Origin of the sequence: Streptomyces kanasensis (assembly GCF_043077165.1) — a bacterium.
GTDB lineage: Bacteria > Actinomycetota > Actinomycetes > Streptomycetales > Streptomycetaceae > Streptomyces > Streptomyces changanensis.
In genome coordinates this window covers 275641-322543 of record NZ_JBIBSF010000001.1, presented here as the reverse complement: position 1 = coordinate 322543, position 46903 = coordinate 275641, and the positions used below count along the sequence as shown (strand labels likewise).

The following is a 46903-nucleotide window of genomic DNA, read 5'->3' as shown; positions in this document are numbered from 1 at the left end:
GGGCCTGGACTTGATAATACATGTTAAGGGGGCTGCGGGGGGAGTGTCGCGGTGGCCCCGCGGGCCCCCCCCCCCCCCCCGGGGGGGCGGGGGGGCGGGGGGGGGGCCGCCCGGCCCGCCCCCGCCCCCCCGACCGAGGCGTGGCACGCCTCCCGGTCAGCGCCTCCACCAGGCGTCGGCGGTGCTGCGCAGCGTGTTGGTGCCGCAGTGCACCTCGCCCATGCCGAGGTGGTAGGTGTACCAGTCGTCGATGTACGACACCCGCATCCCCGCCGTCGTGTAGGCGGCGGTCACCGCGTCGGTGAAGACGTCCTTGCCGCCGATGACCGGGCCCCACTGGCGCGGTGCCAGGTAGCGGTCCCGGGCGAGCAGGATGCCGTTGACGGCGCCGGGCACGTACGCGCTGGTCATGACGGTCTCCGCGGTACCGGCGCGGTCCGTGCGGCGCGTCAGCTCCCGCTGCTGCCCGTACTCGCTGACCGCCTCGGGCACCTGGCCGGCTCCCAGCCGCGTCAGCCGCGGGACCCGGTCCCCGCGCTCGGCCTCCTCGGTGCCGCGCGTGTACAGGGCCGGCACGCGGACGACCTCGGCGTCCGTCACGCCCGTCTCGCGCTGCAGGACGGCGAGGTTGGCCCTGATCCGCTGGGCGGCCATGGTGTTGTCCGCGACGAGCCACCGGGAGGCAAGGGCCTGGTCGATGGTCTCCTTGGGCGCGGGCGTGTCCTTCGTCCCCGGCACCGAGAACATCCGCACCTTGCCGTGCCCGGCCTTCTGCGCGTCACGCAGCAGCTTCAGCCCCGCCTCGGGGTCGGCGATGCCGATCTTCCACCCGCGCGGGGTGTCGGCGGGCAGGAACTGCACGAACTCGTCGACGTGGCCGACGTGCAGCCACGACGTGTCCAGCAGCAGCGGGTCCTGCATGCCCTGGGAGGCCAGCAGCGTCCGCATGGCCTGTGCGGGCTTGGAGCCGTAGTCCTTGCGCTCACCCATGATGATGCGCCCGGCGGGGAAGGAACGGCCGCCGTGGGTGTACGGCGGGACGGTCTCGAGGTTCCCCATGGAGTTGAGGGTCCACTCCTCGGACTCGCGGACCCCGGACACCTGCACCACGCCGACGCCGCGGCCGCGCAGCTTCTCGAACAGCTCGCGGCCCGACTCCCGGTCCGGCTGCGCCGAGCGCAGCATGACGCGGATGACCTGCCGCCGGCCGTCGACGGCGGGCATGCTCACGTACCCGGGCTCGACGAAGTCCTGTGCCCACACGTCCTGGTACTTGTCGAACGTGAGGAGCGGCGGGGTGATCCCGGCGGACTTCACCTCCTGGGCCAGCCCGGCGACGAACGCCTGCTGGCGGCGCGCGTAGTCGTCCTTGCCGGGCACCTTCGTCACCATCAGCTGCTGGGCGGCCTGGAGGTGGTGGTGGGTCAGCAGCGGCGCGACGCGCAGGGTGACGTCGTCGGTCGTGGTCCGCCCGCCGGGCACCGTCACCGTCAGGCGCAGCACGGCGCGCCCGCCCCACGCCTTCGCGTCGCGGACGACGTCGGTGGCCTCCGCGCCGAACTCCACCCCGGCGCGCAGCTCGGCGGCGGTCAGCCGGGTCTTGCCGGTGACGAGGGCCCACCCGGAGGTCCGCTTGACGAAGACCCGGGTGTTCTTGGCGCCGGCCCGGAGGGTCAGGGTGCCGGTCGCGGTCGCGGGGAGGTTCGCCATGGGGACGGAGCGGACCCGTGCCAGGTCGGAGGCGTCGGCACCGCCGTTGACGACCGCGTCGGCCGCGTCGTTGCAGGCGGCGAGCGCGGCGTCGGACAGGGGCCGGCCACCGGGGCCCGCGGCGGGGCAGCGCTTGGTGTCGTCGTCGATGTTGGGGAGGAACACGGCGCCGCGGTCGGCGGTCCACCCGTCCTCGCCGGCCGTGTCGGTCGTCCCGGTGACGTCGACGCGGCCGTCCCGGTCCACGTCCGCCCGCAGGTCCACCGGGGGCGGAACCGGTGCGGCGAAAGCCGGTGTCGTGGGCGCCAGTACGGCACCTATTGCGGTCAGGGCGAGGGTCACTCGTCTCGCGTTGCTCGTAACCACCGTGCGTCCCATCGTGAAAGTGGCGGTCTGACGACCAGCAAGAGTCGATGGGGACGCGTCGCGTTGCCTGTGCCGCGGTTTTCGCCGACCGTTGGCCGGTTGGCGAGGGGTGGTGCTGCGGGTGCGCCGGGCCGTCCGGGCCGTCCCGGGCCGTTCGAGCGGTCCGGGCACTCGGTCGGTGCGGCGCGGTCGGTGCGGCGCGCGGGACGGCACCGGCGCGGTGCGTGCCCCCGACGCCCGTGGCCGGGGGCACGCCCGGGTCAGGCGACCCGGAGCTCACACTTGCGGTAGACGCGGATGCGGCCGTGCACGGTCACCGGCGGCAGGTCCGCGAACGTCAGGCACCGGGCCCGCTGGCCCAGGCTCACCGCTCGTATGTCGATGACGGGCCGCCCCACGTGGTCGGAGAAGGGGACGACGTCCCCCAGGCGCAGTTCCCACGGGTGCACGTCCACCGCCACCGTGTTCACGGGCGGGCGCGGCAGCCCCGCGCTGAGGGCGGGGGCCTCCCAGAAGGGCGATTCGTTTCTGCTTTGAACGATCCATGAGGGTCTCACCCCGCAGGACTACCCACCGCGCCACGCGAAGGCGCCCCGGGGAACGTGACGGGAGGTGTGCGCCCCGGGCGCGCGGGCATCCACCACGCGCCCCGCCCCCCACACCGTATCGGTCACAAGACCTTCACAGACTTGCGGCCATGGCCGCGGGGACCCCGGCAACCCGGACTACACCACCCATTTCCTTCCGGGAGACGCCGTGTTCCTCTTTGGCATCCTGCTGCCGCCCTTCCTCCTCCTCGCCGTCGTGCTGCTCGGTCGGTACGAGGACCGCATACTCGCCCCGCCGGCCCCGTCGGCGCGGCCGGCACCGCCCGCCCAGCCGCGGCACGCCCGCCGTGGTCACCTGCGCCTCGTCCACTCGCGGGAGCCGGGCGCGGCGCGTTCCCGCGGTCACGGCCGTCACGCCGCCTGACCCGGGCGGGCGTTTGTCACGGGTTCCCCGCGGACGACCGTCCACCGGCCGCCGCCGCACCCCGAGTGCCCCCTCCGCACGACCGCGAGCAGTGCCCCTTCTCGCGGTCGTGCGGAGGGGGCACCGCTGCGTCACCCCCCCCCGCTGCCCGCTGCCCTGCTGCCCCCGGTGCGGGAGCGCCGTGGGCCGATGGACGCCCTCGGACCGGTGCGATCCGCCTTCCTTCCCGCGACGCTCCGGCCGGCCGGAGCGGGCCGCCGTCGGAACCCTCCGCCCGGCTCCGGTGTCCGGTGGCCGAGGGGGCACATCGGCCACCGGGCTCCCGGCGGGGGGCCGGGCGTGGAGATCGCCGGACTCCGGTTGGGGAAAGCGTCGTTCCCCGCAAGCGTCGTCCCCGGCACCCGGCGGACGCGTCACCGTACGGCCCGACCCGCTCGCCCCCGAGCGGTGCCGGCACGTGCGGCCCGGCCGGGTCGACACGCTGCACGCCGGCCGGTCGCCGGCCGGGACGGCGGTCATCCCGGAAGTGCGTCCCCCAGCACGGCTGATCCACCACTCCGACCCCATCCGCCGCACACGGACCAGGGATCCGCGGTCGGTCTCCCGCGGTGGTGGAGGCGGGGGAACGGCCACCGTCCGAAGCGCCGCGAGGGGTCCGCACCGGACCGGCGGGAGGCATTGTCCCATGTCCGGACGGTCGTGTAAGCGAGGGTTCAACAACCTGTGAGCGGCGTCCTATGCTCGGAGGAACGGGGTCACGAACCCCGGGCGACCGCGCCCGGAGTCGTGTACGCGCCGGCAGGCCGCACGGTGCTCCACTGCGTACGGAAGGGGGCGGCCCTGAAGTCGGCGAAGGAACTCGACGTCGCGTTGGACCGCGACGTGTTCATGCGTGGCCTCATCCGGGAACTGGCGAGTTCCCTGGAGTCCGTCGTCGGGCTCGAGGAGGCGTCGGGCTACATCAGCCTGGTCGGCCAGTCGGTCGGCTCGCACATCAACGAGGCGTACACCACGGCCCTCGAGGTGCCGCGACTCACCCGTGAGCAGGTCGCCGACGTGCTGGTCGACCTCAAACTCCGCATCAAGGGCGACTTCTTCGTCATCTCCCAGGACGACGAGAAGATCGTCCTCGGCAGCCGTAGCTGCCCCTTCGCGGAGAAGGTGCTCGGCCGCGAGTCCATGTGCATGATGACGTCCAACATCTTCGGCACCATCGCCGCGCAGAACCTCGGTTACGCGCGGGTCGACCTGGAGGAGACCATCGCCCGCGGCAGCTCCGGCTGCCGCGTGGTCGTGCACCTGCGGCCCGACCTCGACGTGCTGGACGAACCCGGCCGTGAGTACTTCGGCGACGCGCGGACGCCCACGGCGGACGGCGACGCGGGGGTGGCCGGGGTGGCCGGGACGTCCGTAACCACCGGGACGACCGGCACGGCCGGTGAGCCCGGGGCCCCCAGTGCGGCGGCGCCCGCCACCGGTGAACCGGGTGCGAGCGGTGAGCCCGGTGCACCGGGAAGGACCTGCACCGGCCGAGCGGCCCCCACGACGACGGGCGGATGAGATGGACCTGTCCGTCTTCCACGCCGTCGCCCGGCCCCTGCCCCACGCCGTCATGGTGTGCACCGCCTCGGGACGGATCCTCGCCGCCAACGCCGCGACCCACCGCACGGTCGGCGGCATGCGCCCCGGAGCACAGCTGCTGGAGCTGGTGACCGACGCCGACGAGGTGGCCGGGCGGCTGCGGCAGTGGCTGCGCAGCGGATCCCCGCTGCCCGGTGTCATGACGGTGCGCGACGGCAAGGGGCCGCCCGTGCGCCTGCGGTGCCACGGCGCCCGCGCCGCCTGGTGGCGCGGCGAGGAACCAGCGGTCCAGATCCACCTGGCGCGCCTCGACGTCAGCGACCGGTTCGTGGCCCTCAGCCAACGGGTCCACCTCATGGACCGGCAACTGGCCTACCGGCACGCGATCGCCGAGGAGCGGGACCGGCTGCTGCGCGCCGAGACCGCGGCCCGCGCCCGCATGCAGCGCCTGTACCGGCTCACCGCCGCACTCGCGGCCAGCGGGAACCTCACCGACGTCTGCGACGCGGTCCACCGCTGCGCACCGGCCGCGCTCGACGCGGTGGAGGTGACCCTGGAGCTCCACGTGCGGCGCGTCGTGCCGTCCCTGGGCCCCACCGACACCCTCCCGAACCCGGCGACCCCCTGGATCGACCTCGACGAGCGGTCCGGCGCCCCGCCGCGCGCACCGTTGCCCGCGACGGGACGGCGCGTCCCCCTGGAGACGGAGGGCATCCACCTGGGGAGCCTCGCGGTCCACCACGCGCCCGACGCCGAACCCGACGTCGAGCACAGCGTCGCGATCGCCCAGCAGATCGCCCAAGCCGTCCGCCGCGCGGGCCTCTTCGAGCACGAGCACCGCCTCGCCGAGAGGCTCCAGCGCAGCCTGCTGCCCCGCCTGCCGCACGTCCCCGACCTCGACATCGCCAGCGGCTACGCCCCCGGCACGCACATGGTCGACGTCGGCGGGGACTGGTACGACGTCCACCTCCTCGACGACGACACCGTCGGCTTCACCATCGGCGACGTCGCCGGCCACGGCATCGCCGAAGCCACCGCGATGGCGCAGATCAACACCGTGCTGCGCAGCATCGCCCGCCGCCACGGCGAACACCCGCCGACGATCATGGCGGAGCTCAACGACTTCCTCGGCACCTACCACGAGGGCCGCATGGCGACCGCCTGCTACGCCGCCTACCACCGTCCCACCCGTACGCTGCGCTACACCAAGGCGGGCCATCCGCCGCCCCTGCTGATCGGCGCGGACGGCACCACCCAGTACTTGGAGGGGGCGTTGGCCCCGCCGCTCGGCCCCGTGCCGTACACGGAGTACCCGCAGGCCGAGATCGCCATCCCGGCCGACGCCACGCTGCTCTTCTACACCGACGGCCTCATCGAACGGCGCGGCGAGAGCCTCGACGTGGGGCTCGAACGCCTCGCCCGGACCGCCCGCACGACCGCCGGTCTCGACGCCCGGGGCACCTGCGACCTCCTCCTCCACCAGCAGCCCGACTCGGACATGCCCGACGACCGGGCGCTGCTGACCGTCCGCTTCCCGCCCGGCCCGGACGGTCCGCCCGGGTCCCCCGGCCCGGACGGTCCGGCGTGAGTCGGGGGCCGGGACGGCCGCAGCGGGGCCGCGCGGACGCGGCCCCCACCGCACGCTCAGGAGGTGAGCAGGGGTGGCGCACACGCCGGGTCGAGGCGAAGGCGCGCGAGCTGGCGGTCGACGAGCGTCCAGGCGTGCCAGCCGGCCGGTTCGAAGGCGAGCTGCGGGTCGGTGTGCCACTCGTCGCCGAGCCCCGTCGCGAGCTTCCGGGGCGCCGCCAGGCCGGGGCCCAGCAGGAAGACGTTCCCGCCGTCGAAGTACGTCGAGGTGACCACCTGGCCCTGGTGGACCTCGATCTCGCCGTAGCCGGACAGGGCGCCGTGGCGCAGGACCTGACGGGTTTTCAGGTCCATGACGAACCAGCCGGCGTTGCGCTTGAGGACCCCGTACAGCAGGCCGTCGTGGACCTTGACGTCCTGCAGCGTCCGGTTGTCCGGCAGCGGCTCGGTCTCCCAGAGCACCTTCTCGGTGGCCAGGTCGAAGGCGGCGACGGCGGCCGTGCTCCGGGTGGCGACGGCCGTACCGCCGCCGAGGACGTCACCGCCGACGTACACGACGCCGTTCGGGCCCGCGCTCAGCGTGGTCAGCCCCTGGTCGCGGATGACGTCGACGAACACCTTCATCGTGCGCGCCACGGGGTCGATGACGGTCAGCGCGCCCTTCAGGTTAGGGCCGGGCGGCACGGACGCGACCAGCAGCTTGCCGGTGGCGGGGTCGTACTCCATGTCCCAGGGGCGCTGCTGCCCGTGTCCCAGCGCGCCGAGGGACCGCACCCGGTCGTCGTCGCGCGGGTCGATCTCCAGGATCTCGCCGCTGGGGTACAGGGCCGCGTAGATCCGGTCGCCGACGCGGGCCATGGCCTTCGGCTCGCCCGGCACCCAGATGCGGCGGGACGTGCGGGTGGCCGGGTCGTGGACGGTGATCCCGAAGTGGCCGCCCACCCAGACGGTGCCGTCGGTGTGGAGCAGGACGGAGTGGGGGCGCTCGGCGCCCACGGTGAGGCCGGCCGCGACCAGGTCGGTGTGCGCCGACCTGCCGGTCGTCAGGTCCATCGTCCACACCCCGCCGCTGCCGGCGAAGCCGGTGAGGGTGGTGCCGTCGACGGCGAGGTGCCGGGTCTCGTCCTGCGGCTTGCCGGTGCCCACGAGCGTCGGCGCCGCGTCACCGGTGCGGTAGGAGAAGACGTGACCGGCGGGACGGGTGGAGACGTACGCGGTGTAGTCCGGCGCCACCCCGATCGAGTCCGCCGAGTTGCGGCCGAGCGACACCTTGCGCACGTCGCTGCCGTCGGTCTTCATGTCGTACAGGGTGGAGCCGCTGCCGGCGCGCAGCCGGGTGCGACCGACGGAGACGGTGGAGAACCCGGTGTCGCCCTGTGCCAGCAGGCGCACCGCGCCGGTGGACCGGTTGACGGCGAGCAGCTGCTTCGTGTCGAGGAGCCCGGCGTAGACGTGGGTCGCGTCGGCGGCCACCGCGCGCACGTGGTGCTCGCCGGTCGCGAGGGACCAGCTCTTGGCGGCCCCGTCGGCGGGGTCGTACTCCCACACCCGCCCGTCGGGGTTGGTGCCGGCGTAGATCTTCCCGTCCGGCGCCGCGGCGAGGCTCCAGATGGTGCCCCTCGCCCCGCCGAGCGTCTTCAGGTACTGCGCCTTGCCCGTCGCCGGGTCGAAGCGGTAGAGGAGCGGTGCCGGGTAGGTGCCGACGTAGATCTTGCCGCCGGAGACGACGGTGGCCCACGCGCCCTCGGGGGCGACGGTGCCCGGCCAGTCGGTGAGGGGCACCTGGCGCACGATCTTCTTCGTCGCGAGGTCGTACTCGGCGAGGATCGGCGGGGTCTGACCGCGGGTCACCACGTAGCCGCGTCCCTCGTGCACGACGGCGCCGACTATCGCCCCGGAGACCGAGGCCGCGCCGAAGCGTTCCACCCCCGTTCCGGCGCAGTCGGCGGCGGCTGCCGCGTGCGCGGGCGCCATCGGCGAGACGACCGCGAGCAGTGCCGCGAGGAACGGCACGAGCCAGCGGAGTTTCCGAGGTTTCACAGGTCCTCCAGGAGAAGTCGTCAGGGAGGGGCGTCGGCGCCGGGGGCGGATGTGCGGCCGCGGACCCGGGCCGGTGGCGCTGCCGCGCCGTCACCCCCGCCCCCATTGTGGCGATCATGCCGGGGGCCACCCCCCGTCGCCCCCGCCGCCCCGTCCGCCGGCGCGGGGAACGGACGGGCTCCGACGGGCCGTTCGGGGTCTCGGACGCGGCGGTGCGGGGCGGCTATAGAGTCGACCCATGGCCTTAGACAACCCGTCGGTGACCGCGCCGGGAACTTCCGTCACGTTCATCAACGTCTTCGAGATAACAGCCGAGCACCTGGACGCCTTCGTCGCCCGCTGGGAGGAACGGGCGGCGCTCATGAGTGCCAAGCCGGGGTTCCTCGACTCCCGCCTGCACCGGGCACGTTCGTCGGAGAACCGCTTCCAACTGGTCAACGTGGCGCATTGGGAGAGCCAGGAGGCGTGGGAGGCGGCCACCGCCGACACGCTCTTCAGGGAGCGCACCGAAGCCGCGCGTGACGACGCGACGACCCCCATCACGTCGAGCGCGGGTCTGTACGACGTCGCCGTCGAGTTCCGCACCGTCACGTCACCACCGGACGACCGGACCGGTACGACGGGCGCGACCTGACCGACTCCCGGCCGGCCCCTGACCGGCAGGGTCCGATGCGGCCGACACGACCCGATCGTCGGTCCGCGCGGACGGGGGTGCCGCCGTGGGGGAGCGGCGGCGTGGCAGCGGGCGCGGCGGCCGGGCGGCGACGGGCCGGGGCACGACCGTCGCCGCCCGGCCGCCCGGCCGCCCGGCCGTCGGCCGGGAGCCGAGGGCGGGGTCACGGGTGGGCGACGCGGCGCAGGGCCCCTGAGATGAGCGTATTGTCCTGGTATGGGTGACGGGTGCACCACCCGGTCCGGTACGGGTCGCCGGGGCGACGCCGCGCCCCGGCCGGTCGCGCGGCCCGCCGGGCGCCACCGCGTGCCGGTCCCCGCCGGAGCCGCAGGGGGCCGTGGTGACCCCGCGCGATGAGGAGCCCGTCGGCACCGGCCGGCTCGACACGGCGCTCGCCGACACCGTACGGCGCACCGGCGCCTCCGCCGGGGGCGTCTACCTCCTCGACGAGCCTGCCCAGGCGCTGGACCTGGCGGTGATGTGCGGCGTACCCGCGGAGGTGGCACTGCCGTGGGGCCGGATGGCCGTGGCCGCCCCGTTCCCCGTCGCCGACGCCGTTCGGGAGGACCGCCTGGTCTGGGTGGCCTCCCAGGACGACATGGCCCGCGCCTACCCCCGTGCCGCCGCGGGCCTGCCGTACCGGTTCGCGCTGGCGGCGGCTCCGCTGCCCGGCCGGGCCCGCTGCTGGGGCGCCCTGCTCCTGCTGTGGCCGGCGAGCCACCCGGAGGCCGCCACGCGCCGCGAGCAGGGGCACATCACAGCCGCCGCCCGGCGTATCGCCCGCACCCTCGACGAGGCACCCGTCCCGGCCGCCGCGCCCGCCCGCCCTCGCCTCATCCCGCTCACCGCCGACCGCGCGGCCGACCCGTCGCACCACGCCGCCGCCGACTACGTCGAACGCCTGCCGGAAGGGGCCGTGGCGCTCGATCTGGAGGGGCGGATCACCTTCCTCGACTCGACCGCCGCGGCGCTCCTCGGCCGCGGGGCCGACCGGCTGCGGGGCACCCGCCCCTGGCAGTCGCTGCCCTGGCTCGACGCCCCCTTCGTGGAGGACCACTACCGCACCGCCGTGATCAGCCGCGACCCCGTGGCCTTCACCGCCCTGCGTCCTCCGGGCACGTACCTGCGCTTCGAGCTCCACCCGGACGCGAGCGGCATCAGCGTCCGCGTCACCCGCGCCACCCCGCCCGACGGCCCCGAGCCCGTGCCGCCCGGCCCGGCCCCGGCCCGTGGTTCCGCGCCCGAGCCGACCGCGCCCGAGCCGACCGCGCCCGAGCCGACCGCTCCCGAGCCGACCACTCCGGCGCCCGCCGGCACCGCCGGTCCCGCGCCGCCCGGCACCGTCCCCGCCAGTACCTCGGCGTCGGACGCCGCCCATGTCGGTCGGCTGTACCAGCTGCTGCACCTGGCGGCCGCCCTGACCGAGACCGTCGCCGTCCGCGACGTCGTCGACCTCGTCGCCCAGCAGATCCTGCCCGCGTTCGACGCCGACGGCCTGGTGCTGTCCGCCGCCGACGCCGGCCGGCTGCGGATCACCGGCCACCACGGCTACGACCCCCAGGTGATCGAGCGCCTCGACGGGCTGCCGCTCGACACCGACCTCACCCCGGCCGGGGACGTCCTCGCCACCGGCGTCCCCTCCTTCTTCGCCGACCCCACGGAGATGGCGCGCGGCTACCCGAAGGCCCCGAAGATCAGCGGGAAGCAGGCGTGGGCCTTCCTCCCGCTCGTCATCTCGGGTCGCCCGGTGGGCTGCTGCATCCTCTCCTACGACCACCCGCGCCCCTTCACCGCCGACGAGCGGGCCGTGCTCACCTCGCTGGCCGGCCTGATCGCCCAAGCCCTGGACCGCGCCCGCCTGTACGACGCCGTGCACGACCTCGCACACGGCCTCCAGCAGGCGCTGCTCCCGCGGAGCCTGCCCACGGTGGCGGGCCTGCGGATCGCCGCCCGCTACCTCCCGGCGAGCCACGGCATGAACGTCGGCGGCGACTTCTACGACGTCATCCGCATCGACCCCACCACGGTCGCGGCCGTCATCGGTGACGTCCAGGGCCACAACGTGGCCGCGGCGGCGCTCATGGGGCAGGTGCGCACGGCCATCCACGCCACCGCCGGCGCCGCCCCCGGCGAGGTCCTCGCGCGGACGAACCGCGTCCTCGCCGACCTGGAGACCGACCTGCTGGTGTCCTGCCTCTACATGCACATCGACCTCGCCCGGGGCCGGGCCGCCCTGGCGGGCGCGGGCCACCCGCCGCCGCTGCTGTACCGGCCGGGGCGGCCGCCGGGACCGCTGCCCCTCGACCCGGCCCCGCTGCTCGGCGTCGACGTCGACCTCTCCTTCAGCGTCACCGACCTGCTGCTCACGCCCGGCACGACGCTCGCCCTCTACACCGACGGGCTGACCGAGGTCCCCGGCGCCGATCCCGAGCGCATCACCGCCGACCTCGCCCGGTACCTGGCCGCACACGCGTCCCAGGACCCCGGCCTCCTCGCCGACGGCCTCATCCGCCACGCCTGGAGGTCGAGCCGGTACACCGACGACATCGCCATGCTCCTGCTCCGGGCGGAACCGCAGGACCCCTGACGTCCGCCGGGGAAGGCGCGAGCCCGGGAGACCGGCGGTTCGGGCGGACCGGGCCCGGCGGGAAGCCGGCGGGCCCGGGACGGAAGGTGGCCCCGCCACCGGGACAGGAAGGGGTGGCGGGGCCAGGTGCCCGGACGCGCGGCCGGGGGGAGTCGCGCCGGCTCGGGTCCCCGTCCGGATACCCCGCCCCTCCGGGGTCATGCCGGGCCGTTCCGGCGTGTGTCCGGGGCGCGTCGCGCACGCACGGCCGAGGCGCCCCGACCCTGCGGAACGACCCGTCCGGGGGCCGGCGCCGGGCCCGGACGGCCCGCGGCCCGGTCACCTGGCGCGGCACTCGAACGGATCCGGCCCCGGCCGGCCCCGCAGCGCCGCGGGCCTGGCCCGGGGCCCGGGCCGAGTCGCGGCGCCGGTCCGGCACCCGACCCCGGCGCCGGTCCGGCATCCGGCCCCGCGCCCGGTCCGGCATCCGGTCCGGCAGCCGGCTCCGCGCCCGGACGGCACGCGGCCCGGGCCGGGGCGGCCGGGGCCCAGGCCCGGCCCGGGTAGCCGGGGCGGTGCCCTGGTCAGCCCCGTCGGAGCCCGCCGCGCCGCAGTTCGTAGCGGACGACCCCGTCGCCGGACCCGACCGGCCGGAAACCGGCCCGCCCGACGACCGTGTGCGAGGCGGCGTTGCCGTGCTCGACGGTGGCGCGCAGCAGCCTCGCCTCCGGCCGGGAGAACGCCCACGCGGCGAGCGCGCGCAGCGCCTCCGTGGCGTGGCCGCGGCCGCGTGCCGACTCCACGACGTCGTACCCGATCTCCACCGCGCCGTCCGTGTCCGGCGCGGCGTGGAAGCCGATGCCGCCCACCGCGCGCCGGTCGGAGGCGCGGACGATGACGTACACGCCCCAGCCCGGCCGGTACGCGCCCACCTCGTGCGCCTGCTCGACCAGGCCCCCGGCGAACCGGGTGCCCTCCGCGGGCCCTCCGGCTGCCCAGGCGAAACCGCCCTCCCCGCCGTCGTGCAGGTCCGCGGCGAGGTCCGGTGACAGCTCGCACAGGACGAGCCGTCCCGAGCGGATCGGGTCGGCGTACCAGCGCCAGGCCCGCAGTCCGGGCAGATCGTCGAGCCCGCCGCGGCCGGTGGCCCACAGCAGCGTCCGCCACGGGTCGTGGTCGCGCGGCGCCTGCGGGAAGAGGCGCTCCACGGCGCGGGCGCACAACGGTCCGGGCGGCCGCCAGTCCGGGGCGCCCAGGGCCGCGACGACGTCCCGGGTGTGCACCAGCGCCTCCACGACGCCCATCGCCGCGAAGCCGTCGCCGTCCGCGTGGCCGTACGGGTGCCAGGCGCGCAGGTCCCGGGGTGCCCGGAACACCGCCGCGGCCAGCAGCCCGCCCGTCGCCTCCACCAGGCGCACCAGCCCGTCCGGGGTGGCACCCGGCTCGGGCACGACCTCGAACGGCACGTACCCCTGCGCCACGCGACCCGCCACCTGGGCGGCGTACCCCGCGAAGCCCTGCGCGAGGTGCACCACCGCGTCGCGGCAGCTCCACTCCGACCCCGCGGCCGGCACGGACCAGTCCCGGTCCGCCACCTCACGCAGCGCGGCGGTGGCGAGACCGACCGCCGCGTCGACGTCCTGCGCACCCGTCGTCCCCATGACGGCCAGCCTAGGGTGACTCCGCCGGTCAGGTCGGGTCCGCCCCCACCTGGCCCCGCCGGCTCCGAATGGCCCGGGAAGACGGCGCCCCCATGTCCCGCGGAGGCGGACCACCGGCCGCGTACCGTCCGTGCCGTGCCGGACGTCCTGCCACCCCGCGGGCCCCAACCAGCCCTTCGTGCCGTCCAGTTGACTGACTCCCTCGGTGATGGCGCCCACTCCGTCACCTCCGCCCTGTACTTCACCCACGTCGTCGGACCCGCCGGGAGCCGTCGCCCGCGCACGCCGTCACCGCGTCGCCGGCCGCCGCCGCACCGTGACCGGGACGGCGGCGGCCCTGAGGGCGGGCGGTCGGGTCACGCCTGATGCAGCAGCGCCTCCGGGTCCGTCTCCTGCGGGCCCGTCGGCCGCAGGCACTCGATGAGGTAGTCGCCGGTCTCCGGGTCGAGGGTCACCCCGTGCGTCTCGCTGCGGAAACCGGGGAAGCGTCGGTCGAACGTCTCCAGCGCGGTGAGGTACCGCAGCAGCGGCCCGTCGGGCGCGCGGACGCCCTCACCCGGCATGAGCACGGGGATGCCGGGCGGGGTGACGGTGACCATGGCGGCGGCCACCTGCCCCGCCGCGTCCGCGAGGCGTACCCGGTGCGTGCCGCCGCGGATCAGTCGCTGGTAGCACCGCTGCGGCGGGGCGACCGGCTCGGGGAGCTCCCGGAAGGCGTTGTCGAGCAGGTCCACGAGGCTGGCGGAGCGCAGGTGGTCGTGCATGTCCTGGCACAGCGCGCGCAGGGTCTGGCCGGCGTAGCGGTGCGGGTGCTCGGCCACCAGCGCGGGCAGGACGCGGTCGATGGGCGCGTCGGTGTCGAAGAGGGACTTGAAGTCCGTCAGCGCGTCGAGGAGGGTGCCCCACTTGCCCTTCGTGATGCCCATGGAGAACAGGACGAGCGTGGTGTAGCTGTCGGTCTTCTCCACGACGATGTTGCGGGTGGCCAGGTAGGCGGTGAGCACCCGCGCCGGGATGCCCCACTCGGCCGTCCCGCCGGTGGCGTCGATGCCCGGGCAGGTCAGGGTGACCTTGATCGGATCGAGCATGCAGTACCCGTCGGTCAGCCCCGGGAAGCCGTGCCAGTCGGCGTCGGGCTCCAGGTGCCAGCAGGAGGGCTCGGTGCGCAGCAGATCGGCCGGGGCCTCGTCGAACGGCAGCCGCTCACCGGTGCCCGGGTCGGTGACGGCCGGGGGCTGCCACACGCCGAAGAACCACGGCGGCCGGTCGCCGGCGTCCTCGATGCGGCGCCGGATGCGCACCATCTCCTGGCGGAAGCGGACGGCCTCCGTCACCGCCTCGTCGATCAGCCAGTGGCCCTGCGGCCCGTCCATCATCGCGGTCGCCACGTCCAGCGAGGCGATCATCGGGTAGAGCGGCGAGGTGGTGCCGTGCATCATCAGCGCCTCGTTGAACCGCTCGTGCTCGACGGGCGCCCTCGGGGCGGGCCTGACGTGCACCATCGCGCTCTGCGAGAGCGCCGCCAGCAGCTTGTGGGTGGACTGGGTCGAGAAGACCGTCGGCCGGTCGGGGCCGGGGAAGGCGTCCTCGTCCACGGACATCCCGTACCGGCCCGCGTAGAGCGGGTGGAAGCGGGCGTACGCGAACCACGCCTCGTCGAAGTGCAGCCGGGGGGTGCTCGCGGCGAACGCCAGTGCCGCCGTGGGGGCGTCGTAGCACAGGCCGTCGTAGGTGGAGTTGGTGAACACCGCGTACTGGGCCCGCGCCGACACCGCCTCGGCGGTCAACGGGTTGGCGGCGATCCGGGCCGCGACCGACTCCGCGTCCAGTTCCGCCGGCGGCAGCGGCCCGGCCAGGCCGTAGCCGTTGCGGGTGGGGACGAGGTAGACCGGGCGCGCGCCGGAGACGACCAGCCCGTGCAGCACCGACTTGTGGCAGTTGCGGTCCACCAGCGCGATCTCGTCGCGGGTGGCGCTGAAGTGGCCGACGACGCGGTTGCAGGTGGAGTCCCCGTGCAGCACGAAATAGGTGAGGTCGGCGCCGAAGACCCGGGCGGCGTTCCGTTCGGCGGCGCCGATCGGCCCGCTGTGCTCGAACAGCGAGCCGAGCGCCTCGACGGAGATCGACAGGTCGCTGCGCAGCAGCCGCTCCCCGAAGTAGTCGTGGAACGCCCGGCCGACGGGCGACTTCAGCAGGGCGACCCCGCCGGAGTGCGCCGGCGTGTGCCAGGAGTACTCGTGCGCGTCGTCGAAGCGGCGCAGCGCCCGGAAGAAGGGCGGCAGGATCGCCTCCCGGTACGTCCGGGCGGCGGAGGCGATCCTGCCGCCGATGAACCCCGGGGTGTCCTCCAGCGGCCACACGTACCCGACGACCGACTCGGACACCCACAGCGGCAGGTCGCGCACGCCGTCGCCGTCCATGACGAGGAACACCGGCAGGTCCCGGTAGCGCCGGCCGAGGGAGCGCAGCACCGCCGCACCGCCCGGTTCGCCGTTCGCGCCGGGCCGGCCGGGCAGCTCCCACGCGACCATCGCCGCCGTCAGCCCGGCCTCCGTGCGCAGGACCGCCTCCGCGTCGGGCACGTCGACCGCCCACCGGACGTCGAAGCCCCGTTCCTCGATCGCCTCGCGGATGCGGACCATCTGCTTGGCCCCGGCACCTTCGTCCTTGTGATGCTCCCGTACCGCCACCAGAACTCGACTGTCCGCCATGCGGCTCCCTTCCCGGGCGGCCCGTGCCGCCGCGGCCCAGTCTGGGCAGCCGACCGCCGCGCACGGGCCCGACGGGGCGGGAGTCACCCGCAGGGTGGAACGGATCGCCCCCACTTCCCCTCCGCAGGGGCCGGCCGTGGCCACGGCCGGTGCCGGGCTCCGCGCGCCGGTGGATCAACCACGTCGTCCCCGCCCGGCGTCCCTCCTCCCACAGGGGGCACGACCTGCCCCCGGCGACCGGGGAGGCCCCCATGAAGCAGTGGTCCGTACGTACCGCCTCGTCAGCCCTGGCCCTTTCGGTGATCGTGGGGTGCGCCACGCTCGCGCCGACCGCGCAGGCCGTGCCTCCGGGCCACGGCCACGAAGCGACCCGGCGGGCGCTGGAGGCGCTGGTCGAGGAGGGCGGACTGCCCGGGGCGGCAGCCGAGGTACGGGACGGCGGCCGGCGGTGGTCCGCCACGGCCGGCCACGCCGACACGGCCACGGGCCGCCCGCGCACGACCCGCGACCACTTCCGCGGGGCCAGCATCACCAAGACGTTCATCGCGACCGTCCTGCTCCAACTGGAGGCGGAGGGCAGGCTGAGCCTGGACGACACCGTCGAGGAGTGGCTGCCCGGCCTGCTGCACGGCAACGGCTACGACGGCTCCGAGGTGACGTTGCGCCGACTCCTGGACCACACGAGCGGCATCGCCAACCACACGCAGGACGAGGCGTTCCTGCACGACGCCGCCGGCCCCGGCTTCCCGGAGCACCGGTACGACTCCCACACGCCCGAGGAGCTGGTGGCGATCGCCCTGCGGTACCCGCCGCATCCCGACCCGCGCAGGGTGCCCGTCTACTCCAACACCAACTTCGTGATCGCCGGGATGGTCATCGAGGAGGCGACGGGCCGTCCGTACGCCGAGGAGGTCACCCGCCGCATCATCAAGCCGCTGAAGCTGCGGGGCACGTCGTTCCCCGGCACGTCGCCGCGGATGCCGCAGCCGCACCCGGTCGGCTACTCCCGTCTGCACCGGGACGCCCCCGACGCGCCGATCCACGACGCCACCGAGCAGAACATGACCTGGCTGGGCGCCGCCGGGGACGTCATCTCCACCACCGGCGACCTCAACCGCTTCCACCGTGCCCTGCTGCGCGGCGAACTGCTGCCTCCGGCGCAGCTGGAGCGGATGCTCGACGAGGTGCCGGCGGACGACGGCACGGGCTTCGGGCTGGGGGTCGAGTTCGCCCGGCTGTCCTGCGGCGTGGAGGTGGTGGGCAAGAGCGGCCGCACCAACGGCTCCCTGTCCGCGATGGTCGGAACGGTCGACGGCGAGCACCAGCTGACGTTCAACGCCAACGGCGACTGGCTGCCGGACGGGAAGCTCTACGTCGACGTGATCGAGGCGGAGTTCTGCGGCGAGCCCCCGTCCCGGAGCGCCACGCGGTCACCCTCGGCGGAACGCTTCTTCCAGCCGTCGGCCGGCTGACGCCGCCTGCCTGACGCCCTGACGCCCACACGCCTGCCTGACGTCCTGACGCCTGCCGGTCGGCTGGCGTCTGCCGGTCGTCTGGTGCCGCCTGCCGGGCGACCGACGCCCGGCGCGGTCCGCCGCCCTGTCCATCCGGTCAACCCCCGCTCCTCCGGCGGGTGGTCCGGATGGCCGGCGACGGGGGCCGTTCCTAGTCTCGGATCATGATCTTCCGCCGTACACGCGTCCCGGCCGCCGTCCTGACCCTCGCCCTGTCCGTTCCGCCGTCCGGCGCGGCCGCCAGGGCCGCCGCGCCGCCGCCCGCCCCCGCCGCCTGGTCCGTCCAGCAGGGCGCCGACGCCCTGCGCGACGCCGGGGTCACGGGCGTGTCCGTCCGGCTCGACACCCCCGAGGGGGAGGTCACCGCCCGCTCCGGCGTCGGTGACCTCCACAGCCGCCGCCCCGTCCCCCGGGACGGCTACCTGCGCCTCGGCAGCGTCACCAAGACCTTCGTCGCCACCGTCGTGCTCCAACTCGTCGACGAGGGGCGGCTCACCCTCGACCGGACCGTGGAGGAGCTGCTGCCGGGGGTCGTCTCCGGGGCCGGCATCGACGGCCGGAAGATCACCGTCCGTGACCTGCTCCGGCACACCAGCGGCCTGCCCGACTACACGGCCGACGTGTTCCCCGAGCCGAGCGCCCGGACCTACCACGCCAACCGGTGGCGCTCCTACCGGCCGGAGCAACTCGTCGCCCTGGCCGTCCGCCACGAGCCCGCCTTCCCGCCGGGCGCCGGCTGGGCGTACTCCAACACCAACTACGTCCTCGCCGGAATGATCATCCGGAAGGTCACGGGCCGTTCCTGGGAACAGCAGGTCCACGAGCGCGTCCTGCGGCCGCTCGGCCTGCGCCGCACGGACACCCCGGGCGCGTGGCCCTTCCTCCCTCAGCCGCACGCGTCCGACTACCAGCAGTTCGCCGAGGACGGCCCCCTGGTCGACACCACGATCCCCTACCGCCCCTTCGACACCGGGGCGGACGGTTCCATGACCGGCACCGCGCACGAGCTCAACCGCTTCTTCGCCGCGCTCGCCGGCGGGCGGTTGCTGACGCCGGCCGCGCTCGCCGCGATGCGGACCACCGTGCCCGTGCCGGAGGGGAGCGGCCACCCCACCGGGACGCGGGACGGCCTGGGCGTCTTCTCCACCCCCTTGTCCTGCGGCGGCAGTTACCTCGGGCACGGGGGGAGTGGCTTCGGCTACGTCGTCCTGGCCGCGACCACGACGGACGGCCGCCGGACCGTCACCGTCTCGGCCCACAGCCGCCCGGCGGACCCGGCCGCGGCGGCCCGCCAGGAGGGGGCGCAGCGCGACCTCGTCGACCGCGCCCTGTGCCGCGGCAGGTGAGCCGTCCGGGTACCTGCGGGCCGTGCCGCACGGTACGGCGGCATCGGCGTCGCCCCGGGGCCTGCCGTCCGCCCGGGAAGCCCCCGGGACGCCCGCGCCGTCCCGCGTCGTCCCGGCGGGTGTCAGCGCCAGCCGAAACGCCGGTCGACCACCGCGGCGAACTCCTCCAGGGTCAGTACCGCGTCGCCGTTCTGGTCGGCGGTGTCGAAGAGCGCGGAGGAGGCGTCGGAGTCCCCCAGCCCCCAGAACGGCAGGTCCCCGGAGGCGGCGAGGGACGGGCCCCTCACGCGCAGGGCGGTGATCACCTCTTCGCGGGTCAGGATCCCGTCCTGGTCGAGGTCCAGTGCCTCGAACAGCGTCCTGGCCTTGTCACTGATCACGTCGTCCCCGTCCATCGCTTCCGTGAGCGGGGGTCGACCCGCTCACGGACGAGAACGCCGCCGGCCGTCCGCCGGTTCCCACCCGCCGGCGGCAACCGACCGGTACCGGCCACGCGCCGGACGGCACGACCGTGTCGCCGAGGACTTTCCCCCCCGGCGGACGCCGTGCCACGCGCCACGGCCTTCGTGTCCCGGACCGCAGGGCGCCCCCGACGCGGGAGGAGCGCCTCGCCCGGCGGGCGTCGGCGACGGCGCCCCGTGCGGCGTGGGCGGTACCCGGCCTCAGCGGGTCGCCGGTTGGCGCGGAGCACCGGGGGAGGTGCGGTCGCTCTCGTCCTGGACGAGGAGGGAGAGGAGCGAGGCCACGGTGAGCCCGGCCTCGGCCGGGTGGCGCAGGACCCTGTTCGGGTCGATCCGGTAGGTGTTGCTGCGCCCCTCACGCGTGTGGGAGAGGTAACCGTCCCGTTCGAGGTCCGCGATGATCTTCTGGACCGCGCGCTCGGTGAGGCGGCAGTGCGCGGCGATGTCACGGATGCGGCTCGTGTGGTCGTCGGCGATGGCTGCAAGGACCCGGGCGTGGTTGGTCAGGAAGGTCCATCCCGTGTGCGGCTCTGGTACTCCGTCCATGCCCCTACCTTAACGAGGCGGTCTTCACGCATTCAAAAGCACGTATAGGATTTCGTGTATCTGTTGACGTCTGTGGGCAAGAGGGAAAGCCTGGAGGCGGATGCGAGGGAGAGGCGTGGCATGCCTGAGGATGCGTACCGTGCGCCCGCGGAAGAGGGCAGACCGGCGGTGGACGCCGAGCCGCCGGCGGGTGCCGGACCGCGACTGGCGACGGCCGACGTGCGCGCGGAGGGGCGGCGCGTCCGGGTCGCCGTGGCGGGGGAGCTCGACCTGAGCACCGACCGGCGGCTCGGCGACGACCTGCGCGCGACGCTGCGGAGCTCCGCCCAGGGCATCGACCTCGACCTCCACGCCGTGCGGTTCGTCGACTGCTCGGGCCTCAACGCCCTGTTGGGCCTGCGATGCCAGGCCCTCGAAGAAGGCAAGACCGTCGTCATCCGCTCCAGCAGTCCGGTTGTCGACCGCCTGCTGGAACTGACGGGAGCGGACGGCCTCTTCGGCTGACCGCCCGGCCGCCCGGCCGCAGCGCCCCCGGCCGCCCGGTCAACCCTGCCCGCAGACCCCGGCCGTCCGGTCTGGCCTGCAGCCGCCCCGGCCGTCTGGTCTGCGGCCCAGCCGCCCGCCCCGGCCGCTGCCCGCCCTCCTCCCCGGCCCGCCGCCCGCCTGGCCGGCCGTGACTCCCTCCGGTCCCCGCCATGATCCGACCGACCCGGCCCCGTACATGCCGACCCGCCCCGGCCGATACCGGCGTGGCCGGTCCGGGGGGCGGGTGGGGGTGACGTGACGAGTTCGGGGTCAGGCCGCGAGCTCGGCGCCCTCCGTCGCGAGGACGGGGCGGTCCGCCCCGAGCGCCTGCGAGGCCAGCATGGCGTCCGCGGCCGCCAGGGCGTCGTCGACGCACGCGGTGCCGGTGGCGACGCACAGGGTGTAGACGACGTCGTCCAAGCGGTGCTGGAGCCCCTTCTCGCCGCGGCTCTGTGCGATGCGCAGGTCCGCGTAGCGGGCGAGCAGGGTACGCAGGTACTGGGGAGCAGGTGTGAGCACGGGCAGCCCTTCATCGATGGCCAGTGCCGCGCGCCTACCCCGACTCCGAACAAGCATGCCGAAATCTCCCGCCGGAACTTCACGGGAGCCGGCGCCCGGGCCGAGTCCGTGCCGTCCGCACGGGTGCGGGCCCCTCACGGAGGCGGGCGCACCTCACGGCGCCGTGGCCGGGCCACCCGTGCCGCCGAGGGACTCGAAGCGGTGGAAGGCCGCCTCCTGGCGCCACTGGACCGCCGCCTTGGGGCTCGCCGCCAGCAGGGCCCGGCAGGCCACCGCGGGCTCCGCCGCGCCCGGCCAGGAAGTACGGCAGGCACGGACGCGGTGGTAGCCGTCACGGGTGGGGTTGCCCGACCAGAGGCTCCCGCCGGAGGAGAAGGAGTACTCCAGCGAGGCCCGCGCCAGGTCCTTCAGCTCGGGGTAGGACAGCCCGTACGCCTTGGCGGCGTACTGGTACTCGCGGCTGATGTCGGTACGGCTGACGCCCGGGTCGTCGGTGGCGAGGACGACGGGCACGCCGAAGCGGCGGTACGTCTCGAAGGGGTGGTCCGCGCCGCGCACGCCGAGGATCTGGGCGTTGCTGGTGAAGGGGACCTCCACGGCGGTCTCCCGCGCGGCCATGGTGCGGGCGGTGTCCCGCCAGTCGTCCTCGTGGCGGAGGCCGACGCCGTGGCCGATGCGTTCCGCGCGGGCGACGGTGACGGCCTGCCGGATGTGGGACCGCAGGTGGCGCGGCGCGACCAGGCCCGGCCACAGTTCGCCGGCGTGCAGGGGGAGGCGCGCCCCCGGGTAGGCGGCGCGCAGGTGGGCGAGCATCCGCAGGTGGAGGTCGTGGTCCCGCAGGGCGACGGCCCCGTCCTCGGGCTGGACGAGGTTGACCGCGACGAACCGCGGGTCGCGTTCGGCCAGGCGCATCCCGAGAGCCATCTGTGTGAACACCAATCCGGGCGGGCCGCCCCTCAGGACGTGGGAGACGAAGCGGACCGGCAGGCGGCACCCCGGTTCGGGCCGGTCCGTCGTACAGCGGGCCGCCGCGCGGAACTCGGCGTCGGCGTCGTCGGCCTCAGCGCGCGCCGCGGTGACCAGCGCGTCCAGTCCGCCGCCCGTGAGGAGCCGGCGGTGCGTCCGGGCGGGGTCACCGTCCCAGCCGGTGCGGGCCGCGAGGGCCTGCGCGCCCTCGGGCACGGGGCTCACCATCGTCTCCAGCGCGAACTGGTTCTGCGCGACGACCTCGTTCGCGACCTGGGCGAGCTGCTTGCCGCGGTGGCGCCGGGTGACCTCGGCGAACCGCCCGAACGTGGCGAAGAAGTGGTCGTGGCCGTCGCCTGTGGGCGGGAAGTCCCGCATCGACCAGGCCCGCACGACGGCGTCGCGGAAGGCGCGGTCGCGGCGGGCGTCGGAGGCGGGGCGGGTGCCGGAGCCGCAGGGCGGGGGGACGGCCGTCATGGTGGCGTCGACGCACAGCCCGTCCTCGGCGGCCAGGCGCAGCAGGTACTCGGTGCGGACCGCCCCGGCGAGGTGGTGGTGCAGGTCGGCGCCCTTGGGGAGGCGGCGGAAGAAGGCCCGCAGGTGCCGCGGGTCGTCACGGATGGCGTCCAGGTAACGGTCTGTGCCCGCCTCCCCGGCCGTCGGCGTGCGGGGCGGTGCCGCCCGGCGGGGTGCGGGCGCGGCCCCGGCGGGGGCGGTGCCCGGCGGCAACAGGGGCAGCAGGGCGACGGCGCCGAGCGCGGCGGCGAGCAGGACGCGGGCCCGGATCCGTGCCCGGGCACGGGTGCGTGCCGTGGCCCGTACCGGGACTCCCGTTCGGTCCCGGTGGCCTGCCGGGTCGGGGGAGTGGGGGTGCGTGTCGGTCACCCCGGCAGCATCGCCTCGTGAGGGCGGCCAGGGGGTCCCCGCAGCGACGGGCGGGGGACGGTCCACCCTCCCGGGTGACCCGGCCGGGCCTCCCGGGAGGGCGGGGAAGCGCTAACCGGTCGGGGTGAAGCAGGCCGTGATGGTCTTGCCGTCCTTCTGGGGGTGCGTGTGCCAGTGGTCGGACAGGGCGTCGACGAGGGCGAGGCCGCGACCGCCCGGCGAGGTGGTGTCGGGAGTGCGCGGAGCGGGCAGTTCGCCCGCCGCGTCGTGGACGCTGACGTGCAGGCACCGGTTGTCCCACGTCAGCACCACCTGCGCGGAGCTGTGCGCGTGGACGTGGGCGTTGGTGATGAGTTCCGAGACGGCGAGCAGCACGTCATCGACCGTCTCCGGCGCCTGTTTCGTCCACCCCAGCGACTCGAGGTGCTCGCGCGCCCACTGCCTGCCCGCGCGCACGCCACCGGAGATGGGAAAGGAACGGGCCCAGCCCACAGCCTTCATCGAAGAGTCGGTCATCGGTTCTCCTTCACCGTCGGTCATTCGCCCACATCGACGCGTGTACCCGCCCGCCCGGAATGCACCGGTCCCGACTGCACCGCCCACACGAGAAGGAGGACAGGGCGATGTCCCCCCTGTCCGGCTCCGGCGGGTCCTCGGCCCGGGCGGGTCCTCGGCCCGGGGCGGCAGCGGCGAAGCCGGCGACCGGCCGTGCCGGCGCACCGGGGGCCCCGCCTCCCGGCCGTCGCGGTGGCCAGCACCCGGCGGCCGGTGCGAGGGACCGGGCCGGGGCGCGGCCTGTTCCGGGGAGGGCCGGGCCGGGGGGCGGAGCGACACTCGCTCACGGGCAGGGAGCCGGACCTGCGCTGTGGTCCACCGGCACCGCCACCGCCCCGGCTCCGCGCCCGCCACCGCCCCGATCTCGCGGGCCCGTCTGTCGGCCGGTCAGACGCCCATGACCTGCGGCCGGTCGGCGAGGCCGCGGAAGTGCTCGCGCGGGTCCGCCACCAGCCTGCGCGCCTCCAGGTCCATCAGCCCGCCGACGCCGGTCACCTCGGCGGCGACCGTGCCGTCGGCCTTCCGGATCGTCTGCTCGATGCGGAAGGTCTTGCCCGCGCCCCACAGGAAGGTGCACGAGACCCGGACCTCGTCCCCCGCGCGCAGTTCGCGCAGGTACCGCACCGTCACTTCGAGGGCCACCGGGCCGAGGCCCTTGCCCAGCAGGTCGCCCTGCCGGATGCCCGCCTCCTGGAGCAGCGACCAGCGGGCGTGCTCCGCGTACTGCAGGTAGACGGACTGGTTCAGGTGCCCTTGCGTATCGGTCTCGTAGCCGCGCACCACGACGGGCACCGAGAACGGCTCTGCCACGACAATCCCCTCCGACGGCCTCACCCACGACGACGCGCCGGCCCGTCCGTGGGACGGGGCCGGTCACCCCGGACCCTGCCACACCCGTGGTGCCGCCGGCCCGCCGGGTGTCAGGAGTCCTTCAGCGGGTCGTGGCCCCAGTTCATCAGGGAGTGGCGCCACCGGGTGTCCGTGACGTCGCCCGAGGGGCGCTGGGCCAGGTGCCGCTTGATGTAGCCGACGACCTTGCGCATGTGGGCGACGTCGTCGTCGCTCAGCTCGGAGGGGGAGGTGCGCAGCAGCCCGACGATGCGGCGGCCGGAGGCGTGGCCGGTGCTCTCGCCGCCGCCTTGGTGCTGTCCCGCGGCCGTGGACTCGTCCCGTTCCAGCCAGTCCTCCAACTCCCGGGGCGAGAGGTTGACGAGCCTCCCGAACTCGGCGATCTTCTCGTCGCGGTCGTCGCGGTCGGTCATCCGCGTGTCCCTCCGTCGTGGCGGGGCGTGTGCGGCCCCGTCGCCCCTGGGTGGCAGGTCCCCGCCATCGTTCCTCCGCCCGCGGGCGGGTACGGGCCGGGGCGGGCGGGTCCATCCGTTCGTGTGGCGCGGCCCTGCGCCACACGGACGCCCGGGCCGGCGCCGGCCGTTTCCCCGGGCGCCCAGTCATGGCCGTCCGGGTCGGGGGTATACGGGCGTCTCCGGAAGAGGCAAGCCCGTGGTTCCCGGCAGGGAGCGGCGGCGAGCGAAAGGTGAGACGCCACCATGTCGCAGGTCGAGGAATCCATCACCGTCAAGGTCCCGGTCCGCACCGCTTATGACCAGTGGACCCAGTTCGAGACGTTTCCCCAGTTCATGGAGGGTGTGGAACGGATCGAGCAGCTCTCCGACACCCTCACCCACTGGACGACCAACGTGAACGGCGTGGAGAGGTCCTTCGACGCCAAGATCACCGAGCAGATCCCGGACGAGCGGGTGGCCTGGACGACGGTGGACGGCGAGGCGCGGCAGGCCGGAGTCGTCACCTTCCACCGCATCGACGACACCACCACCAAGGTGATGCTCCAGATGGACTTCGACCCCAGCGGCGTCGCGGAGACGGTCGGCGACAAGCTCGGTTTCGTCAAGCGGCAGGTCAGCGGCGACCTGGAGCGGTTCCGGTCCTTCATCGAGGGGCGGGGCACCCCGACGGGCGCCTGGCGCGGCGAGGTGTGACGCGGGCGCGGCGTACGACGCCAGGGGCGCGGCAGCAGCCCCCGGACCGGCTTTTCGGTCCGGGGGCTGCCCCGTTTCCACGGCCCGGGGGGCTGTTCCCCGTCGGGGGCCGCCCCGACCGGGGACAGCCGGGCGCCGCCCCGTCATGGCCAGAACGTCCCTTACCGGCACAAGACCGGAGTGTCACCATCGTGGCGGGCCGACCGCTGCCGCACGGCCGCACCACGCCGCCCGCCGCGGGGGACCGCGCGCACGGGGACCGCGCGGCGCCCGGCCGGGCGGGATCCGGCCCGTCCGTCCCGCTGCCGGAGGAGAAGAAGACATGCACAAGCACCTCGCCCTGGGCACGCTCTCCGCGGCCGTGCTGGTTGCCGGACTGGTGATCGCGCCGACCGCGCAGGCCCGGCCGACCGGGGCCGAGTCCTGCTACGGGAGCGCGAAGTCCTACTCCAAGCCCTCGGGCAACCGCTGGTACCCGAACAACGGCTCCACCAGCCTGACCACGACCGCCAACTGCAGCGACATCAACATCAAGCCCAAGACCACCACGCAGATCGCGGTCTGCTTCCGTCCGTCCTCCGGAGGGAGCCAGTGCCAGCCCTCCTTCAAGACGGCGAAGGCCGGTGTGTGGACGGTCGTCGCCACCGACGTCAAGGACGGCACCCGCTTCATCTTCGACTTCGCCTCCACGACGGCCAACTCCGGCGTCTGGGCGGGCTGACCGGACGGTCCCCGCGACCGGCCCGCCACCGGACGGCCGGTCACCTCACGACCGACGGGCCCAGTCCAGGACCGACCGGCCCCCGGAACCGCGCCGGCCCACCGCTACGGCCGGGCCGGCGCGGCGTGCTCCCTCTGCAGGGTGGCGAGCAGCCCGGAGGCGGCGGCGTCCACCGACGTCCGGGTGTTGGCGAGGACGACGACGGCCGTCCGCCGCTCCGGGCCGAAGCCGACGAACGAGGAGAAGCCTCCGGTGCCGCCGTTGTGCCAGATCTGCGGGTGACCGCCCTGGCCCGGGTCCGGACGGTGGCCCACCCACCCGAGGTGCGCCCACGAGGAGGGGCCGGTGGGGTGCTCCGCCTCCCGGGTGAGCCGTACGGCGTCGGCGAGGGGCCCGGACGGGCCGTCCCACTGCGCGCGGACGAAGGCCACCAGGTCGGTCGCCGTCGACCGCAGTCCGCCCGCCCCGGCCAGGTCGGCCAGGTTCCACGGCGGGACGGGCCGCCGGTCGCCGTCGTGCCCCCGGGCCAGGCGGTCCGCGCGGTCGGCCTCGACGGTCACCACGGTGTCCACCAGACCCAGGGGGGCGCAGATCTCCCGGCGCACCAGCGACGCGTAGTCGGTGCCGGCCCGGCGGGCGAGCGCCAGGCCGAGCAGGCCGGCACCGAGGTTGGAGTACTGGAAGCGCTCTCCCGGCCGGGCGTCGAGACGGGTCCTCGCCAGACCGCGCAGCAGGACGCGGGCGGTGCAGCCGGCGTACGGGTCGGGCGTACCCGGGCGGAGCAGCAACCGCAGGAACATGCCCTTCGGCAGCCGCGGCAGCCCCGAGGTGTGCATCGCCAGGTGCCGCAGGGAGATCTCCGCGCCCCCGCGCGACGGCACGACCGCGTCCTCGGGCAGGAGTGCGGCCAGCGGCTCGTCCAGGTCCACGGTGCCCGCCACCGCGAGCCGTGCCAGGCACAGTGCCGTGAACACCTTCGTCACCGAGCCGATCTCGAAGAGGGTGTCCGCGCCGGGCGTGTCCGGCCGGTCGACCGCGACGCGTCCGGCACCCCTGATCTCCGCGTGGCCGCCGACCACCGTGGCCACGACCGCGCCGACGCCGTCCCCGGCGAGTCGGTCGGCGGTCTCCTGGGCGAGCATGCCGGGATCTTGTGTCATGTCCCCAGCATCATGCTCCGGCGGCCCCCACCTGATCGACCTCAGTGATGATCTTCGCTGGCGGTCGGCCCCTCCTGAGGGGCAGGGCGGACCCCGCCGACCGGAGGGCTCCGACCGGCCGCACCCCCCGGCTCGGTACCGCCCGGCCCGGAGCCCCGGCCGGCCGCCGGGCCCTCAGCGCAGGTCGCGGCGCATCAGGACCCGCGGGTGCCCGGCCAGTACCGAGGTGGTGTCGGCGACGTGGACGAACCCGGCGCGTCGACGAAGTTCGCGCGGAGCCCCGCGTACGCCATCGTCAGGTCGACCCGGGCGCCGCCGTTGTCCAGCGGGTACGCCTCGACGACCGGTGCGCCCTCGGCGCGGGCGAAGTCGACCGCGCCGGCGATGAGGGCGTGCGAGATCCCGCGCTTCCGGTGACCCGGGCGGACGCGGACGCACCACAGGGACCAGACCGGCAGGTCGTCGACGTGCGGGATCCTGCGGTTGCGGGCGAAGGACGTGGCGGAGCGCGGTGCCACGGCGGCCCAGCCGACCGGCTCGTCACCGTCGTACGCGATCACGCCCGGCGGGGGCGCGGTACGGCAGAGCTCGGCGACGTACGCGCCGCGTGCCGGGCCGCGTAGCTCGTTGTTGGCCTTGGACGGGAGCCGGTAGCTCAGGCACCAGCAGACGTTCGCGTCGGGTGACTTGGGTCCGACCAGGGTGCGGACGTCCTCGAACACGGTGGCCGGGCGCACGTCGATGGTCATGGGACCACGATGTCACGGCCGTGACGGCGGCGCGTCCCGGCCGGACGGCCGTCGCCGACGCCGTCGCCGAAGCCGACGCACGGCCCCCGGCCCGTCCCGTCCGGGTGACCGCTGCCGACGGGGTGTCAGAGGCACCTCTCGCTCAACCAGGCGGTGAAGTCCGCCGTCCACGACGTGGCCATCCGCACCGACGTGGTCGTCGAGCCGCGCAGCGCCAACTCCTGCTCCCACGAGGCGTGGTTGCCGGAGGCCGCGGGGGGCGGCTCCTCCCAGCCGATCCCGTCGACCCAGTACGGGTGGCCCGTGAGCGAGGAGGCGAGACCGGCCTCGAGGACGCGCCGTTCGAGCTCCGGCTTCAGCGTCGCGTCATGCGTGTAGATCATGATGTCCTGCGAGCCGACCCGCTCCACCATGGGCGAGATGACCTCCGACCATCCGGCTTCGCGGATCGCCGGGTCGGTGTGGAGCAGCGACTGCCTCGCCTCGCCCTTCAGCTCCACCAGCGGAATCATTCCCTGGGACGCGGCGCTGTCGAGCCACTCGCGGAAGGTGTAGACGGTCTCCCCGGTGTACGGCCCCCGCGTGATCGTACGGCCCTTGAGCGGGTCGGCCCCGGACTCCCAGGACAGCTCCGTGATGGCCTTGCGCGTGCCGGTCAGCCCGTTGGTCGTGGTGTTGTGCCACATCACGCCCGTGGCACCGTCCTTGGTGAGCTGGAGATCGGCCTCGACGCCGCTCGCGCCCCAGCTCTTCTGCTGCGCCAGGCCCCTCGGGTGGTTGGGCTGACGGATCTGGTCCCGCTGCCAGGGATTCGGGCCGGTGGGGTAACCGCCGTGCCCGAACACCGTCGGGCAGAGGGGGAGCGAGGCCGCCCCGGCGGGGCCCGCCTGCACGGTGCCGGTCAGCAGCGCCGCCGTGACGGCGGCCACCCCCCATGTCGTCGGCTTCATCCTTCTCCTCACCTCGTACCTGTCCCGGCACGCACGGGCGCGCCTGTCACCGCGTCACCGGCCGCGACGGGGGCCGGGGGTGCCGCCTCGCGCCGGCGCTCGGCGAGCGGCGCGGGCGGGAGGTGCCGCCGCAGCATACGAGGAGAAGGGGCGTGACCCGGCCCATGCGCGCGGCAGTTGCCGTACGGGTCGGCCGATGGGACCCGGGTGGGGGAGGCGTCACCCCGCGGGCGGTCGGCTGTGCGGGGTGTCCGGAGGGTCGGAGGTGACGGCGGTGTTGTAACGGACGAGGTACGCGGCGAACCGGGCGAGGTCCTCGGCGGACCAGTCCCGGAGCCGTTCCTCGTAGGCGGCGAACCGGCTGGCCTGCGTGGCGGCCAAGACGCGCCGCCCCTCCTCGGTGGGGTGCAGCACCTGCACGCGGTGGTCGTCCGGCTCCGTGCGGCGTTCCACCAGGCCGCTCCGCTCCAGCCCGGCGAGCTGCCGGCTCACCGTCGACTTGTCCAGCAGGTAGTGGGCCGCCAGGTCGGTGGCGCTGCACCCCGCCCGGTCGTGGATGTGGGCGAGCAGCGTGTACGAGACGAGCGGCAGGTCGGGGTGGAGCCGGGCCGCCGCGGCCCTGGCGCGGCGGGCGAAGGCGGTCAGTTCCCGCTGGATGGCATCCACGGACGTCTCACGCGCGTCGTCGCCCATCGTGCACCGCACCCCTCGTCGACCGGGCCCGCCGTCGGTCGACGCGCTGCCGGTTCGGTTGTATAGTACAACGGTTCTTTAGTTGTAAAAGCCAACCATGGAGGTCCAGTGTCCGCAGGACCGAACACCCCGGGAGCGCTCCGCCACGTCCTCGGGCACCTGCTCACCCCGCTGCTGATGTGCGTCGGCATGGGACTCGCCTACCTCGGCGCCTTCCACGCCCCCGCCCCCGACCACCTGCGCGTCGACGTCGTCGGCTCCGGACCCTCCGCCCGGGTGCTCGCCCAGACCCTGCAGGACGAGGGCGCCGGCGCCCTCGACGTCCGTACCGTGGCCGACCGCGGCGACGCCGTGACCGCCCTGCGCGAACGGTCCGGCTTCGGCGCCTTCGTCCCCGGCGCCCACCCCGAGCTGCTCGTCGCCAGTGCCTCGTCCGACACGACCGCCATGGCCGTCGAGAAGGTCTTCACCGAGGTGGCCGCCGCCCAGGACGCCCCCCTCAAGGTCACGGACGTCGCGCCCCTCTCCGACGGCGACCCCACCGGCCAGGGCGTCTTCTTCCTCCTCGTCGCGCTCAGCATCGGCTCGTACGCCTCCGTCGCCGTCATCGGCGGCGCCGGAGCCGTCCTGCCGATGCGCGTCCGCGCCCTCCTCGCCGCCGGCATGTCGCTCGTCGTCAGCCTCGTCGGCGCCCTCTTCGCCGGACCCGTCTTCCACCTCGTCGACCGGGGGCTGGGCGGACTGTGGGCGATGGCGTGGCTGTACAGCGCCGGCATCCTCCTCATCGGCGTCGGCCTGCACACGTACCTCAAGCGGTGGACGACCCTCGGCGTCATGGTGCTGTTCGTCATGCTCAACTTCACCAGTTCCGGCGGCATCTACCGGCCCGAACTCCAGCCCGGCTTCTTCGCCTCGCTGCACGCCTTCTGGAACGGCGCCGGCTTCGTCGAGGGCGCCCGCGCGCACGTGTACTTCGACGGCCACGCCCTGGGCGGGCACGTCCTCGTCCTGCTGCTGTGGTTCCTGGCCGGCGTCGCCCTGATGGTCGCCGCGGGCGTCACCGAGGCCCGACGCGCCCACGCCGCCCCGCCCCGGCATGCCGCCCGGCCCGTCCACGGGGCCGCCGACCGCGCCGTACCGGAACGCGCGGAGGAGGTGGAGCCGACGGGGCCGACGGGGACGGCCGGGACGCCCGGGGCGGTGCAGCGCGCCGACCGGACCGGGGCGGCCGAGGGGGCCGAGGAAGAGATGGAGGAGGCGGTCGGCGTCTGACGGCGCCGCGCCCACCGTCCCGCCGCCGGCCAGGGCCGGGCGAGGGGCCCCGGTCTTGATCGGCATCCGGGCGGCGCCTACCGTCGGCCGGATGGACTCGACGCACCGGCCCGCCGCACGGGTCGTCTGCCTGGACGCCGCCCGGCGCCTCCTCCTGCTGCGCTGGCGCGACCCCTGCGGCGGCGCGCACCTGTGGGAGCCACCCGGCGGCGGCGTCGAGCCCGGCGAGACGCCGCTGACGGCGGCACGGCGCGAACTGGCGGAGGAGACCGGCCTCGACCCGGCGGCCGTCCTCGACCGGTCCGTGCCCGTCGACAGGGACCTCTGGTGGAACGGCAGGCGGTACGTCGGGACGGAGCACTTCTTCCTCGCCCGGTTCGCCGGGGAACGCCCGCCCCTGACGCGGACCGGTCTGCTCCCCGACGAGCGGGCCGCCCTGGACGCGCACGCCTGGGTCGCGTGGCCGGACCTCGCCACGCTGGCCGACCCGGTGGAACCGCCGCAGCTGGCCGCGGTGCTCGGCGCCCTCGCGCCGGACGGCCCGTGGCGCGGGAGCCCGCCGCCCCGACCGGTCGGTGACGCGCGACGGGGCCGGAAGGTGGTGGCGAAGAAGTACACGAGCCTGCGCACGGCGTCCCTTGGGGAGTGCAGACCGGAGGAAGTGGTCAACAGTCTTCGTCTCCGTGCCGAGGGGAGTGGGCGGTGGGGGCAGGGCCGGGCCGGGCACGGTCGGTCCGTGCGCGACCCTGCCGTCCGCCGGCTCAGTACGCGACGGAGATCCGGGTGCCCGGGTGCGCGCCCCGCTCGATCTCGTCGACGAAGGCGACGGCATAGTCCTCTGCGCTGATGGCGCTGTTCCCCTCGGCGTCGGTCAGCAACGCGTCACCGCCGACCCGGAACACCCCCGTCCGCTCCCCGGGGGCGATCTGCGCGGCCGGCGACACGTACGTCCAGTCCAGGTCGGTGACCCCGCGCAGCGCGGCCAGCCGGTCGGCGTGGGCCTGCGCCTCGGCCTTGTACGCCACCGGGAAGCCCGGCGTGTCCACCAGGGCCGTGCCCGGCTCGACGAGCAGCGAGCCGGCGCCACCGACGATCACCACCCGGCGCACGCCGCCCTGCCGGACGCCGTCGAGGAACGCGTCGTACAGCGCGGCGAACGGCGCCCGGGGGTCGCTGCCGTCGCGTACCGGGGCGAGCGCCGACGCCACCACGTCCGCACCCGCGACGGCGGCCGCGACGGCCTCGACGGAGCCCGCGTCCGCGGCGACGGCCGTCACCCCCGGGCCCTCCACGGGCGACGCGCCCGAGCGCGACACCGCGACGACGTCGTGGCCGCGCCGCGCCGCCTCGGCCGCTATGCGGCTCCCGACCATTCCGGTGGCACCGAAAAGCGCGATCTTCATCGACTGTTCCTTCCTGGGAGTGACGGGAGCCCCGTCGGACACGGGTGGCCGGACCGCCCCACCCGCACGTCCGCGCGGGGGGACGACCGCGCCACGGCGTCGCCCTTATCGGACTCCACCGGGTGGCACGCTCTTCCGGACCCCTCCAACGTACGAGGTCAGTGCCATCCCCCCGGGGTAGGTTGGCGACTGATGACGGTCAAAAAGCGACAGACGCGGAGCGGGGACGGGGACAGTGGTGGTGGCGGGGGTGCGGAGCGGATCAGGGAGGTGCCCTTCGTCGCTCCGGCCGGCGTGCCGTCCGGCGTGGAGGTGGGATCGCTCGCCGCGTTGGCCGCCCGGCTGCCACGGCGGAGCCTGGAGACGCCGCAGCGCCCCGCCTTCCACCACCTGCTGGCACCGTCCGTCGGCGTCCTGCGCCACGCGGTGGACTTCGTGGACCACACCGTCCCGCCGGGCTCGTGGCTGTGGGTGCGGCCCGGTCAGGTGCAGCAGTGGCACGACATGACGGGGACCGACGGCGTCGTGGTGTTCTTCGAGACGGACTTCCTCGACGCGGCCACGGCCACCGCCGCGCACCTGGACGACCCGTACGCCGTGGCGGTCCACACCCCGGCGGACCGCGACGCGGAGGCGCTGCGGCTGGCCGCCGACCACCTGCGGTACGAGTTCGACGCCCTGGGGCGGATTCCGCTGGAACCGCACACCGCCGCGCTGCGCCACCTCCTCGCCGTCCTCGTCCTGCGCCTGTCCCATGCGGCGCGGCCCGCCGCGGGGCCGGCCGTGGAGCCCGACGAGACGTTCCTGCGGTTCCGGGACGCGGTCGAGCGGGACTTCGCCCACAGCCGGCGGGTGGAGGAGTACGCCCGGGCGCTGGGCTACTCGCCGCGGACCCTCACCCGGGCCGCGTACGCCGCCACCGGACTGGGCGCGAAGGAGTTCGTCGACCGGCGGGTGGTGCTGGAGGCCAAACGGGTCCTCGCCCACAGCGATGCCTCCGTCGCCCGGATCGCCGCCCAGCTCGGTTTCTCCAGCCCCACCAACTTCGGCAAGTTCTTCCAGCACCGCACCGGGCACACGCCCCTCGGCTTCCGCTCCGCCGTGCGGGGCCGGTAGACACGGCGCGGGCCGGGCAAGCGGCGGAGGCCGAGGCGGGGACGGGGGCGGGCCGGGGGAGAGGGGAGGGGGAGTGACGGCGACGGGCGCGGCTCATCCGGCCGGATCCGGGAAGGCTGTCAGGAACCGACCCACAGATCCCCAGGAAGGCCCATGACCCCGTACCCCCAGCTGCTGCACACCGTGCTCGACACGACCAGGCCCCGGGAGCTGGCCGAGTTCTACCGGAGCCTGCTCGGGTTGACGTACCGCCCCGGCGACGAACCGCCCGCGGACGGCACACCCGACGAGCCCGACTGGCTCGTGCTGCGCACCTCCGACGGGGTGAACCGGCTCGCCTTCCAGCAGGTCGAACGCCTGCCCCGGACGACGTGGCCCGCCCACGACGTCCCGATGCAGGCCCACCTCGACCTCACCGTCCCGGACGCGGCCGAGCTGACCAGGCAGCGGCGACGGGCGGAGGACCTGGGCGCACGGCTGCTGCTCGACCGGTACGACGACCCGGACGAGCCGCTGTACGTCCTCGCGGATCCGGCGGGCCACCCGTTCTGCCTCTTCGTGCGCGCACCGGCCTGAGTCCGTGCGGTCCGGCGGGCCGGGTCCGGTGCGTCCGCGCGCGGTCCCTCAGGCCCAGAGCTCGCGGCTCTCGCACACGCGCGCGCCCATGTTGCGCTCCATCATGCGCAGGGCGGCGTCGGCGAGGTCCGCGTGGATGTGGGCGACGGCGTCGCGGGGGACCACCACTTCGAAGTGCCGGATGTGCGCGTCGAGGGAGGAGTACAGCACGCACTGCTCGGTGACCTGCCCGCACAACACGAGCCGTTCGATGCCCTGCTGGTGCAGCAGGTACGTCAACGGGGTCTCGAAGAAGATCGAGTGGCGCGCCTTCACGACGAAGAGTGACGAGTCGTCCGGCCGCAGCGGCTCGACGAGGTCCCCGTGCGGCCCCGCCAGGGCCGTGTCGAGGAGTTCGCCGTGGTGCGAGCGCCACTCGCCGAAGTTGTCGTTGACGTAGATGACCGGGACGTCCTGCTCGCGGGCCCGGCGCAGCAGGTCGGTGACGACCGGCACCACGGTCCGGGCGGAGGGGAGCAGCTGGTCGGCGTCCTTGTGGTCATACGTGGTGATCATGTCGATCACGATCAGGGCGGTCTTGGGCATGTCGCTCACGCTGCCACCGTGCGGCGCGCACCCGGCTCGACCGGGCCGCGCCGCTCGCCGTGTCGCCGACGGCTCACCGGGCGGCCGCGGCGACGGTGCGGGGCTCCTCGCCGGTCAGCTCCACGATGCGCGCCAGGGGCACTCCGGCCGCCAGGGCCCGGCCGAGCAGGGCGTCACGGCCGTCGGCGTACTCCCGGTAGGCGAGGAGCTGTTCCTCCAGGCGGGCGACGGACTCGGGGGCGTTGCCGTGCCGCAGACGGCTCAGCTCGTCGTCGCCCAGGGGGACCGGCAGCCGCTCCGCGCCCTCGGGGATCGCCGCCGTCTCCTCCGGCGGCACCAGGCGCAGGCGCGGGGAGGTCACCGTGACACCGTGCGCGTCGAGCCACGCCCGCACGGCCGGGGTCTCCAGGCACGCGAGGTCGCCGACGGAGCCCGGCGGAACGCCGAGCGGGGTCGCGGTCTCGTCCAGCAGGAACAAGTAGGCGTCATCGGTCACCTGTGCCTCCTCGGGGCAGTGGCAGTGGTGGGGTGGTCGCGGTCCTCCTACCCCGCGGCGGCCGGATCATCGTCGTGCGACGCGGCGCGTCACCCGGGTGGTGCCGCACTCTTCCGCGCCGCGGCCGGGCCCCGTCTCCGGAACCTGCCCGGGTTCCGGCACCGGGGCGTGGGCACCCGCTCCCCACCCTGACCCCCCGCCCGGCCCCGGACCTGCCCTCCGGCCCTGCCCCCCGACCCCGACTCCCGGCCCCGGCCCCGCCCCCGACTCGCCCTCGGGCCGGGACTCCGGCCGGCACCCGGTTCGCGGGCCCCGGCGCGGGGCGGGACGGGGCCGGCGGGGCCCCACGGGGCGGAGCCGGTACACGGAGGGCCCCCGGACACGTCGACGCGCACACGGCGGACACGGCGGACACGCCGCACCACGACAGAAGCGGAATTCATGGCTCCGATCGGCGTGCCATCGATCATTGGCGGGCATTCGTGAGCGGTGACCTCGGTTGATTTCCTCTTCACCCTGCTCGGGGCGGGCGCGCTCGCGGCGGCGGTCGTACCGCGGCTGGTCGCCGGACGTCCGCTCTCCATGCCCCTGGTGTTCCTGCTGTGCGGGTTCGCCGTCCAGTTCCTGCCGCTCCCCATGCCGCAGATCGACCCGGTGCGCGACCGCGCGATGATCGAGCACGTCACGGAAGTGTGCGTGATCATCTCCCTGATAGGTGCGGGGCTCGCCCTGAACCGCCCCTTCGGCCGTCGCACGTGGCGCACCTCCTGGCGGCTGCTCGGCATCACCATGCCCCTGACGATCGCCGCGACCGCACTGGCCGCCTGGGCGCTGCTCGGCTGGCAGCCGGCCGCCGCGCTGCTCGTCGCCGCCGTCCTCGCGCCGACCGACCCCGTCCTCGCGTCGGAGGTCCGGGTGGGTGCGCCCACCGAGTCCGAGCACGACGAGGACGAGGTGCGGTTCGCCCTGACGAGCGAGGCCGGCCTCAACGACGGCCTCGCCTTCCCCGTCGTCATGGCGGCCATCGCGATGGCCGCCGCGGGGGCCACGCCGGTGAGCGACTGGTTCGGACGGTGGCTCCTCGTCGACGTGGCCTACAAGTGCGCGGTCGGCGTGCTCGCGGGGCTCGCCGTCGGCAAACTCCTGGGCTGGCTGTTCTTCCACGCCTCCCGGCACGCGATGCGGCTGTCCGAGCACCGGGAGGGCTTCGTCGCCCTGGGCGCCACCTTCTTCGCCTACGGGCTCACCGAGCTCGCCCACGGCTACGGCTTCCTCGCGGTGTTCGTCACCGCCTGCCGCATCCGGGCCGCCGAACGGGCGCACGGCTACCACACGGTGCTGCACGACTTCGTCGAGCAGATCGAGCGGCTCCTCACGGCGGCCCTCCTCTTCCTCCTGGGCGCGTTCGTCGCCCAGGGAGCCCTGACCGCCCTGACCTGGCAGGGGGTGGTCGTCGCCCTTCTCCTGCTGCTCGTGGTGCGCCCCCTCACCGCCTGGGTGGCCCAGCCGGGCAGCCCCGCGGGACCGCGCGAACGCGTCGTGACGGCCTTCTTCGGCGTCCGCGGCGTGGGCTCGCTGTTCTACCTGGCGTACGCGCTCGGCCACTCCGGCTTCGGCGTGCCGGCCGACGCGCTGTGGGCCGTGGTGAGCATGACCGTGGTGGCCTCCGTGGTCCTGCACGGGGTGACCGCCTCGCCCGTGATCAGCCGGCTGGACCGCCTGCGCCTGCTCCAGGCCCGGGAGAAGTCCCGCGGTGGTGACGGACCCGACGAGGGCGACATCGCCCAGGAGCGCTTGTGAACCGGGACGCGCCACGCTGTGGAGAAACGTTCTGTCAGCGCGGTTCGGGGCGGCTGCCCGCCTCCCACGCCGGGTGGGCGACCAGGGGCTTGCTCGTATGGGAGGGGTTGCGGGGCGAGCACACCGTACGCCGTGACCCGACGGCCCCCGCCGCCACGGGCCCGCGCCCGGTACACCGCCGCGGGCGCGCCCCGGCCCCGCGTCAGGAGGGGGCTCGGCTCCCGTGGTCGCCGCCGGAGGGGCGCGGGGCGGCCAGGGCGGCCAGGTAGTCGTCCAGCAGGGCGACCTGACGTCGCGGTGGGAACGCCGTCGGGTCGAACAGGGCCTGCACCACCAGGCCGAGGACGAATGCCTGGGCGCCCGCCGCGACGCGTGCGGGATCGCCGGGAGGCAGCTCGCCGAGCTCCTGAGCCGCGGCCACCCGGTCGCGCAGCTCGTCGCGGCTCCCGGCGTACTTGCGGGCGTAGTCGGCGCTCAGCTCCGGGCTGGAGAGCGCGGTGTCCCAGGAGGAGACCCAGATCCGGTTGCCGTCGGTGGCTTCCGGGGTCAGCGGCAGGATGTCCAGCAGCGCGTCCCTCAGCGCGGCCAGACCTCCACCGGTGCGGCGGCGGGGGCGGGCGCCGGTCCGCCGTTCGAGCAGGTCGAGGGCGTGGGTCACCAGGGCGCGTTTGGTGGGGAAGTAGTGCGTGAGCAGGCCGGTGGTCGCGCCGAGTTCGGTGGCGACGGCGCGCAGGGTCAGGCCGGCGAAGCCGCGTGTGGCCATCACCTGCCACACCGCCGCGGAGACGTCGCGCCGACGGGCCTCGTGATCTCCCCTGGTGCGTGGCATGCCGACACGATACATTTCCGTAACGCATGTTATGTGAATGGGGAGGTGCTCGTGTTCTCGCTGCCGCTGGGCGACGGTGCTCGCCTCGGTCCGCTGGAGGTCCGGCACGCCGCGGAGTTCGCCGACCATCTGGACCGCGCCCGTGAACACATCCGGCCGTGGGTCGGGGCCGGGTTCGTCACCGACGACGAGGCCGGGGCGCGGGCCACGCTGCAGCGGTACGCCGAACGTCAGGCCGCCGACGGCGCCCGCCTGTACGGCATTCGGCGGGACGACGTGTTGGTCGGGGGAGTGATGTTCACCGACTTCGACACCGCCCTCGGGTCGTGTGAGATTGGTTGCTGGCTGGAGCCGTCCGCCGAGGGCCACGGCCTGGTCACGCGGGCCTGTGGCGTGCTCCTGGACTGGGCGTTCACCACCCGGTCCCTGCACCGGGCCGAATGGCACTGCCGGGCCGACAACGACCGGAGCTCCGCCGTGGCCCGACGGCTCGGCATGACCCTGGAAGGCGTGCGGCGTGAGGCGTGGCCGTACGCGGGCGTGCGCCACGACAAGCAGGTCTGGGCGGTCCTCGCTCCGGAATGGCGGACCCCGGACCGGTGACCACCGACGGTCCCGCCCCCGCCGGGGATCGCCGCTCCCGTCCTCTGTGCTGCTGCGGCACCACCACGTGACGGAGCCCGGGCGCCCGTCGCAGTCTGGTACCTGTCAGAAGCCGCACGCAGGCAGACAGGAGGCCACACGATGACCGCCGGGTCGGAGAGCGCCCGGATCTGAAGGAGCGCCTCTCGCGTAGGAGCATCGCTTTCCGATTTTTGCCCCGTCTCACCCCCGTGTTGCCCCAATCCCACCGACCACCCATGTGCATGGCCAACTGCGGAGAGGCCGCAACGATGTCCGCAGCTCAACCGGATGAACCCCACGTGTCCCGACATCCACGTGAAGAACTGCGTCCTGGGGACCGTCGGCCCGGTTCGTCTCGTGGAGTGCGGCAACACCGGCGGTGTGATCACGAATGGCCGGTCCCTCCGGACGCGGGGCTACGGTGTCGACGGTTTCGTTGTCGGCGTCGACTTCTACGCCCGGACCGCCCCCGTTTGGTGACCGGCTTCGAGCCGTGCCGTGCGGCGAGCCGGGGGTACCAAGGGCGAGGCTCCCCGGAACACGGTTCCGGGGAGCCTCGCCCTTGGTGGATCAGGGAAGCGGTCGCCTTCCCTCAGCACGCCGGCAGAAGGCAATCCCGGGCGCCGCGAGTGGCCGGGAGCGAGCGGCGGACGGTTACCGCCAGCCTTGCGTCACCTTGTCGGGCGCGGTGTTCCAGCTCTTCGGGATGAAGGTGACCATGTAGGCGCCGCGGTCGAAATCGGCGTAGCCGGACGACCAGTTCTGGAACCTGCTCTCGTACACGTTCATCGGACCCATGTCGCCGTTCGGGTTGTGGAAGTGGTTGGCGTGGGTCCAGACCGTCTTGTCGGCAGCGGGCTCCTTCTGGTCGCCGAACCAGCCGTAGTCGAAGTTGACGAAGCTCTCGCCGGGCTTGGTAGCGCTGCGCGAGGTGTTCCGGTCCTTCGACATGTCGACGAGGCCGGTGGCCTGGCTGGGGCGGAAGCTCTCGGGATCGCCGAACTTCCTCTTGTCGGCGGAACTGCGCGGGTCCTGGGCACTCCAGAAGTGCTTCGAGTAGATGACGGCCTTCATCTTGGAGGGGGCGGAGTTTCCTCCGTTCTTGTCCCTGAACGATGGCGTGTTGCGCAGAGCCGCGTAGAAGTTCGAGCGGCCGTCCTCGTTGGCCAGGGCGTCGTTCGTCCTGCCGAGCTCCGCCTTGAGCTTGGTGAGGTAGGCGTTCTCGTCGTTGGAGCTTTCAAGGGCCTTGTTCATGATGGACGCGACATCGCGAGCCCGCTTGAAGCCCTTCTCCTCGTCGAAGCTCTGCTTGGCTATACGCCCCTCGAATTCGGCCTGGGTTTCACCGGGCCGGGGGCTGGTGTTCTTGACGGCGGCCTCATATTTGTTCTCGTCGAAGAACGCAAAACCCAGCCTGTTCGTCGGGTAGTTTCCGGAATTCACCCACGTGACGCCGACGCAGCCGTAGGCGAGTGCCTCTCGCTGCGCTTCGGTCATCTGCTGCCGCTGACCGTCGCGCTGGCTGTACACCTGCTGCCACTTGCGTATGTAGTTGCCGACCGAGGTCGTGGCCCTGCCTCCGTGGGCCTGGTACGGGTCGGGCATCCGGTCCAGCGGCTCCGCCGGCGGGGTCTCCATCCCGCCGTCCGCCGTGGCCCTGGAGGACGCGGAGCCGTTCGGCGGCATGGAGCCCGTGGGCTTTCCGGCCTGCCCGAGGCTTGGCGCCTTCTCGTTCAGGGCGTTGATGCGCATGACGTCGGCCGCGGTGAGTCCGTGTTTTTCGGCGTAGGAGCGCACCGTCTCACCGGCGGGAACTTCGGCGGCGTGTCCGACCGACGGGGCGAAACCGGCGGTGCACATCACTGCGGCCACGGCGGTGAAGGTGAGGGCCTTCGAGCGTTTGCACATGAGGGTCAAGAACTCCACTACGGTGAAATCGAATGAACGGAGGCGTGAGTGTGCAAGAGGGCAGCTGCGCAGCAACGGCGTGCCAGGCGGGAGCGCGTGCGGAACTGACGCCCACCGGGAATGACAGTTCGTGGCGTCCAGCCGCGCCTTACGGCGCCTGGGAGGTTTATGCGGCGGCTATTGCCGAACCCATTTCCTCTTACCGAACAGGTAGTCGGATCGTACGAGGAAGGATGATGTCCTCCGCTCCGCGCCCCTGCCAACTCCCCGCCCAGGCCCGGCCGCAGAATCGGCCACGCCGCCGCATGACCGCTATCCGGACAGGTATCCGAGCCTGCCGGAGAGGTGCCCGGGCAGGGCGCCCCGGCGTCCCACTCCTTACGAGGACGGAACCGTCAGTTCTCCGCCACTGCTCCGGCGCTCCTCATCGCTCCGCGGGGCCCGCCATCCACCCTTGACCCACACGAAACGGCCGATAATGACCTGTCATCAAGCCCTGCAGGTAGCCGACCTGAGCCGTGACGGCAGCGGCAAACGCCGCCCTGGTGACCAGCCACATCGAAGGTGTACCTGTGCGCGTGGTCCGCGAGGCACACAAGGCTTCGCCGTACGCCCCTCTCAAGGGGACCGCTGCGACGGCCTCTGCCGTGTCACCCACCACAGCAGCAACCAGGGCATCGACGGCTTCCTGATCTGGCAGGTCCGGCCAGGCCGTGTTTGAGAACTCGCTGACCTGTCTGGTCGGCCGTCCGGGGAAGTCGCGGGAGGCCATCCGGATGGTGAGGTTGCGGGCGAAGCCCCCTTCTCAAACACGGCCTGGGTCCCCCACTGGCCGTTCGTCAGATCCCCACGTCCCACAGACGTGATCATCAACGAACTTCGCAACAGACACTAGGCGGGATCGGGCGCGTCGTGGATGGTCAGGGTTCCCGCGAGGTCGAGGTCGCCGACGGTGCCGTGTGCCCCGGCGCGGACGAGGAGCACCGCACCGAGCGCGGTGCTCCAGAACGTCCTGGCTTCCACGGTGAGCGGTCGACGGACCCTCCAGCCGCGACTGTCGACGAGCTGGCTCACGAAGCGCTCGGATTGCCGGAACAGCAGCTGCAGGTGCCGGTCGACCACGGGGGCGAGTTCGGGCTTGGAGATCCCGGCGGCGAGTGCTCGCGTGACGGACGGGAGCGAGGGCATGGCCAGTACGGCGCGGGCGATGTTGCGCCGAAACGTCGCCGCGTCCGGGGCTTGGCGACCGATGCGCTCGATCCGTCGGGCATCGTGCAGCAGGCCGAGAAAGGCGGCGTGCACGAGGAGCGCGTCCTTGGAGCCGAAGTAGTACGTGACCTGGTTGGGGAAGGCGCCCGCCGCGTCGGCGATCTCCGCGACGCTCACCTCGGCGCCGGGCCGTTCCCTGCAGAGCCGTGCGGTTGCCTCGATCAGCCGGCGCCTCGTCGCGCGACCGCGGTCACGCGACCGAATCGACGTTGACCGGGCTTCGGTTCGCTTCTTCTCCACACTCGAATTGTATGTGATACAACAAGGGGGTTCGCTTGTATCGCATACAAGAAAGAGTGAGGGGCATGCGCCGGACTGAAGTCGTCGTCACCGGACTCGGAGCGATCACACCACTCGGGGCAGACGTGGCGTCCACCTGGGACGCCCTGCTCGCCGGCGAGTCCGGCATCCGTGGCGGCGTCCTGCGGGGCCACGAGGATGCCGGCCTCCCCGACACCGTCGCGGGGACGATGGCGATCGACCCCGCCGAGTCGCTGCCGCCGGTGCAGGCCAGGCGGCTCGACCGCTCACAGCAGGCGGCTTTGGCCGCAGCGGCCGAGGCATGGGCCGACGCCGGGGCCCCGGAGGTGGAACCGGACCGGCTCGCGTCGGCGATCGGCACGGGCATCGGGGGCGTACGGACGCTGTTGCAGGAAGACGACGTACTGGAGGCGTCCGGGACCCGGCGCGTCTCGCCGCGCACGGTCCCCATGCTCATGCCCAATGCGGCGGCGGCGCTGATAAGTATCGAATACGGTGCACGGGCCGGTGTCTACACGCCCGTCTCGGCGTGCTCTTCCGGCGCAGAGGCGATCGCCCTGGGGGCCAGGCTCATCCGTGCCGGCGAGGCGGACGTGGTGATCGCGGGCGGGACCGAAGCCGCGATCACACCGATCACCGTTGCCGGCTTCGCCCAGGCGAAAGCACTGTCCCGGCATACCGTCGAACCCGCTTCCGCGTCCCGGCCGTTCGCCGCGGACCGCAGCGGATTCGTCCTCAGTGAAGGCGCGGCTGTCATGGTGCTGGAAAGCGCCGAGCACGCCGACGCCCGGGGCGCGCGCGTCCACGCGGTTCTCGCCGGCGCCGGCATCGCCGCCGACGCCCACCACATCACGGCGCCCGCGGCCGACGGCTCCGGTCAGATCTCGGCCATGCGGAAGGCCCTCGCACAAGCCGGTCTGGCTCCCGAGCGGATCAGCCACATCAATGCCCATGCCACCGGGACTCCGGTCGGCGACGTCGCCGAGGCGCACGCGATCGGGGAGGTCTTCGGCCGCGCCACCGTGACAGCACCCAAGGCGGCGCTCGGTCATCTCTTCGGCGCCGCCGGTGCGATCGAAGCGCTCATCGCCGTCCTCAGCGTGGAGCACGGCGTCATCCCGCCGACCCGTAACCTCACCGCGGCCGGCGTCGATCCCGACATCGATCTCGATGTCGTCGTGGAGCGACGAGACGTCCCCCAGGAGGCCGTGCTCAGCAATTCCTTCGGTTTCGGTGGGCAGAACGTCTCGCTCATCGTCGCCGGTGCACGGCACCATGCGTCCCCCGCGTCCTCGACGACACCTTGACCGACGCGAACGCACGCACCCCCAGGGAGCTGCCGGCCGAGGATCAGCCGGCGGGTTCGAGGGGCACGACGGCTCGGACGACCTGTCATCGACCCGTCCGGCCGCGCCCTCCAGCACCCATCGGTCTTCCGTCCGGGAATGCGTCGACCCCGAACCATCCGGCTACCCTGAGCGGGTCCGTTTCAAGGCGGAGCTTGACGCGGTATCCCGTCCTTTCGCGATCGTTCACCCAGGCCGCACGAAGGCCGCGCTCGGGGCTGGCGATCTCTGGCCGCAAGGTGCTCGTCTTCCACCCGGCCCTACGGGTCCGTCTCCCGGACGGGTGTCGCGACGTCGTCACGCGCTGGGGGCGGGTTGACCGAGGAGTGGGGGAAGTCGGCCGGCGGAGCGCTCGGGAGGCGCGCTCCGGTCGGCGCGTCCGGCGGCGTGACCGTGGTGTCGGGCCGAGTGGGGTGGTGGCCGCCGGGTGGTCGCTGTGGTGGTATGTCTGATTATGGAAGGGTATGGAGCTGGTCACGGCACGTCCCCCACTGCCTCAGGGGTGGAGCACAGCAGGCACGCGGGGTGGCTGGAGCTGTTCTTCGACCTCGTGTTCGTGGCCTTGGCCGGCCAGCTCGCCCACTCGTTGCACGGCGACCCCGGGCCGGCCGACTTCGCGGTCTTCCTGGCGCTCTACCTGCCGCCCTGGTGGGCGTGGATCAACCTCACGGTGGCCGCCAACCTCTTCGAGGACGACACCGCGCGCCGTCGGCTCCTCATGCTCACCGCCATGCTCAGCCTCGCGGTCATGACGGTCGCCGTCACCGAGGCCACGGGGGAACGCTCCACCGCGTACGCCCTCGGTTACGCCGGCTCCCGCGTCGTCCTGCTCGGGTTGTGGTGGCCCTCCACCACCCGGCCCCTCCACCCCGGCGACGCGCTCGTGCCGAGGTGGCGACCGCTGGTGTACTGCCTCGTCCCGGCCGTCGGCTGGGCCGCGTCGGTCCTGGTGCCGGTCCCGTGGCGGTTCGTCATCTGGGGCGTGCTGCTCGCGGCCGAGATCGGGGTGCTGTTCGTGGAGCGGAGCGCCGGGCTGCCGCGCAGACTGCACGTGGGGCACCTGGTGGAGCGCGTGGGGCTCTTCGTGATCATCGTGTTCGGCGAGTCGGTCGTCGGGCTGATCGGGGCGCTGGACACCGAGTGGACCGCTGCTGCCGCGTGGGTGGCGCTCGTCGGCTTCGTCATGCTGGCCGCCCTGTGGTGGTCCTACTTCGACTTCGGGTCCGCGGCGGCGGAGACCGTGTTGCGTGCGGCGGCGGTCGACAGGGCCGTCCCGCTCGCCCGGGACGTCACCGCCTTCCTCCACTTCTTCGTCACCGCGGGGGTCGTGGCCATGGCGGGCGGTCTGGCCACCGCCGTGGAGGAGGCCGGACAGGGGCACGGGCACCTCGCCCACGGCGCGGTGGTCGCCCTCGCCGGGGGCCTGGCGCTCTACCACACCGCACACGCCTGCATCGCCCTGCGCTTCGGCCGCCGCCCCCTGCTCGTGGCGACCTGGGCGGTGCCCGGCGTCGGCGTCCCGCTCCTGGTCGTCGGCGTCGCGGGGCACCTCGCGCCCTGGCAGGTCGTCGCGGTCCTGACCGCGGAGGTCGTCGCCCATCTGCTCTACGCCCGATGGGTGACGACACGACGGCTCCGCACCCGCACCGCGTGACGGCGGTGTGTACGGCGGCCCGGCGCTTCGACCGCGGGGCCGACCGGACGCAGGGCCGCCCGACCGCCGTGCCGATCGGACTCGGTGCCGCCGCCCTGGCGGCCGGGCCCGGACCCCGTGACCCCGTCCGGCCGTCCTGGCGGCCGGTCACCGGGTCCGGGTCGGCCGTCGGTTCACGGCCGCAGGAGCGGGAATTCGACGCGGGCCCACAGGTCGCGTACGGCGGTGGGCGCCTCGTCGGCCCCGGTCCCCTCGGTGGTCCAGACGTGGCTGCGGGCGGAGGGCCCGTCCGCCGGCGGCCAGCCCGGCTCCCCGGTGGCGGCGAAGTCGGCCCAGGCACGCACCATGCGCCCCGCCAGTTCGCGGTCGGCGGGGGTCGGTGGACCGCCGATGAGGAACTCCACGTGGGGACAGTCCAGGGTGCCGAAGGCGAACGGCACGTCGGCGCAGTGCCAGGCCCGTACCACCCCGTCCGGCTCGCGGCGCCGACGGTCGAAGCGTGACCGGAACACCCTGCCGCCGCCCCGTGCGTGCAGTTCGGCGAGCCGGGTGGTGAACTCGCCGAACACCAGGTCGCCGAAGACGGCGAGGTAGACGTCGAGCACCGGGGCGTGGGGCATGGCCGCGCGGTAGCCGGCGACCAGGCCCTCGGGGAGGCCGAAGTCCTCGGCGAAACGGGCGAGCCGCTCGTCGGTGGTGACCTTGGCGCTGCTGCCGACGGCGTCGAGCAGCCAGTACTCCTCGGTCGTGTGACAGACCAGCAGGTCCACGTCGCGGGCCGCGCCGGCGGCCAGCCGTGCGAGGGGGTCGGTGGGCAGGACGTCGCCGTCGAGGACGGGGGCGTAGAGCACGGGGTCGTAGTGGCGGGAGCCGGACGCCGGGTCGTTCCGGTAGGCGTCCACGACCCGGTCGGAGGCGGCGACCAGGGCCTGCGGGCTGGTGGAGGCCAGGCCCCGGGCCGTGGCGGCGCACCCCGCGGCAGCGGCGACCTCACGGGTCGTCGCCGCGGCCGTGCCGGGGGTGGCGAACGGGCTGGCGGCGCTGTGCGCGATGGCCCGGTGGAACAGGCGCCGGGCCCGGTCCATCACCATCAGGCAGGCGACGGACGTGGCTCCGGCGGACTGGCCGGCGACCGTGACGTTGCCGGGATCCCCGCCGAACGCGGCGATGTTGTCGCGTACCCAGCGCAGGGCCGCGACCTGGTCGAGCAGGCCCCGGTTGTCCGGGTGGGCGTTCGTGCCGTCGCCCGGGGTGCCGGCTTCCGCGTGGTCCGGCTCGTCGGCCGGTACGTGTCCGAAGCCCTCGAACCCCACCCGGTAGTTGAGGGTGACCACCACCAGACCGGCGCGCGCCGGCGCGGTGCCGTCGAAGTCGGGTTGGGCCGAGGAGCCGAAGGTGTACGCGCCGCCGTGGATCCACACCAGCACGGGCAGGCGTCCGCCGACGCGCGCGGGCGTCCAGACGTTGACGGTGAGCACGTCCTCGTCACCGGGCGACCACGCCGGGGCGCCGGGCAGTCGGGCCGACTGGGGGGCCACCGGGCCGAAGGAGGTGCAGTCCCGGATCTCCGTCCACGCCCGTGCCGGGCGCGGCGCCCGGAAGCGGTCGGCGCCGAACGGCGGGGCGGCGTACGGGATCCCGAGGACGGCGACGACGTCGGCGGACGCGCGCAGGCCCCGTACCGGACCGGTCGTCGTCTCGAAGACGGGCATGGGGGCCACCTCTCGCCGCGGGTCACGTCGCCGGGATCGGCGGTGGCGCCAGCCTCCCACCGCTCCGTGGGCCATGACCAACACCGAGATCACGGCGATTGACGCGCCCGTGATGTCAATTGGCCCCGGAGGTCGGTGCCTTGGGGTTCGTCGGCGATCACGCCGATGGGCCCGCAGGCCGCGTCCGCGTGCCGCCGCCTCCGTCGGGCCGACGGCGGCCGTACGAGCACCGGCCCCCGGCCCGGCGCCCGTTGGGGTGACACGCCCTCTCCGCCACTGTGCGCGCGAGGGCTCGCCGGCGCATCCGCCCGCCGGGAGCTCGAGGGCAACCAGGTGATTAAACCTGGCTTTACCATTGTTTTAATTGACAAATCACCCAAAGGGTGATTTGCGAGGTCGGCCTGTGTGTGCTGCGCTGGATGTGCAAGGAAAACTGCCCACTCCAAAGGAGATGGTGGGGTATGGCGACGCAGGACAACGTGACCCGTGACCAAGTCAAGGCCGCGCTCGACACCGAGGTCGAACAGGTGCTGAACCCTGGCGAGGCCCAGGGCTTCTACCGTGACACCCGCGAATGTGCGGCACTTGCCCTGAAGGG

41 protein-coding genes and 1 pseudogene (1 of these 42 cut by a window edge) are annotated in these 46903 nt (G+C 74.1%); 19 read left to right on the top strand and 23 right to left on the bottom strand.

The window, feature by feature from the left end; translation table 11 throughout:
• Positions 1-156 precede the first annotated feature (156 nt).
• Together ACF053_RS01355 and ACF053_RS01350 are read right to left on the bottom strand one after the other, a co-directional pair.
• Positions 157-2088 carry a protein-arginine deiminase domain-containing protein gene (locus tag ACF053_RS01355; RefSeq protein ID WP_391951874.1) on the bottom strand — a complete coding sequence of 644 codons (1932 nt, stop codon included), beginning with the start codon at positions 2086-2088 and terminating at the stop codon, positions 157-159.
• Between the two features lie 248 nt (positions 2089-2336).
• Positions 2337-2531, bottom strand: a complete 195-nt coding sequence (locus ACF053_RS01350) for a hypothetical protein (protein WP_391951873.1) — start codon at positions 2529-2531, stop codon at positions 2337-2339.
• A gap of 301 nt (positions 2532-2832) precedes the next feature.
• On the opposite strand from ACF053_RS01350, the gene ACF053_RS01345 reads away from it, so the two are divergent.
• From ACF053_RS01345 to ACF053_RS01335, 3 genes are all read left to right on the top strand, one after another.
• Entirely contained in the window at positions 2833-3048 is a 216-nt protein-coding gene (locus tag ACF053_RS01345) for a hypothetical protein (RefSeq protein WP_391951872.1), read from the top strand.
• Positions 3049-3834: 786 nt separating this feature from the next.
• Positions 3835-4608, top strand: coding sequence for a methanogen output domain 1-containing protein (locus ACF053_RS01340; RefSeq protein WP_391951871.1), 774 nt, complete (start codon positions 3835-3837; stop codon positions 4606-4608).
• Between the two features lies 1 nt (position 4609).
• Entirely contained in the window at positions 4610-6217 is a 1608-nt protein-coding gene (locus tag ACF053_RS01335; RefSeq protein WP_391951870.1) for a SpoIIE family protein phosphatase, read from the top strand.
• 56 nt (positions 6218-6273) lie between these two features.
• Here ACF053_RS01335 and ACF053_RS01330 read toward each other — a convergent pair whose 3' ends face one another.
• Positions 6274-8256 (bottom strand): outer membrane protein assembly factor BamB family protein, encoded by a 1983-nt coding sequence (locus tag ACF053_RS01330; RefSeq protein ID WP_391951869.1) that lies wholly within the window; start codon positions 8254-8256, stop codon positions 6274-6276.
• A 238-nt stretch (positions 8257-8494) separates the two neighbouring features.
• On the opposite strand from ACF053_RS01330, the gene ACF053_RS01325 reads away from it, so the two are divergent.
• Positions 8495-8890, top strand: a complete 396-nt coding sequence (locus tag ACF053_RS01325) for an antibiotic biosynthesis monooxygenase family protein (RefSeq protein WP_391951868.1) — start codon at positions 8495-8497, stop codon at positions 8888-8890.
• A gap of 379 nt (positions 8891-9269) precedes the next feature.
• Entirely contained in the window at positions 9270-11516 is a 2247-nt protein-coding gene (locus ACF053_RS01320) for a SpoIIE family protein phosphatase (RefSeq protein WP_391951867.1), read from the top strand.
• Positions 11517-12079: 563 nt separating this feature from the next.
• Here ACF053_RS01320 and ACF053_RS01315 read toward each other — a convergent pair.
• Together ACF053_RS01315 and ACF053_RS01310 are read right to left on the bottom strand one after the other, a co-directional pair.
• Positions 12080-13156 carry a GNAT family N-acetyltransferase gene (locus tag ACF053_RS01315; protein WP_391951866.1) on the bottom strand — a complete coding sequence of 359 codons (1077 nt, stop codon included), beginning with the start codon at positions 13154-13156 and terminating at the stop codon, positions 12080-12082.
• Positions 13157-13512: 356 nt separating this feature from the next.
• Positions 13513-15867, bottom strand: a complete 2355-nt coding sequence (locus ACF053_RS01310; protein ID WP_391951865.1) for an Orn/Lys/Arg family decarboxylase — start codon at positions 15865-15867, stop codon at positions 13513-13515.
• Positions 15868-16118: 251 nt separating this feature from the next.
• Between ACF053_RS01310 and ACF053_RS01305 the strand changes: the two genes are divergently transcribed.
• A complete protein-coding gene (locus ACF053_RS01305) occupies positions 16119-17339 on the top strand; it encodes a serine hydrolase domain-containing protein (protein WP_391951864.1) in 1221 nt (406 codons plus the stop codon).
• Between the two features lie 206 nt (positions 17340-17545).
• Complete coding sequence (locus ACF053_RS01300) at positions 17546-18727, top strand: serine hydrolase domain-containing protein (protein ID WP_391951863.1); 1182 nt, start codon at positions 17546-17548, stop codon at positions 18725-18727.
• 122 nt (positions 18728-18849) lie between these two features.
• Here the strand turns inward: ACF053_RS01300 and ACF053_RS01295 are convergent, their stop codons facing one another.
• Both ACF053_RS01295 and ACF053_RS01290 read right to left on the bottom strand, forming a co-directional pair.
• A complete protein-coding gene (locus tag ACF053_RS01295) occupies positions 18850-19104 on the bottom strand; it encodes an EF-hand domain-containing protein (RefSeq protein WP_391952617.1) in 255 nt (84 codons plus the stop codon).
• A gap of 285 nt (positions 19105-19389) precedes the next feature.
• Positions 19390-19734: a helix-turn-helix transcriptional regulator gene (locus ACF053_RS01290; protein WP_391951862.1), complete on the bottom strand. Its 345-nt coding sequence runs from the start codon at positions 19732-19734 to the stop codon at positions 19390-19392.
• Positions 19735-19854: 120 nt separating this feature from the next.
• Here ACF053_RS01290 and ACF053_RS01285 point away from each other — a divergent pair, with 120 nt between their 5' ends.
• The gene (locus ACF053_RS01285) at positions 19855-20238 is read left to right on the top strand and encodes an STAS domain-containing protein (RefSeq protein ID WP_391951861.1); all 384 of its coding nucleotides are present in this window, start codon (positions 19855-19857) and stop codon (positions 20236-20238) included.
• Positions 20239-20529: 291 nt separating this feature from the next.
• Here the strand turns inward: ACF053_RS01285 and ACF053_RS01280 are convergent, their stop codons facing one another.
• The 5 genes from ACF053_RS01280 to ACF053_RS01260 all read right to left on the bottom strand — a co-directional run bounded on the left by ACF053_RS01280 (position 20530) and on the right by ACF053_RS01260 (position 24446).
• Positions 20530-20835 (bottom strand): DUF5133 domain-containing protein, encoded by a 306-nt coding sequence (locus ACF053_RS01280; protein ID WP_391951860.1) that lies wholly within the window; start codon positions 20833-20835, stop codon positions 20530-20532.
• A gap of 96 nt (positions 20836-20931) precedes the next feature.
• Entirely contained in the window at positions 20932-22515 is a 1584-nt protein-coding gene (locus ACF053_RS01275; protein WP_391952616.1) for an adenosine deaminase family protein, read from the bottom strand.
• Between the two features lie 225 nt (positions 22516-22740).
• Positions 22741-23145 carry an ATP-binding protein gene (locus ACF053_RS01270; protein WP_391951859.1) on the bottom strand — a complete coding sequence of 135 codons (405 nt, stop codon included), beginning with the start codon at positions 23143-23145 and terminating at the stop codon, positions 22741-22743.
• 426 nt (positions 23146-23571) lie between these two features.
• Positions 23572-23994, bottom strand: a complete 423-nt coding sequence (locus ACF053_RS01265) for an acyl-CoA thioesterase (protein ID WP_391951858.1) — start codon at positions 23992-23994, stop codon at positions 23572-23574.
• Between the two features lie 110 nt (positions 23995-24104).
• Positions 24105-24446: a DUF3140 domain-containing protein gene (locus tag ACF053_RS01260; RefSeq protein ID WP_391951857.1), complete on the bottom strand. Its 342-nt coding sequence runs from the start codon at positions 24444-24446 to the stop codon at positions 24105-24107.
• Between the two features lie 285 nt (positions 24447-24731).
• Between ACF053_RS01260 and ACF053_RS01255 the strand changes: the two genes are divergently transcribed.
• The gene (locus ACF053_RS01255) at positions 24732-25181 is read left to right on the top strand and encodes an SRPBCC family protein (RefSeq protein WP_391951856.1); all 450 of its coding nucleotides are present in this window, start codon (positions 24732-24734) and stop codon (positions 25179-25181) included.
• 322 nt (positions 25182-25503) lie between these two features.
• The gene (locus tag ACF053_RS01250; RefSeq protein WP_391951855.1) at positions 25504-25902 is read left to right on the top strand and encodes a hypothetical protein; all 399 of its coding nucleotides are present in this window, start codon (positions 25504-25506) and stop codon (positions 25900-25902) included.
• A gap of 104 nt (positions 25903-26006) precedes the next feature.
• On the opposite strand, the gene ACF053_RS01245 is transcribed toward ACF053_RS01250, so the two are convergent.
• The 4 genes and pseudogenes from ACF053_RS01245 to ACF053_RS01230 form a co-directional block, all read right to left on the bottom strand.
• Positions 26007-27062, bottom strand: a complete 1056-nt coding sequence (locus ACF053_RS01245) for a serine hydrolase domain-containing protein (RefSeq protein WP_391951854.1) — start codon at positions 27060-27062, stop codon at positions 26007-26009.
• 174 nt (positions 27063-27236) lie between these two features.
• Positions 27237-27811, bottom strand: a pseudogene (locus ACF053_RS01240) (GNAT family N-acetyltransferase).
• Between the two features lie 125 nt (positions 27812-27936).
• Positions 27937-28761: a glycerophosphodiester phosphodiesterase family protein gene (locus tag ACF053_RS01235; RefSeq protein WP_391951853.1), complete on the bottom strand. Its 825-nt coding sequence runs from the start codon at positions 28759-28761 to the stop codon at positions 27937-27939.
• Between the two features lie 219 nt (positions 28762-28980).
• Positions 28981-29454 carry a MarR family winged helix-turn-helix transcriptional regulator gene (locus tag ACF053_RS01230; protein WP_391951852.1) on the bottom strand — a complete coding sequence of 158 codons (474 nt, stop codon included), beginning with the start codon at positions 29452-29454 and terminating at the stop codon, positions 28981-28983.
• A gap of 108 nt (positions 29455-29562) precedes the next feature.
• Between ACF053_RS01230 and ACF053_RS01225 the strand changes: the two genes are divergently transcribed.
• A complete protein-coding gene (locus ACF053_RS01225) occupies positions 29563-30726 on the top strand; it encodes a hypothetical protein (RefSeq protein ID WP_391951851.1) in 1164 nt (387 codons plus the stop codon).
• A gap of 91 nt (positions 30727-30817) precedes the next feature.
• Positions 30818-31573, top strand: a complete 756-nt coding sequence (locus ACF053_RS01220; protein ID WP_391951850.1) for an NUDIX domain-containing protein — start codon at positions 30818-30820, stop codon at positions 31571-31573.
• On the opposite strand, the gene ACF053_RS01215 is transcribed toward ACF053_RS01220, so the two are convergent.
• Positions 31488-32129 (bottom strand): NAD(P)-dependent oxidoreductase, encoded by a 642-nt coding sequence (locus tag ACF053_RS01215; RefSeq protein WP_391951849.1) that lies wholly within the window; start codon positions 32127-32129, stop codon positions 31488-31490. The two genes, ACF053_RS01220 and ACF053_RS01215, sit on opposite strands and share 86 nt — an antisense overlap.
• A gap of 192 nt (positions 32130-32321) precedes the next feature.
• Here ACF053_RS01215 and ACF053_RS01210 point away from each other — a divergent pair, with 192 nt between their 5' ends.
• Together ACF053_RS01210 and ACF053_RS01205 are read left to right on the top strand one after the other, a co-directional pair.
• Positions 32322-33245, top strand: coding sequence for a helix-turn-helix domain-containing protein (locus ACF053_RS01210; protein ID WP_391951848.1), 924 nt, complete (start codon positions 32322-32324; stop codon positions 33243-33245).
• A gap of 153 nt (positions 33246-33398) precedes the next feature.
• The gene (locus ACF053_RS01205) at positions 33399-33821 is read left to right on the top strand and encodes a VOC family protein (protein ID WP_391951847.1); all 423 of its coding nucleotides are present in this window, start codon (positions 33399-33401) and stop codon (positions 33819-33821) included.
• Positions 33822-33869: 48 nt separating this feature from the next.
• Here ACF053_RS01205 and ACF053_RS01200 read toward each other — a convergent pair whose 3' ends face one another.
• Together ACF053_RS01200 and ACF053_RS01195 are read right to left on the bottom strand one after the other, a co-directional pair.
• The gene (locus tag ACF053_RS01200) at positions 33870-34406 is read right to left on the bottom strand and encodes an isochorismatase family cysteine hydrolase (RefSeq protein ID WP_391952615.1); all 537 of its coding nucleotides are present in this window, start codon (positions 34404-34406) and stop codon (positions 33870-33872) included.
• 73 nt (positions 34407-34479) lie between these two features.
• Positions 34480-34902 (bottom strand): DUF6003 family protein, encoded by a 423-nt coding sequence (locus ACF053_RS01195; protein ID WP_391951846.1) that lies wholly within the window; start codon positions 34900-34902, stop codon positions 34480-34482.
• A 489-nt stretch (positions 34903-35391) separates the two neighbouring features.
• On the opposite strand from ACF053_RS01195, the gene ACF053_RS01190 reads away from it, so the two are divergent.
• Positions 35392-36702: a cation:proton antiporter gene (locus tag ACF053_RS01190; protein WP_391951845.1), complete on the top strand. Its 1311-nt coding sequence runs from the start codon at positions 35392-35394 to the stop codon at positions 36700-36702.
• Between the two features lie 202 nt (positions 36703-36904).
• Here the strand turns inward: ACF053_RS01190 and ACF053_RS01185 are convergent, their stop codons facing one another.
• Entirely contained in the window at positions 36905-37531 is a 627-nt protein-coding gene (locus ACF053_RS01185; RefSeq protein WP_391951844.1) for a TetR/AcrR family transcriptional regulator, read from the bottom strand.
• A gap of 51 nt (positions 37532-37582) precedes the next feature.
• Here ACF053_RS01185 and ACF053_RS01180 point away from each other — a divergent pair, with 51 nt between their 5' ends.
• Positions 37583-38134, top strand: coding sequence for a GNAT family N-acetyltransferase (locus ACF053_RS01180; protein WP_391952614.1), 552 nt, complete (start codon positions 37583-37585; stop codon positions 38132-38134).
• A gap of 675 nt (positions 38135-38809) precedes the next feature.
• On the opposite strand, the gene ACF053_RS01175 is transcribed toward ACF053_RS01180, so the two are convergent.
• Both ACF053_RS01175 and ACF053_RS01170 read right to left on the bottom strand, forming a co-directional pair.
• The gene (locus ACF053_RS01175) at positions 38810-40081 is read right to left on the bottom strand and encodes a protein-glutamine gamma-glutamyltransferase (RefSeq protein ID WP_391951843.1); all 1272 of its coding nucleotides are present in this window, start codon (positions 40079-40081) and stop codon (positions 38810-38812) included.
• 873 nt (positions 40082-40954) lie between these two features.
• Entirely contained in the window at positions 40955-41572 is a 618-nt protein-coding gene (locus ACF053_RS01170) for a TetR/AcrR family transcriptional regulator C-terminal domain-containing protein (protein WP_391951842.1), read from the bottom strand.
• A 65-nt stretch (positions 41573-41637) separates the two neighbouring features.
• On the opposite strand from ACF053_RS01170, the gene ACF053_RS01165 reads away from it, so the two are divergent.
• Together ACF053_RS01165 and ACF053_RS01160 are read left to right on the top strand one after the other, a co-directional pair.
• On the top strand, positions 41638-42900 hold the full coding sequence (locus ACF053_RS01165) for a beta-ketoacyl-[acyl-carrier-protein] synthase family protein (protein ID WP_391951841.1): 1263 nt from the start codon (positions 41638-41640) through the stop codon (positions 42898-42900).
• 541 nt (positions 42901-43441) lie between these two features.
• Positions 43442-44593: a low temperature requirement protein A gene (locus tag ACF053_RS01160; protein WP_391951840.1), complete on the top strand. Its 1152-nt coding sequence runs from the start codon at positions 43442-43444 to the stop codon at positions 44591-44593.
• 173 nt (positions 44594-44766) lie between these two features.
• On the opposite strand, the gene ACF053_RS01155 is transcribed toward ACF053_RS01160, so the two are convergent.
• Complete coding sequence (locus tag ACF053_RS01155; RefSeq protein ID WP_391951839.1) at positions 44767-46305, bottom strand: carboxylesterase/lipase family protein; 1539 nt, start codon at positions 46303-46305, stop codon at positions 44767-44769.
• 461 nt (positions 46306-46766) lie between these two features.
• Here ACF053_RS01155 and ACF053_RS01150 point away from each other — a divergent pair, with 461 nt between their 5' ends.
• Positions 46767-46903, top strand: partial view of a hypothetical protein gene (locus ACF053_RS01150; protein ID WP_391951838.1) — the 5' portion only. 55 nt of this gene lie beyond the right edge of the window; only the first 137 of its 192 coding nucleotides appear in the window; its start codon is at positions 46767-46769; the stop codon falls past the right edge of the window.

Excerpts from the sequence above, each read along its gene's own strand:
- ACF053_RS01355 (WP_391951874.1), bottom strand. The coding sequence starts at position 2,088 with ATGGGACGCACGGTGGTTACGAGCAACGCGAGACGAGTGACCCTCGCC.
- ACF053_RS01335 (WP_391951870.1), top strand. The coding sequence starts at position 4,610 with ATGGACCTGTCCGTCTTCCACGCCGTCGCCCGGCCCCTGCCCCACGCC.
- ACF053_RS01325 (WP_391951868.1), top strand. The coding sequence starts at position 8,495 with ATGGCCTTAGACAACCCGTCGGTGACCGCGCCGGGAACTTCCGTCACG.
- ACF053_RS01315 (WP_391951866.1), bottom strand. The coding sequence starts at position 13,156 with ATGGGGACGACGGGTGCGCAGGACGTCGACGCGGCGGTCGGTCTCGCC.
- ACF053_RS01310 (WP_391951865.1), bottom strand. The coding sequence starts at position 15,867 with ATGGCGGACAGTCGAGTTCTGGTGGCGGTACGGGAGCATCACAAGGAC.
- ACF053_RS01305 (WP_391951864.1), top strand. The coding sequence starts at position 16,119 with ATGAAGCAGTGGTCCGTACGTACCGCCTCGTCAGCCCTGGCCCTTTCG.
- ACF053_RS01300 (WP_391951863.1), top strand. The coding sequence starts at position 17,546 with ATGATCTTCCGCCGTACACGCGTCCCGGCCGCCGTCCTGACCCTCGCC.
- ACF053_RS01290 (WP_391951862.1), bottom strand. The coding sequence starts at position 19,734 with ATGGACGGAGTACCAGAGCCGCACACGGGATGGACCTTCCTGACCAAC.
- ACF053_RS01285 (WP_391951861.1), top strand. The coding sequence starts at position 19,855 with ATGCCTGAGGATGCGTACCGTGCGCCCGCGGAAGAGGGCAGACCGGCG.
- ACF053_RS01280 (WP_391951860.1), bottom strand. The coding sequence starts at position 20,835 with ATGCTTGTTCGGAGTCGGGGTAGGCGCGCGGCACTGGCCATCGATGAA.
- ACF053_RS01270 (WP_391951859.1), bottom strand. The coding sequence starts at position 23,145 with ATGACCGACTCTTCGATGAAGGCTGTGGGCTGGGCCCGTTCCTTTCCC.
- ACF053_RS01260 (WP_391951857.1), bottom strand. The coding sequence starts at position 24,446 with ATGACCGACCGCGACGACCGCGACGAGAAGATCGCCGAGTTCGGGAGG.
- ACF053_RS01255 (WP_391951856.1), top strand. The coding sequence starts at position 24,732 with ATGTCGCAGGTCGAGGAATCCATCACCGTCAAGGTCCCGGTCCGCACC.
- ACF053_RS01250 (WP_391951855.1), top strand. The coding sequence starts at position 25,504 with ATGCACAAGCACCTCGCCCTGGGCACGCTCTCCGCGGCCGTGCTGGTT.
- ACF053_RS01245 (WP_391951854.1), bottom strand. The coding sequence starts at position 27,062 with ATGACACAAGATCCCGGCATGCTCGCCCAGGAGACCGCCGACCGACTC.
- ACF053_RS01235 (WP_391951853.1), bottom strand. The coding sequence starts at position 28,761 with ATGAAGCCGACGACATGGGGGGTGGCCGCCGTCACGGCGGCGCTGCTG.
- ACF053_RS01230 (WP_391951852.1), bottom strand. The coding sequence starts at position 29,454 with ATGGGCGACGACGCGCGTGAGACGTCCGTGGATGCCATCCAGCGGGAA.
- ACF053_RS01220 (WP_391951850.1), top strand. The coding sequence starts at position 30,818 with ATGGACTCGACGCACCGGCCCGCCGCACGGGTCGTCTGCCTGGACGCC.
- ACF053_RS01215 (WP_391951849.1), bottom strand. The coding sequence starts at position 32,129 with ATGAAGATCGCGCTTTTCGGTGCCACCGGAATGGTCGGGAGCCGCATA.
- ACF053_RS01210 (WP_391951848.1), top strand. The coding sequence starts at position 32,322 with ATGACGGTCAAAAAGCGACAGACGCGGAGCGGGGACGGGGACAGTGGT.
- ACF053_RS01205 (WP_391951847.1), top strand. The coding sequence starts at position 33,399 with ATGACCCCGTACCCCCAGCTGCTGCACACCGTGCTCGACACGACCAGG.
- ACF053_RS01200 (WP_391952615.1), bottom strand. The coding sequence starts at position 34,406 with ATGCCCAAGACCGCCCTGATCGTGATCGACATGATCACCACGTATGAC.
- ACF053_RS01185 (WP_391951844.1), bottom strand. The coding sequence starts at position 37,531 with ATGCCACGCACCAGGGGAGATCACGAGGCCCGTCGGCGCGACGTCTCC.
- ACF053_RS01165 (WP_391951841.1), top strand. The coding sequence starts at position 41,638 with ATGCGCCGGACTGAAGTCGTCGTCACCGGACTCGGAGCGATCACACCA.
- ACF053_RS01155 (WP_391951839.1), bottom strand. The coding sequence starts at position 46,305 with ATGCCCGTCTTCGAGACGACGACCGGTCCGGTACGGGGCCTGCGCGCG.